The 55795-nt window shown below is 72.8% G+C and carries 52 protein-coding genes and 2 pseudogenes (2 of these 54 running past the window's edge); 32 read left to right on the top strand and 22 right to left on the bottom strand.

The annotated features are described in order from the left end of the window. From ACWDZ4_RS14990 to ACWDZ4_RS14970, 5 genes are all read left to right on the top strand, one after another. Positions 1-39, top strand: the end of a protein-coding gene (locus tag ACWDZ4_RS14990; RefSeq protein WP_451508810.1) for an immunity 49 family protein. It extends 819 nt beyond the left edge of the window; only the last 39 of its 858 coding nucleotides appear in the window; its start codon lies beyond the left edge, outside the window; it ends in the stop codon at positions 37-39. Positions 40-74: 35 nt separating this feature from the next. Then, entirely contained in the window at positions 75-401 is a 327-nt protein-coding gene (locus ACWDZ4_RS14985; protein ID WP_451508809.1) for a hypothetical protein, read from the top strand. 37 nt (positions 402-438) lie between these two features. Beyond that, a complete protein-coding gene (locus ACWDZ4_RS14980; RefSeq protein ID WP_451508808.1) occupies positions 439-2358 on the top strand; it encodes an ATP-binding protein in 1920 nt (639 codons plus the stop codon). A gap of 162 nt (positions 2359-2520) precedes the next feature. Next, positions 2521-2925 carry a hypothetical protein gene (locus tag ACWDZ4_RS14975; RefSeq protein WP_451508807.1) on the top strand — a complete coding sequence of 135 codons (405 nt, stop codon included), beginning with the start codon at positions 2521-2523 and terminating at the stop codon, positions 2923-2925. Then, a complete protein-coding gene (locus ACWDZ4_RS14970) occupies positions 2912-3370 on the top strand; it encodes a CBS domain-containing protein (RefSeq protein ID WP_451508806.1) in 459 nt (152 codons plus the stop codon). Before ACWDZ4_RS14975 ends, ACWDZ4_RS14970 begins: the two co-directional genes overlap by 14 nt. A 109-nt stretch (positions 3371-3479) precedes the next feature. Here the strand turns inward: ACWDZ4_RS14970 and ACWDZ4_RS14965 are convergent, their stop codons facing one another. From ACWDZ4_RS14965 to ACWDZ4_RS14920, 10 genes are all read right to left on the bottom strand, one after another. Beyond that, positions 3480-4733: an AraC family ligand binding domain-containing protein gene (locus tag ACWDZ4_RS14965; protein WP_451508805.1), complete on the bottom strand. Its 1254-nt coding sequence runs from the start codon at positions 4731-4733 to the stop codon at positions 3480-3482. Between the two features lie 226 nt (positions 4734-4959). Then, the gene (locus ACWDZ4_RS14960) at positions 4960-5904 is read right to left on the bottom strand and encodes a hypothetical protein (RefSeq protein WP_451508804.1); all 945 of its coding nucleotides are present in this window, start codon (positions 5902-5904) and stop codon (positions 4960-4962) included. Positions 5905-6045: 141 nt separating this feature from the next. Further along, positions 6046-7485: an APC family permease gene (locus ACWDZ4_RS14955; RefSeq protein ID WP_451508818.1), complete on the bottom strand. Its 1440-nt coding sequence runs from the start codon at positions 7483-7485 to the stop codon at positions 6046-6048. 229 nt (positions 7486-7714) lie between these two features. Continuing rightward, positions 7715-8962: a glycoside hydrolase family 6 protein gene (locus ACWDZ4_RS14950; RefSeq protein ID WP_451508803.1), complete on the bottom strand. Its 1248-nt coding sequence runs from the start codon at positions 8960-8962 to the stop codon at positions 7715-7717. Between the two features lie 63 nt (positions 8963-9025). Then, the gene (locus tag ACWDZ4_RS14945) at positions 9026-9424 is read right to left on the bottom strand and encodes a ribosomal maturation YjgA family protein (RefSeq protein ID WP_451508802.1); all 399 of its coding nucleotides are present in this window, start codon (positions 9422-9424) and stop codon (positions 9026-9028) included. A gap of 27 nt (positions 9425-9451) precedes the next feature. Further along, on the bottom strand, positions 9452-10603 hold the full coding sequence (locus tag ACWDZ4_RS14940) for an XdhC family protein (protein WP_451508801.1): 1152 nt from the start codon (positions 10601-10603) through the stop codon (positions 9452-9454). A gap of 40 nt (positions 10604-10643) precedes the next feature. Continuing rightward, positions 10644-12110 carry an NCS2 family permease gene (locus ACWDZ4_RS14935; protein WP_451508800.1) on the bottom strand — a complete coding sequence of 489 codons (1467 nt, stop codon included), beginning with the start codon at positions 12108-12110 and terminating at the stop codon, positions 10644-10646. Positions 12111-12367: 257 nt separating this feature from the next. Beyond that, positions 12368-14752 carry a xanthine dehydrogenase family protein molybdopterin-binding subunit gene (locus ACWDZ4_RS14930; RefSeq protein ID WP_451508799.1) on the bottom strand — a complete coding sequence of 795 codons (2385 nt, stop codon included), beginning with the start codon at positions 14750-14752 and terminating at the stop codon, positions 12368-12370. Between the two features lie 3 nt (positions 14753-14755). After that, the gene (locus tag ACWDZ4_RS14925) at positions 14756-15352 is read right to left on the bottom strand and encodes a (2Fe-2S)-binding protein (RefSeq protein ID WP_451508798.1); all 597 of its coding nucleotides are present in this window, start codon (positions 15350-15352) and stop codon (positions 14756-14758) included. 2 nt (positions 15353-15354) lie between these two features. Beyond that, complete coding sequence (locus ACWDZ4_RS14920) at positions 15355-16245, bottom strand: FAD binding domain-containing protein (RefSeq protein WP_451508797.1); 891 nt, start codon at positions 16243-16245, stop codon at positions 15355-15357. Positions 16246-16576: 331 nt separating this feature from the next. On the opposite strand from ACWDZ4_RS14920, the gene ACWDZ4_RS14915 reads away from it, so the two are divergent. From ACWDZ4_RS14915 to ACWDZ4_RS14905, 3 genes and pseudogenes are all read left to right on the top strand, one after another. After that, positions 16577-18328, top strand: coding sequence for a PucR family transcriptional regulator (locus ACWDZ4_RS14915; RefSeq protein ID WP_451508796.1), 1752 nt, complete (start codon positions 16577-16579; stop codon positions 18326-18328). Positions 18329-18612: 284 nt separating this feature from the next. Further along, positions 18613-19386: a hypothetical protein gene (locus tag ACWDZ4_RS14910; protein ID WP_451508795.1), complete on the top strand. Its 774-nt coding sequence runs from the start codon at positions 18613-18615 to the stop codon at positions 19384-19386. 160 nt (positions 19387-19546) lie between these two features. Beyond that, positions 19547-19763, top strand: a pseudogene (locus ACWDZ4_RS14905) (NAD(P)-dependent alcohol dehydrogenase); the annotation flags it as partial. A gap of 21 nt (positions 19764-19784) precedes the next feature. Here ACWDZ4_RS14905 and ACWDZ4_RS14900 read toward each other — a convergent pair. Next, the gene (locus ACWDZ4_RS14900) at positions 19785-20519 is read right to left on the bottom strand and encodes a GntR family transcriptional regulator (protein WP_451508794.1); all 735 of its coding nucleotides are present in this window, start codon (positions 20517-20519) and stop codon (positions 19785-19787) included. A gap of 121 nt (positions 20520-20640) precedes the next feature. Between ACWDZ4_RS14900 and ACWDZ4_RS14895 the strand changes: the two genes are divergently transcribed. Both ACWDZ4_RS14895 and ACWDZ4_RS14890 read left to right on the top strand, forming a co-directional pair. Continuing rightward, positions 20641-21522, top strand: a complete 882-nt coding sequence (locus tag ACWDZ4_RS14895) for a (2Fe-2S)-binding protein (protein WP_451508793.1) — start codon at positions 20641-20643, stop codon at positions 21520-21522. 193 nt (positions 21523-21715) lie between these two features. Then, positions 21716-22768 carry a DUF2637 domain-containing protein gene (locus ACWDZ4_RS14890; protein WP_451508792.1) on the top strand — a complete coding sequence of 351 codons (1053 nt, stop codon included), beginning with the start codon at positions 21716-21718 and terminating at the stop codon, positions 22766-22768. Between the two features lie 23 nt (positions 22769-22791). On the opposite strand, the gene ACWDZ4_RS14885 is transcribed toward ACWDZ4_RS14890, so the two are convergent. Together ACWDZ4_RS14885 and ACWDZ4_RS14880 are read right to left on the bottom strand one after the other, a co-directional pair. Beyond that, positions 22792-23286 carry an ATP-binding protein gene (locus ACWDZ4_RS14885; protein WP_451508791.1) on the bottom strand — a complete coding sequence of 165 codons (495 nt, stop codon included), beginning with the start codon at positions 23284-23286 and terminating at the stop codon, positions 22792-22794. 141 nt (positions 23287-23427) lie between these two features. Next, complete coding sequence (locus tag ACWDZ4_RS14880) at positions 23428-24711, bottom strand: protein phosphatase 2C domain-containing protein (RefSeq protein WP_451508790.1); 1284 nt, start codon at positions 24709-24711, stop codon at positions 23428-23430. A gap of 1472 nt (positions 24712-26183) precedes the next feature. On the opposite strand from ACWDZ4_RS14880, the gene ACWDZ4_RS14875 reads away from it, so the two are divergent. Together ACWDZ4_RS14875 and ACWDZ4_RS14870 are read left to right on the top strand one after the other, a co-directional pair. After that, a complete protein-coding gene (locus ACWDZ4_RS14875; protein ID WP_451508789.1) occupies positions 26184-27197 on the top strand; it encodes a helix-turn-helix domain-containing protein in 1014 nt (337 codons plus the stop codon). Between the two features lie 60 nt (positions 27198-27257). After that, positions 27258-27740, top strand: coding sequence for a DUF456 domain-containing protein (locus tag ACWDZ4_RS14870; RefSeq protein WP_451508788.1), 483 nt, complete (start codon positions 27258-27260; stop codon positions 27738-27740). Here the strand turns inward: ACWDZ4_RS14870 and ACWDZ4_RS14865 are convergent. The 3 genes and pseudogenes from ACWDZ4_RS14865 to ACWDZ4_RS14855 form a co-directional block, all read right to left on the bottom strand. Then, positions 27665-29222, bottom strand: a pseudogene (locus tag ACWDZ4_RS14865) (DNA-3-methyladenine glycosylase 2 family protein). The gene ACWDZ4_RS14870 and the pseudogene ACWDZ4_RS14865 sit on opposite strands and share 76 nt — an antisense overlap. 181 nt (positions 29223-29403) lie before the next feature. Further along, a complete protein-coding gene (gene rsgA, locus ACWDZ4_RS14860; protein WP_451508787.1) occupies positions 29404-30528 on the bottom strand; it encodes a ribosome small subunit-dependent GTPase A in 1125 nt (374 codons plus the stop codon). A gap of 328 nt (positions 30529-30856) precedes the next feature. Next, the gene (locus ACWDZ4_RS14855) at positions 30857-31264 is read right to left on the bottom strand and encodes an MFS transporter (protein ID WP_451508786.1); all 408 of its coding nucleotides are present in this window, start codon (positions 31262-31264) and stop codon (positions 30857-30859) included. Between the two features lie 675 nt (positions 31265-31939). Between ACWDZ4_RS14855 and ACWDZ4_RS14850 the strand changes: the two genes are divergently transcribed. Genes ACWDZ4_RS14850 through ACWDZ4_RS14840 form a run of 3 tightly spaced genes read left to right on the top strand, consistent with a single transcriptional unit; the run spans position 31940 to position 34099 of the window. Then, positions 31940-32662, top strand: coding sequence for an LmbU family transcriptional regulator (locus ACWDZ4_RS14850; RefSeq protein ID WP_451508785.1), 723 nt, complete (start codon positions 31940-31942; stop codon positions 32660-32662). Beyond that, complete coding sequence (locus ACWDZ4_RS14845; protein ID WP_451508784.1) at positions 32659-32850, top strand: ferredoxin; 192 nt, start codon at positions 32659-32661, stop codon at positions 32848-32850. The genes ACWDZ4_RS14850 and ACWDZ4_RS14845 overlap by 4 nt, the downstream gene beginning before the upstream one ends. Before the next feature lie 10 nt (positions 32851-32860). Continuing rightward, positions 32861-34099 carry an NAD(P)/FAD-dependent oxidoreductase gene (locus ACWDZ4_RS14840; protein WP_451508783.1) on the top strand — a complete coding sequence of 413 codons (1239 nt, stop codon included), beginning with the start codon at positions 32861-32863 and terminating at the stop codon, positions 34097-34099. Positions 34100-34127: 28 nt separating this feature from the next. On the opposite strand, the gene ACWDZ4_RS14835 is transcribed toward ACWDZ4_RS14840, so the two are convergent. Together ACWDZ4_RS14835 and ACWDZ4_RS14830 are read right to left on the bottom strand one after the other, a co-directional pair. Beyond that, on the bottom strand, positions 34128-34592 hold the full coding sequence (locus tag ACWDZ4_RS14835) for an MSMEG_6728 family protein (RefSeq protein WP_451508782.1): 465 nt from the start codon (positions 34590-34592) through the stop codon (positions 34128-34130). 287 nt (positions 34593-34879) lie between these two features. Next, positions 34880-35914, bottom strand: coding sequence for an enoyl-CoA hydratase/isomerase family protein (locus ACWDZ4_RS14830; RefSeq protein ID WP_451508817.1), 1035 nt, complete (start codon positions 35912-35914; stop codon positions 34880-34882). A 258-nt stretch (positions 35915-36172) separates the two neighbouring features. Between ACWDZ4_RS14830 and tdh the strand changes: the two genes are divergently transcribed. The 3 genes from tdh to ACWDZ4_RS14815 all read left to right on the top strand — a co-directional run bounded on the left by tdh (position 36173) and on the right by ACWDZ4_RS14815 (position 39473). Beyond that, positions 36173-37201 (top strand): L-threonine 3-dehydrogenase, encoded by a 1029-nt coding sequence (tdh, locus tag ACWDZ4_RS14825; protein ID WP_451508781.1) that lies wholly within the window; start codon positions 36173-36175, stop codon positions 37199-37201. 176 nt (positions 37202-37377) lie between these two features. Beyond that, positions 37378-38559 (top strand): glycine C-acetyltransferase, encoded by a 1182-nt coding sequence (locus ACWDZ4_RS14820; protein ID WP_451508780.1) that lies wholly within the window; start codon positions 37378-37380, stop codon positions 38557-38559. Beyond that, positions 38556-39473 (top strand): LysR family transcriptional regulator, encoded by a 918-nt coding sequence (locus ACWDZ4_RS14815; RefSeq protein WP_451508779.1) that lies wholly within the window; start codon positions 38556-38558, stop codon positions 39471-39473. Before ACWDZ4_RS14820 ends, ACWDZ4_RS14815 begins: the two co-directional genes overlap by 4 nt. Positions 39474-39512: 39 nt before the next feature. On the opposite strand, the gene ACWDZ4_RS14810 is transcribed toward ACWDZ4_RS14815, so the two are convergent. Beyond that, positions 39513-40439 carry a slipin family protein gene (locus tag ACWDZ4_RS14810; RefSeq protein ID WP_451508816.1) on the bottom strand — a complete coding sequence of 309 codons (927 nt, stop codon included), beginning with the start codon at positions 40437-40439 and terminating at the stop codon, positions 39513-39515. Positions 40440-40607: 168 nt separating this feature from the next. Here ACWDZ4_RS14810 and rpmF point away from each other — a divergent pair, with 168 nt between their 5' ends. From rpmF to ACWDZ4_RS14795, 3 genes are all read left to right on the top strand, one after another. Beyond that, the gene (rpmF, locus tag ACWDZ4_RS14805; protein ID WP_028814853.1) at positions 40608-40778 is read left to right on the top strand and encodes a 50S ribosomal protein L32; all 171 of its coding nucleotides are present in this window, start codon (positions 40608-40610) and stop codon (positions 40776-40778) included. 5 nt (positions 40779-40783) lie between these two features. After that, entirely contained in the window at positions 40784-40999 is a 216-nt protein-coding gene (locus ACWDZ4_RS14800) for a hypothetical protein (RefSeq protein ID WP_451508778.1), read from the top strand. Between the two features lie 223 nt (positions 41000-41222). Then, positions 41223-41618, top strand: coding sequence for a VOC family protein (locus ACWDZ4_RS14795; protein WP_451508777.1), 396 nt, complete (start codon positions 41223-41225; stop codon positions 41616-41618). Here the strand turns inward: ACWDZ4_RS14795 and ACWDZ4_RS14790 are convergent. Both ACWDZ4_RS14790 and ACWDZ4_RS14785 read right to left on the bottom strand, forming a co-directional pair. Continuing rightward, positions 41558-42310, bottom strand: coding sequence for a helix-turn-helix domain-containing protein (locus ACWDZ4_RS14790; protein WP_451508776.1), 753 nt, complete (start codon positions 42308-42310; stop codon positions 41558-41560). The genes ACWDZ4_RS14795 and ACWDZ4_RS14790 overlap by 61 nt on opposite strands. A 73-nt stretch (positions 42311-42383) precedes the next feature. Further along, complete coding sequence (locus ACWDZ4_RS14785; RefSeq protein WP_451508775.1) at positions 42384-43589, bottom strand: YihY/virulence factor BrkB family protein; 1206 nt, start codon at positions 43587-43589, stop codon at positions 42384-42386. A 17-nt stretch (positions 43590-43606) separates the two neighbouring features. Here ACWDZ4_RS14785 and ACWDZ4_RS14780 point away from each other — a divergent pair, with 17 nt between their 5' ends. Together ACWDZ4_RS14780 and ACWDZ4_RS14775 are read left to right on the top strand one after the other, a co-directional pair. Beyond that, complete coding sequence (locus tag ACWDZ4_RS14780) at positions 43607-45241, top strand: acyl-CoA dehydrogenase family protein (protein ID WP_451508774.1); 1635 nt, start codon at positions 43607-43609, stop codon at positions 45239-45241. 251 nt (positions 45242-45492) lie between these two features. Then, complete coding sequence (locus ACWDZ4_RS14775) at positions 45493-46800, top strand: GAF domain-containing protein (RefSeq protein ID WP_451508773.1); 1308 nt, start codon at positions 45493-45495, stop codon at positions 46798-46800. A 128-nt stretch (positions 46801-46928) separates the two neighbouring features. On the opposite strand, the gene ACWDZ4_RS14770 is transcribed toward ACWDZ4_RS14775, so the two are convergent. Then, the gene (locus tag ACWDZ4_RS14770; protein WP_451508772.1) at positions 46929-47978 is read right to left on the bottom strand and encodes a M4 family metallopeptidase; all 1050 of its coding nucleotides are present in this window, start codon (positions 47976-47978) and stop codon (positions 46929-46931) included. A gap of 106 nt (positions 47979-48084) precedes the next feature. Between ACWDZ4_RS14770 and ACWDZ4_RS14765 the strand changes: the two genes are divergently transcribed. From ACWDZ4_RS14765 to ACWDZ4_RS14725, 9 genes are all read left to right on the top strand, one after another. After that, a complete protein-coding gene (locus ACWDZ4_RS14765; RefSeq protein ID WP_451508771.1) occupies positions 48085-48654 on the top strand; it encodes a GNAT family N-acetyltransferase in 570 nt (189 codons plus the stop codon). A 142-nt stretch (positions 48655-48796) separates the two neighbouring features. Next, positions 48797-48880 (top strand): putative leader peptide, encoded by an 84-nt coding sequence (locus tag ACWDZ4_RS14760; RefSeq protein ID WP_425577386.1) that lies wholly within the window; start codon positions 48797-48799, stop codon positions 48878-48880. Between the two features lie 192 nt (positions 48881-49072). Then, complete coding sequence (locus tag ACWDZ4_RS14755; RefSeq protein WP_451508770.1) at positions 49073-50770, top strand: nitrite/sulfite reductase; 1698 nt, start codon at positions 49073-49075, stop codon at positions 50768-50770. Further along, positions 50767-50946 carry a hypothetical protein gene (locus tag ACWDZ4_RS14750; RefSeq protein ID WP_451508769.1) on the top strand — a complete coding sequence of 60 codons (180 nt, stop codon included), beginning with the start codon at positions 50767-50769 and terminating at the stop codon, positions 50944-50946. Before ACWDZ4_RS14755 ends, ACWDZ4_RS14750 begins: the two co-directional genes overlap by 4 nt. Further along, a complete protein-coding gene (locus ACWDZ4_RS14745) occupies positions 50943-51647 on the top strand; it encodes a phosphoadenylyl-sulfate reductase (RefSeq protein WP_451508768.1) in 705 nt (234 codons plus the stop codon). Before ACWDZ4_RS14750 ends, ACWDZ4_RS14745 begins: the two co-directional genes overlap by 4 nt. Then, positions 51647-52207 (top strand): adenylyl-sulfate kinase, encoded by a 561-nt coding sequence (gene cysC / locus ACWDZ4_RS14740; RefSeq protein ID WP_344499201.1) that lies wholly within the window; start codon positions 51647-51649, stop codon positions 52205-52207. The genes ACWDZ4_RS14745 and cysC overlap by 1 nt, the downstream gene beginning before the upstream one ends. Then, positions 52204-53139, top strand: a complete 936-nt coding sequence (gene cysD, locus ACWDZ4_RS14735) for a sulfate adenylyltransferase subunit CysD (protein WP_451508767.1) — start codon at positions 52204-52206, stop codon at positions 53137-53139. Before cysC ends, cysD begins: the two co-directional genes overlap by 4 nt. 2 nt (positions 53140-53141) lie before the next feature. Next, entirely contained in the window at positions 53142-54482 is a 1341-nt protein-coding gene (locus ACWDZ4_RS14730) for a sulfate adenylyltransferase subunit 1 (RefSeq protein WP_451508766.1), read from the top strand. A 224-nt stretch (positions 54483-54706) separates the two neighbouring features. Further along, positions 54707-55795, top strand: the 5' portion of a protein-coding gene (locus ACWDZ4_RS14725) for an aliphatic sulfonate ABC transporter substrate-binding protein (RefSeq protein ID WP_451508765.1). It continues 24 nt past the right edge of the window; 1089 of the gene's 1113 nt are visible here — the first part of the coding sequence; it begins with the start codon at positions 54707-54709; its stop codon lies beyond the right edge, outside the window.

Genomic DNA, 55795 nt, shown 5'->3' with positions numbered 1-55795 from the left:
CTGCTCGACGGCAGCTGGGTCAACGCATTCCCCACGTAACCGACCACACCGACCGAACAGCAGAGAGTAAACCCATGCCTCAGGACACCTCCACCCCAGCACCACAAGGTCCGCCCACCTCCCCGGACCAGGCCATCCACATTGTCCGCAGCCGCTACGCCCAGCCCAAGCTCCCGGACGGCACCCCCGCCGAACTCCGCGTCCACGAGTTCGACATCGGCTACCTGGTGTACGCCGTCTTCCCACCCCGCACCGACATAGCGGGACGACCGCAGCCCTCCCCACCGGGCGGCGCCAAGATCGTGGTGTCGAAGGAGACCGGCGATTCCGTCACCGTCCCCAACTACCCCACAGAGAAAGCCATCGCCCTCTACCGCAAGAACCTCGAACGCAACGCCTGACCTTCGCCCGTTACCCGGCACACACGAGGACACACCCATGACCGCCCCAACCGACGGCTACGCGCCGCATCCCCACACAGGCGGCCGCGTCGCCGTACTGCGCGCCCTCGCCGCCTGGCGGATGGAGTGGCCCGGTGCGCCGCGCGTGGTCGTCCTCACCGGCAGCCCCGGCAGCGGGCGTTCGCACCTGCTCACCGGGTTTCTGATGCTGTGCGATCCGGAGTTCCGCAAGCGGCTGCCGCTGGACGAGATGGATCCCTCGACCGTGCCGCCCGAGCTGCCCGCGCCCGCTGTGCCGAGCGCCGAGGGGCTGACCGCCGCGCAGGTCCTGTGGCTGCTCGCCGGTCACTACGAGCTGGCCGCCACCGGCACCGAGGAGGTGTACGCCGAACTGGCCGCCCTCGGCCACCCCGTGACCGTCGTCGTGCCGGACGTCGACCGGGCCGGACCGGTGCGGGCCGCGGGTGGGCCCGCCCGGCTCGTACGCGAGGTGCTCAAGCCGCTCGCCGCCACCGAGACCGTCCGGCTGCTCGTCGACGTACCGCGTCCGCTCGCCGCCGAGCTGGCCGACGGCCTGCCGTACGGCGCGGTGCAGATCATCGACCTCGACGCACCGGAATGGGCCGACCCCCAAGGGCTCGTCCTGCATGCGGAAGCGGCGCTCAGCCCGCTCTTCGGGGCGCCGGAGCTGCCGTTCACCACCGACCCCGCCGCGCGCCGCGCTCTCGCCGAGGCGATCGGGCGCCGGGCCGGGACCAGCCCGCTGGTCGTGCAACTGGCCGTGCACAGCATCCTCATGGCACCCGAGGGCTTCGACCCCGCCGACGAGCAGTACATACCCAGCTCCGTCGGCGAGGCCCTCGACCTGCATGCCCGTCGGCTCGGCGCCGACCCGCAGACCCTGCGGCTGGTCCTGGCGCCGCCGGCCCTCGCCGAGGGGGACGGGCTCCCGGTGAAGATGTGGGCCCGGCTCGCGAGCGCGGTCGCCGGGCGGGACATGAGCCAGGCCGTCGCCGGCGCGATGACACTTGTGGGGCCGTTCGTCCAGCCCGAGGAGGCGGACGGCGAGGACGGGCGTACGCTGCTTCGGCTGTCGCATCCGGCCCTCCGTGACGAGATCCGAGCCGGCCTGGCGGACCTGCGCGCCGCCCAGTCGCAGATCGCCATGGCGCTGCTCGAAGCGGTGCCGGAGCAGGACTGGGGCAGGGCGGACCCGTACGTACGCGATCACATCGCCGGGCACACCCTCGAAGCCGGACTGCTCCCCCAGCTCCTCACCGATCCCGGGCTGTTCGTGCACGCCGACCCGGTGCCGCTGCGCGCAGCCGTCGAGGCCGTACCGATCGACGCGCTGGGGGCGCCCGCCCGCACGTATCTGCGCACCGCCCCGCTACTGACCCGCACCCAGGCACCCGCCGCGCTGCGGGCCGCCCTGCTGGAGACCGCCTTCGCCGAGGACGGGCTGCCCCAGTACGCCGACGCCGTGCACCGGCTCGGCTTCGACCTGCCCTGGCAGACCCTGTGGAGCCTGCCGGTCCCCGGCATCAGCGCCGTGACCGTCGGCAGCCTCCCCGGGACGGACGGGCCGGCCACCCCCGTCGCCGTCCTCGTCGTACCCGCGGACACGCCCGGCGCGCGCGCCCTCGACGCGTCCGGCCGTACCGCGATCCTCGTCCACAGCCTCATACAGCCGACGTCTCTCGTCGAAGTCGACCCCCAGCAGATCCTGCGGCCCTCCGAGGACGAGCGCGTCGCCGCCCCGCTCGCGCTCAGCCGAGGGGCAGACTATGTCCGCGTCTGGGATCGCACCACCGGGGATGCCGTTGCCACGCTGATCTCCGACGTCGCCGTGACGGACACCGATCTCTCCCCCAGCGGCATCCTCCTCGTCGCGACCGGGCGCGGGGCCAGGGCCCTGCGGATCCGCCGTTCGCCGGCCTCGACGACAGCCTCGTAGCCGACCACGGCCGACGGTGCGGTCCGGCACCCTCCTGACGCCACCCCCACGTGCCGGATACGTCCCGATATCATGTAGAGGACGTGTAAGGTTCCCCGCGGTGTGCCGGGAAGCCTGGTCGGCGGTCGTGAGAGAACTCTCTTTGCCGATCGGGGTCCAGCCATGGTTCTCATTGCCGTCTTCGGAGTCGCACCGCTCGTCGCCGTGCCGCTCTCCGGGCTCGCCGCCCGTACGGTCCTTCCGGCCCGCTCCACCGCGGACAGCGACATCCTCGTGCGCACCGCGGCCCCGGCACTGTCCGCGTCCCTGTTCGCGGCGCTGTCCGTGGCGCTGTCCGTGGCGCTGTCCGCGTCCCTGCTCGCCGGTGGCAGGCACGTCGCGTTCCCCAGGCCGCGCGAGCACGGGAAGAACCCGGCCCGCGCCCTGGGACCGGCCCTGGGGCCGGGTATACCGCTCGCCTCCGTGGTACGGCCCTGCTCACGCACTGCCCCGCCGGCCCCGGCCGGACGGTCCTCGTTCCGGTCGGACGTCCACCCCAGCAAGGAGAACGGACATGCTCGCACGTGATCTCGCGGAGGCTTATCCCTCCGTGTCGACCGACGCCGACGCGGTGGACGCGGCCCGGCTGCTCTCCGAGCACAAGCTGCCCGCGCTGCTCGTGGTCGACGCCGACCATCGGCCGTACGCCATCGTGCCGGGCTCCCAGCTCATCAAGCAGCTGGTGCCCGACTACGTGCTGGAGGACCCGCTGCTCGCCACCGTGATCGACGACCGGCACCTCGACGAGGTCATGGAGCGGATGGCCGGGCTGACGGTCGCCGAATGGCTGCCCCGGCGCGGTTACACGCCACCGGTGGTCGGTCCCGACGCCGGTGCGCTGCAGGTGGCGGCGCTCATGGCCCGTACGCACAGCCCGCTGGTCGCCGTGATCGAGCGCGAGGGCGACGAGGTGCGCCTGCTGGGCGCCATCACGGCCGCCTGCCTGATGACCCACATCGTCGGAGCGTCGTGAACGGCCGGCAGGGCTGGGCGGCGCTCGCCGTCTTCGCCGGCCCGTACGCCCTTCGCGGCCAGGTGCGGGGCGACCGTCTCGACGAAGGTGGTCAGTGCGGCCCTGTCCGTCAGTTCGGCGACGGGCCTGTAGCGCTCGGCCCGGCAGCGGGGCCGGGGTTCACGTCCGCGCCGGTGGTCCGCTGACGGTTCTGATCCTGTATGGCGCCTCCTTGCGGCCCGCCCTCCCGGGCGTCGGCCGGCGGCAACGGCCTTGACGTGTCGTCAGGTTTCTGTGCGGAGGTCGGCAGGACCTCAGGGGAAGGCAGGGGGGTGCCGCACCGGCCGCAGTACCGGTAGCCGCGCTCCGGCGCGAGACGGCCGCAGTCGGGGCAGACCCGGTCCAGCAGACAGGCCGCCTCGCCGCCCTCCTCCGCCACGGGCGGCACGGGCGGCACGGGCGGGGCCTTGCGGATGGTGAGCCCCGGGCGGCGGCGGTGGACCGTGAGGTAGACCAGGCCGTCGGGGCCCGCCGAGACGGCGCGCCGGGCTCCGTGCGGCAGCCATGCCACGGCCCCCGGCGCGAGTTCGTGCCGTGCGCCGCCGCATTCCAGCCGGCCGGCGCCCTGTGCCACGTACACCAGGACGTCCAGGTCGGGCTCGACGTGCGGAGCGACGTGGGCGCGGGGCGCCAGGCGGATCACATTCGCGTCCAGCTGCCGGCCGTTCTCGCCCAGGCGCCACAGCGCACCGCCTCGGTGGGCGGCGGGGGCACCGCCGGTCAGTGCCGCCAACCGGGCGAGGACGCCCGGCCCTTGCGTGCTGACTTGCGCTTGCGCCGCCTCCCCGGTTCCTTCGGCTGTGACCTCCCGCAGCCAGGACCGCTCCGCGTGGTCGGCGGCCCGGGCGACGGCGAGCATCCCGCGGCGGTACGGGTCGTCCGCGCCGTCGGCGCCAGAACCGGCACCAGAACCGGCATCGGTGTCGCAGGAGAAGTTCCTCGGCTGCTCCAGGAACTCCAGCCGCCGACGCAGCACCGCGCGGCGGTCGCCGGGGTCGGGGAGCCGGGAGAGGAACGCCAGGATGGTGAAGTACCGGGCGCTGTCGCTGATGTCCAGGTCGCCGGGGGCCCGGAGCCGCCGCAGCAGCTCGGCGCGGCCGGTGCCGGTCAGGCTCAGAATGTGCTGCCGGGCGGCCGCGGCGCCCGGCTCGATCCGCCGGTCCAGCAGGCCGGCCCCGACGAGGCGGTCGATCACCGGGCCGAGGCTGCCGTCGTCGGCCGGCCCCGGTCGGAAGTGGCTGAACAGGCGTGTCGTACGGCGGCGCAGCTCGTCTCCGCGCAGTGGTCCGTCGGCCAGGGATCCCAGGATCGCGAGCTCCAGCATGCCGCCACCCTGGCACATCGGAACGGGGCGCCTCGAACCGGGACGCGCCCCGTCACGAGTGGGATTCGCGCTTCCTGCGTTCCGGGGCCGCCTGTTCCTCGTAGGCGGAGCAGTCGGGATTCCGGCACGGACCCAGGCGCCGGACGGGCACGGAGAACCCCCGGAGACTTGTGCAGTGTGATCACTGTTCGGACGACTCGCTTGCGGGATGGACAGGTCGGAGCGGTCAGGCCGGCAGCACCTTGTCCCGCCAACGGACGAACAGGCTCTCCGCGTCGCCGCTGTACGACCACGGGATCCGCGTGGCCCGGTTGTCCAGGAGCCGGAAGACGTCGGCGGCCTCCTCCTCCATCCCCGCGTGGACCAGGCCGTGCGCCAGGTAGTTGAGGTCCGCGACGTCCTGTGCGTACGGAACGGTGCGGCAGGCGATCCACTTCTCCAGGGCCGTGCGCAGGTCCCAGCGCGCCCGCTCCCCGTTCCAGTGGAAGGTGATCCCGATCGCCGACCTGCCCTCCGCCTCCGTCCGGAAGCGGTACTGCTCCGCCCGCGCGACCTGCGGCAGAATCGCGAGCGGCGAGCCGGCCGGGGCGTAGGAGGCGGCCTCCCAGGCGAAGTTGTCCGCCTCGCCGTGCGAGCCGTGCCAGCGGGCGGAGAGGTAGCGCAGCGCCTGGTGGTGCCCTTCCCGGTGGTACAGGTCCCGGTCGCGGAGCTCCTTCCACCAGTGGCCCATGTTCGGGTCCCCGCCTTCGTACAGCCGGCCGAGCGCCACCAGGGAGACCCAGGGGTGCGGGTCCGCCGGGGCGAGGTCGGACGCCTGGAGGCAGAAGCGGGCCGCCCGGTCCAGGCTGTCCCGTCCGGGCGTCGTACCGGCGCGCGCACCGGCGAACATCCGCATCACCTCGGTCTCCGCGCGCAGTACGGCCGCGTCCGGGTCGGCGGGGTCGGATGCCTGCCAGACGTCGACGGTGCGCCGGTTCGCCGCCGCGTCGGCGAGCAGGCGCAGGCGGTGCGCGCGCCGGTCCCAGTCGTCGCGGGGATGCTCGGCGAGCAGATCGCGGGCGCCCTCCCAGCGGCCCATCACCATGTCCTGACAGCCCTCGGCGAGGGCCCGGTCACCGAACGCCTGGTCGTAGAGCGGTGCTCCGGAACGGCGGCGCAGCCAGGCTGCCATGGGCGGGGTTCCCCTCTGGGCGGTTGCGGATACGGAGGCAGGCGCGGTTGATGCGGGCCGGACGGCGGAGCGTACGGCGGGCCCGAGGCCGGGTCGGAAGCCGGGTCGGAAGCCGGGTCGGAAGCCGGGTCGGAAGCAGACTCAGAAGTCGGTGAGGATCTCGTCCCGCCGCCGCGCGGCCGCGGGCGCCGGCTCCGCCCCCGGCCCTCCGTGGAACTCGTCCACCGCGTCCGCCCGCTCGGGGTCCAGCGGCCTGGGCCGGTAGTACGAGCTGCCCTGGAACCAGGACAGGGACATCGGCACCAGACCGAGGGCCAGCGCGCCGAGACCGATGGTGAGGGCGCCGGCGCTCAGCTCCGGGACCGACCTGGCGAAGATCCAGACCATGAAGAGCGCTCCGCCGAGCGGCCACAGCCCGATGAAGACCAGGTTGCCCAGCGACTTGAGCAGCACCCTGCGGTGGGCGACGACGGCCGAGAGCCCGGCGAGGGCGTAGTAGAACGCGATGTGCAGACCGATCCCGCTGACGGCGTCGGTGACGAACCGCGCGCCGGAACCCACCGACGCGGAGACGAGGATGAGCAGCAGCGCGACGAGCGCCACGGTGGCCGTGGCCACCCAGGGCGTCTGCCACTCCCGGTGCGTGCGGGCGAACACGGCGGGAACGGTCCGGTCGCGGCCCATCGCGAAGAGCGTGCGGGTGGCCTGGAGGAGGGTGGTCTCCAGCGTGGCGATCATGGACAGCACCACGGCCAGGACGAGCAGCCGCCCGCCCCGGCCCGGCCAGACGGCCTCGCCGAGCACGGAGAGGAAGCCCCCGGGGTCGTCCCGTATCGCGTCCGCGCCGATGAGGATGTTGGCGGTGACGGTGAAGACCACGAAGACGACCAGGGACACCAGTACGCCGGTCAGCCCGCCCAGGCCGAAGGTGCGGCGGCTGGTGCGGGTCTCCTCGCTGAGGTTGCTGGTCACGTCCCAGCCCCAGTAGCCGACCCCGGCGATCAGGGCGCCCGCCACGAAGGTGTGCGACTCGTCGAAGTGGCTGAAGCCGAACCAGGAGAGCGAGAAGTCGGCGGCGTTCCCGTCCTTGGCCAGCGCGACGACGGCGAAGGTCAGGAGCAGCCCGAGCTGCGTACCGGTGAGGACGGTCCTGGCGTGCGGGCTGATCCGGGCACCGAGGGCGGCCACGGCCGCCATGAGCAGGAACCAGCCGACACCCACGGCGGTGGCCAGGGAGGTGCGTCCGGCCAGTTCGGGGTCGATGAGGGCGAGCGTGGCCCTGCCCGCGGGCAGGGTGGCCGAGACGAGGAAGACGGTGGTGGCGACGACCAGCGCCCAGCCGCTCAGGAAGCCGAGGAAGGGGTGGATCGCGCGGGCCGCCCAGGCGTAGGTCGCTCCGGCGTTGACCTCGAGCCGTCCCAGGTGCCGGAAGGCCAGCGCGATGCCGATCATCGGGATCGCGCAGTACAGGAGCACCGCCGGGCCGGCGACACCGACGGCGAGTACGAGCGCGGGAATCGTCGCCGCGACGGTGTAGGCCGGGCCGCAGCCCGCGACCGCCATGACGACGGAGTCGAACATGCCCAGGGCGCCGGCCCGCAGGCCGCCCCCGTCCGCCCGCGGGATCACGTGGGACACGTCCCCAAATGGCGCTGTTCCACGGCCGGTTCGCCACCAGTCCCCCGATCGGCGGATCGACTCACCCCTTCCTGCACGCGCTTGGACCGGCGCGCCGCCGCCCTTCCCCTACGCCGCGAGAAGGGCGGCGGTGACGCGCACGCGGCCGAAGGCGTCCCCCACAGCCGCTTTCTCAGCGCGGCATGATGGCCGGGCTGGCGAGCCGCACCAGTTCCAGTGCCTGCTCGGGGAACCAGAGCCCCGCCTTCGGGTCGACCGTACGGCGCTCGGGGTCCTGGGGGCCGGCCGTACCGCGCAGGCACTCGCCGTCCGACTCCCCCGGTGTCTTGATCCACAGGTTGGCGTCGTTCAGCGGGTCCCCGGTGCGGGTGGTGGGGCGGGCGCCGAGGCCGCGTCCCGGCGGGTTGCACCAGTCCTGCGCGTCGCTGTACTTGCCGGCGGGCGGGGTCCACGGGCCCTGTCCGTTGCGGCTGGTGTCGGTGATGAAATGCTTCATACGGGCCGGGTCGGGGGCGCCCACATGGCGGTCGAGCCAGCTCTGGGCGTCGGCCCGCGACCACGACAGGCCGGGGCAGTCGGACGCCTTGCCGCCCTTGTCGACGTGGGCCAGGCAGGAGGAGACGAGCTTGCCGTACCAGGCGTTGGTGGCGTCGGTGCTGTAGTTGGCGACGTTCACGGAGAAGCCCGCGGCACGTGCCACACCGCCCTTGACCAGCCGGGGCACGATGCTCTCCACGGTGTGCCAGGACGGGTGCCCGGCGTCGATGTACACCTTGGTGCGGGGCAGCGCGGCGAGGGTGGTGACGGCGTCGGTGATCTGGGCGTAGCGCGCGGCCGTTCTGGCCTCCCTCGCCTCCTTGGTGTCCTTGGGGTCGCCGTCGGGGCAGTCGGAGGGCACCAGGGCGAGCGCGTCGGGTTCGAGGACGACGAGCGCGCGGTCGTCGCCGATGCCCTTCGCCACGCCGGCGATCCACTCCCGGTACTCGGCGCTGTCGCGCAGCCCGCCCGCCGAGTACAGCGAGCAGTCGCGGCCCGGGACCTGGTAGAGCACCAGCGTGGGCGTCGCCTTGTCCCGGGCGGCGTCGCGGACGACATCGCGCGTCTCGTCCCTGACCTCCTCCGGGGTGCGGCCGGCCGGCCAGACGGCGTGCGGGGTGCGGGCCATGGCCCGCACCCCGGCGGCCTCGCGCGACTGCTTGCCGCGGTCCAGTCCGTCGGCCTGGCGGTACGCCGCCGGGTTGGCCTCGGGGGTGTACAGACGGGTGGCCGCGGAGTCGGCAGGGTCGTCCGGGCCGGCCGGGTCGTCGGTCGCGCCGGCGGACAGCGCGCCCAGGAACAGCGCCGCTGCCAGGCCGGTCAGGGTGAGAGGTACCGCGGTCAGGACGGTCAGGGAGGGGAGGGTGGTTCTTCTGCTGTGCACGGGGTCGCTCCTGGCTCGCGAGAGGTGGGGACAGGGAGCGCTCCCGCGCCTCACATCACGACATCACGACGCGTGGCGCGGGCCGCTCGGCCGGGGCACCACGGTGCATATGAGCAGGAAGCGGCCCGCGCCGACGGCGTACCGGAGCAGGTCGGGCGCGTTGAAGGTCGAGCCGGGCACCAGCCGGGCGGCCGTGCCGCGTGCGGCCGGCTCCGCGGGTACGCCGGTGAGCTGGGCGCACTCGACCGCCCGGCTGAGCCCCGGCGCGACGGCGGCGGCCACCGGCGGGCGGGTCGCGGGCGCGAGGAGCAGGGCGAGCGTGCACGGGAGGACGGTGCAGAGCGCGTCCCCCGCGTACGGGGCGGGGCCGCCGCCCGCCACGGCCCGGACGCCGGGCCCCGCGCACAGGACCGGGCCCGCGGCCACGGCCGCGCGTACGCGGGTCCGGCGAGGATCACTCACGCCGGACACTGTACGTCCGTACCACGGTCAGGCGACGGAACGTGTCCGCCCGGCCGGTTGCCGGGGACCCTCGTGGTGGATCGGGGTGTGCGCGCCGGTGAGCGACACACCGCTGCCGCCGCGCCGGGACGCGACGATCTCCGCGGCGATGGACAGGGCGGTCTCCTCGGGCGTACGGGCGCCGAGGTCGAGGCCGATGGGACTGCGCAGGCGGGCCAGTTCGAGCTCGGTGACGCCGACCTCGCGCAGTCTCCTGTTGCGGTCCTCGTGGGTGCGGCGGGAGCCCATCGCGCCGACGTACGCGACCGGCAGGCGCAGCGCGAGTTCCAGCAGCGGTACGTCGAACTTTGCGTCGTGGGTGAGGACGCAGAGCACCGTACGGCCGTCGGTCCCGGTCGACTCCAGGTAGCGGTGCGGCCACTCGACGACGATCTCGTCGGCCTCGGGAAAGCGCGTGGCGGTGGCGAAGACGGGCCGGGCGTCGCACACGGTCACGTGGTAGTCCAGGAACTTGCCGATGCGCACCAGCGCGGCGGCGAAGTCGATGGCGCCGAAGACGATCATGCGGGGGGCCGGGACGCTCGACTCGACGAGGAGCGTCAGCGGCCGGCCGCAGCGTGAGCCGTCCTCGCCGACGAGGACGGTTCCGGTGCGTCCGGCGTCGAGCATGGCGCGGGCCTCGTCCGCCGCCGTACGGTCCAGCTCCGGGTGCCCGCCGAGCACACCGTCGTACGAACCGTCGGGGCGGACGAGCAGGGCGCGGCCCATGACTTCGGCCGGCCCGTCGGTGACCCGCGCGACCGCCGCCGCATCCCCACGTGCGGCGGTGGCCAGCGCTGCCGCGAACACCTCCCCGCCGGGAGAGTCCGCGCGTACCGGGGTGACGAGGATGTCGATCACGCCGCCGCAGGTCAGACCCACGGCGAACGCGTCCTCGTCGCTGTAGCCGAAGCTCTCCAGGACGGTCTCGCCGTCCTCCAGGGCCTGTCGGCACAGTTCGTACACCGCGCCCTCCACACACCCGCCGGAGACAGAACCGATCGCCGTGCCCTCGGAGTCGACCGCGAGGGCCGCTCCGGGCTCCCGGGGCGAGCTGCCGTTGGTCGCCACGACCGTGGCGACGGCGAAGTCGCGTCCCTGCTCGACCCACCGGTTGAGCTCCTCGGCGATGTCCAGCATGACTGTCTCCTTACGGGGTGTGGAGGGCGGGCCCGGGTGTCTAACCCACGCCCAGCCAGGACTCGATGGGGTGGATGGCGAAGTACACGACGAAGATCGCGGTCAGGCCCCACATGAAGGCGCCCACTTCGCGCGCCTTGCCCTGCGCGATCTTGATGACGACCCAGGAGATGACACCGGCGGCCACACCCGTGGTGATGGTGTACGTGAAGGGCATCAGGACCACGGTGAGGAACACCGGGATCGCGGTGGCGCGGTCGCTCCAGTCCACGTGCTTGGCGTTCTGCATCATCATCGCGCCGATGACGACCAGGGCCGCGGAGGCGACCTCGGCGGGGACGATCGCGGTGAGCGGGGTGAAGAAGAGGCAGACGGCGAAGAACGCGCCGGTGACGACCGACGAGAGACCCGTACGGGCACCCTCACCGACACCGGTCGCCGACTCGACGAACACGGTCTGACCGGAGGCGCCGAGGCCACCGCCGATCACACCGCCCGCGCCGTCGATGAACAGCGCCTTGGAGAGGCCCGGCATCCGGCCCTTGTCGTCGGCGAGCTTGGCCTCGGTGCCGACACCGATGATGGTGGCCATGGCGTCGAAGAAGCCGGCCAGCACCAGGGTGAAGACGATCATGGTGACGGTGATGTAGCCGACTTCGCCGAACCCGCTGAAGGACACTTCACCGAAGAGTGAGAAGTCCGGTGCGGAGACCGCGCTGCCGTTCAGCTCCGGCGGGGTCGAGGACCACGCCTTGCTCGGGATGCCGGCGACCGCGTTGAGGATCACCGCGACCGCGGTGCCTGCGACGATGCCGATGAGGATGGCGCCGGGGACGTGACGGGCCTGCAGCGCGAAGATCAGCAGCAGGGTGACGGCGAAGATCAGGACGGGCCAGCCGGCCAGTTCACCCTCCGGGCCGAGGACCACGGGGCCGCCGCCCAGGAAGGGGTTCTTGTGGACGAAGCCGGCCTTCACCAGGCCGATCAGCGCGATGAAGAGGCCGATTCCCATGGTGATGCCGTGCTTGAGCGCGAGGGGGATCGCGTTCATGATCAGCTCGCGGAGGCCGGTGAGGACCAGCAGGCAGATCACCAGGCCGTAGGCCACACACATGGCCATGGCCTGCGGCCAGGTCATCACCTGGATGACCTGCGAGGCGAGTACACCGGAGACGCTGAGACCGGCCGCGAGGGCGAGCGGGACCTTGCCCCAGAAGCCCATGAGCAAGGTGGTCACGGCGGCCGCGATCACGGTCGCGGTGATGAGGGCCGGCTTGTCGAGGCTGTTGCCGGCCACGTCCTTGCCGCTGAGGATCAGCGGGTTGAGCAGGAGGATGTACGCCATCGCCATGAAGGTGGTGATGCCGCCGCGAACCTCGTTCGCGACCGTCGATCCTCTGTCGGTTATGTGGAAATACCGGTCGAGCCACGATCTGCCGGCGGGCTGGCGCGTTCCCGCGCCGGCATCCTCCGCCGTGGTCGTCGGCTCTGCGGACTGCTGGGTCATGATGCCTGTCTCCCAAGGTTCAAAGGGGCACCCGCATGGAGATTGGAAACGCGGGATTTGGGATGGTGCGAGGGCTGCACGACCCGGGGGACGGCCCGAGACGAACTGGGGCAAAACCGGCTGAGCGGGAAAGCGGGTACTGCGAGGACCGCGAGCGGTGCGGTACTTGGAGACCCCGGGCGGTGTCAGGCGGGGAAGTGTGACGTTCCTTGGAGGCACGGCACCGCCCGGGGAGTTTTTCGGCGGAACTCAGGTGATCAGGTGCCCGTCAGGTGCTCGGGGCGCACCGGCGTCCTGTTGAGTTCCAGACCCGTCGCGTTCCGGATCGCCGCGAGGACGGCCGGAGTCGAGGAGAGGGTCGGGGCCTCACCGATGCCACGCAGACCGTAGGGCGCGTGCTCGTCGGCGAGTTCGAGCACGTCGACGGGGATCGTCGGCGTGTCGAGGATGGTGGGGATCAGGTAGTCCGTGAAGGAGGGGTTGCGCACCTTCGCGGTCTTCGGGTCGACGATGATCTCCTCCATGACCGCGACGCCCAGGCCCTGGGTGGTGCCACCCTGGATCTGGCCGACCACGGACAGCGGGTTGAGCGCCTTGCCGACGTCCTGCGCGCAGGCCAGCTCGATGACCTTGACCAGGCCGAGCTCGGTGTCCACCTCGACGACCGCGCGGTGCGCGGCGAACGAGTACTGGACGTGGCCGTTGCCCTGACCCGTGCGCAGGTCGAACGCCTCGGTGGGCCGGTGGCGCCACTCCAGCTCCAGGTCGACCGCCTCGCCCTCGAGCACGTCGACCAGATCGGCCAGTACCTCGCCGCCGTCGGTGACGACCTTGCCGCCTTCGAGCAGCAGCTCGGCCGTCGCCCAGGCCGGGTGGTACGAGCCGAACTTGGCCCGCCCGATCTCCAGGACCTTCTCACGGACGTTCTCGCAGGTGTTCTTGACCGCTCCACCCGTGACGTACGTCTGGCGGGACGCGGACGTGGAGCCCGCCGAGCCGACCTGGGTGTCCGCCGGGTGGATCGTCACCTGCGCGACACCGAGCTCGGTACGGGCGATCTGGGCGTGGACGGTGACACCGCCCTGGCCGACCTCCGCCATCGCGGTGTGCACGGTCGCGACCGGCTCGCCGTTGATGACCTCCATCCGCACGCGGGCGGTGGAGTAGTCGTCGAAGCCCTCGGAGAAGCCGACGTTCTTGATGCCGACCGCGTAGCCGACACCCCGTACGACACCTTCGCCGTGCGTGGTGTTCGACAGACCGCCGGGCAGGGCGCGTACGTCGGCCTGCTCGCCGGCCGCCAGCCACTGCTGTTCGGGCGGCATCGGCATGGCCTTGACGCGGCGCAGCAGCTCGGCGACGGGCGCCGGGGAGTCGCACGGCTGGCCGGTCGGCAGGAGCGTGCCCTGCTCCATGGCGTTCATCCGGCGGAACTCCACCGGGTCCATGTCCAGCTTCGCCGCGAGCTTGTCCATCTGCGCCTCGTACGCGAAGCACGCCTGGACCGCGCCGAAGCCGCGCATGGCGCCGCAGGGCGGGTTGTTGGTGTAGAGCGCGATCGCCTCGATGTCGACGTCTTCGACGACGTACGGGCCGACGGAGAGGGACGACGCGTTGCCGACGACCGCCGGGGAGGCCGACGCGTAGGCGCCGCCGTCCAGGACGATCCGGCACTTCATGTGCGTGAGCTTGCCGTCCTTGGTCGCGCCGTGCTCGTACCAGAGCTTCGCCGGGTGGCGGTGGACGTGGCCGAAGAAGGACTCGAACCGGTTGTAGACGATCTTGACCGGCTTGCCCGTACGGAGGGCGAGGAGGCAGGCGTGGATCTGCATCGAGATGTCCTCGCGGCCGCCGAAGGCACCGCCGACGCCGGAGAGCGTCATGCGGACCTTCTCCTCGGGCAGGCCGAGGACGGGGGCGATCTGCTTGAGGTCCGAGTGCAGCCACTGGGTGGCGACGTACAGGTCGACGCCGCCGTCCTCGCCGGGTACGGCCATGCCGGACTCGGGGCCGAGGAACGCCTGGTCCTGCATGCCGAAGACGTACTCGCCGGAGACGATGACGTCGGCCCGCCCGGCGGCCTCGTCGGCGTTGCCGCGGACGATCGGCTGGCGGTGCACGATGTTCGGGTGCGGGACGTGACCGATGTGGTGGTCGTCGCGGCCCTCGTGGATCAGCAGCGCGTCGGGCGCGGTCGCCGACGCCTCGTCGGTGATGACGGGGAGCTCGACGTAGTCGATCCTGATCTTGGCGGCGGCGCGGCGGGCCGTCTCCGGGTGGTCGGCGGCGACGATGGCCACCGGCTCGCCGTGGTGGCGGACCTTGCCGTGGGCGAGGACCGGGGTGTCCTGGATCTCCAGGCCGTAGTTCTTCACCTCGGTGGGCAGGTCGTCGTACGTCAGCACGGCGTAGACGCCGGGCATGGCGAGCGCCTCGGACGTGTCGATCGACCGGATCTCGGCGTGCGCGGTGGTGGAGCGCAGCGTGTGGCCCCAGAGCATGTCCTCGTGCCACATGTCCGAGGAGTACGCGAACTCGCCCGTGACCTTGAGGGTGCCGTCGGGGCGGAGTGTGGACTCGCCGATGCCGCCCTTGGTCTTCGTGCCCTGGTTGATGCTGGTGGGGGTACCTGTGACGCCCATGGATCAGACCCCGCTTTCCTGGCGGTCCTGGCGAGCGGCGGCGAGGCGCACCGCGTCCAGGATCTTCTCGTAACCGGTGCAGCGGCACAGGTTGCCCGAGAGCGCCTCGCGGATGTCCGCGTCGGACGGCTCGGCGTTGCGCTCGAGGAGCTCGTCGGCGGCGACCAGCAGACCCGGGGTGCAGAAACCGCACTGCACGGCGCCGGCGTCGATGAACGCCTGCTGGATCGGGGCGAGCTCCTCGCCCTCACCGGTCTGCGAGTCCGTCCCCCTGGCCTGCCACTGCTGGGCCTGCTGGAGCGGCGTACCGCCGCCACCGCAGGCGCCCGTCGCGCAGCCCTCTTCGCGCTGCTTGGCGAAGTCGGCGAGACCCTCGACCGTGACGACCTCGCGGCCCTCGACCTGGCCGGCGGCGACGAGGCAGGCACAGACGGGGACGCCGTCGAGGCGGACCGTACAGGAGCCGCACTCACCCTGCTCGCAGGCGTTCTTGGAGCCGGGCAGGCCCATGCGCTCACGCAGGACGTAGAGCAGGCTCTCGCCCTCCCAGACGTCGTCGGCTTCCTGCTTACGGCCGTTGACCGTGAAATTCACGCGCATTGCTATGCAGCTCCTTCAAGCGTGCGGGCGGTGCCGCGGTACTGCTCCCAGGTCCAGCCCAGCGTGCGGCGGGCCATGATGCCGACCGCGTGGCGGCGGTACTTCGCGGTGCCGCGCACGTCGTCGATCGGGTTGCAGGCGCCGGAGGCCAGCTCCGCGAACTGCTTGGCGATCGACGGGGTGATGATCTTGCCGCTGTCCCAGAAACCGCCCTCTTCGAGCGCGGCGTTCAGGAAGTCCTCGGCGGCGCGGGCCCGCAGCGGGGTGGGAGCGGCCGAACCGATGCCGGTCTTGACCGTGCGGGTCGCCGGGTGCAGCGCGATACCGAACGCGCAGACCGCGATGACCATGGCGTTGCGGGTGCCGACCTTGGAGAACTGCTGCGGCCCGTCGGCCTTCTTGATGTGGACGCGCCTGATCAGCTCGTCCGGCTCCAGCGCGTTGCGCTTCACACCGGTGTAGAACTCCTCGACCGGGATGAGGCGCGTACCGCGCACCGACTCGGCCTCGACCTCGGCGCCCGCCGACAGCAGGGCCGGGTGCGAGTCACCGGCGGGGGAGGCGGCGCCGAGGTTTCCGCCGACCGAGCCGCGGTTGCGGATCTGGGGCGATCCGACGGTGTGGGCGGCAAGCGCGAGGCCCGGCAGTTCCGCCCGCAGGTGGTCCATGATCAGGGTGTACGGGACGGAGGCACCGAGCTGTACGGTCTCCTCGCCCACCTCCCACTCGCGCAGTTCGCCGATGCGGTTCAGATCCAGGAGGTACTCGGGGCGGCGGTGGTCGAAGTTGATCTCGACCATGACATCGGTGCCGCCCGCGATGGGCACAGCCGTGGGGTGCTCGGCCTTGGCGGCGAGCGCCTCCTCCCAGCTGGCGGGGCGAAGGAAGTCCATGAGGCTCTCTTCTTCTCAATCGGGTGGTTCGCGTATCGCTGGGGCTGGAGACGGCCAACCGCCTGCTGTCGACCTGGTCGCTCTGAGCAGTTCTGGGTCGCTCTGGGGCGTTCATCTGCTGTTCACGTGGCTTGGCCCCAGTACACAAGCCGGGCCTCTGCCTGGTGCAGTCACCGAAACCATGAAGGAGTTGGCTGGTGGCCACTCGCGTCTTGTAGATTCGAACGAAAGGCGGGGACTCGGTGACCCCACGGTTTTCTTCGGGAAACCACAAACCCATCGGCACACCCATCCCCACTGGCAACAACGAGAGACAGATCGGCGGCGACCCATGCGGCTGCGCGCACTGCTGGAGACCGACGCGCTGGGCCTGCGGCTGCTCGGCGGCGAGGACGAGCTCGACCGCACCGTGCGCGGTGTGATGACCACTGACCTGCGGGATCCCAGCCGCTATCTGTCCGGCGGCGAGCTGGTCCTCACCGGCCTGGCGTGGCGGCGCTCCGCCGAGGACTCCGAGCCCTTCGTACGCATCCTGGCCGGCGCCGGCGTGGTCGGTCTGGCGGCGGGCGAGGCCGAGCTCGGCGCCATCCCGAACGACCTGGTCGAGGCGTGCGTGCGCCACCGGCTGCCGCTCTTCGCGGTCAGCGAGGCCGTCGCCTTCGCCACCATCACCGAGTACGTGGTGCGCCAGGTGTCCGGAGAGCGGGCCGGTGACCTGGCGGCCGTCGTCGACCGGCACCGCAGGCTGATGACGTCGGGCCCGACGGGCGGCGGCCCCGAGGTGGTGCTCGACCTGCTCACGTCCGACCTGGACCTGCGCGCCTGGGTGCTCTCGCCCACCGGCCGCCAGATCGCGGGCGCCGGCGACCCGCTGCCGCCGGCCGTGGGAGCCGCGCTCGCGGGCGAGCACCTGGCCGCGAGCCGCACCGGGCGCCGGGCGCCGCACCGGGCCGTCGTGCGGGGGACGACGTACTCGCTGTTCCCGATCAGGGGCGCCGGGCGCGGCGCCACCGCTGCCGCCGCTTCCCGCGACGTGCGCGAGAGCGTGCTCTCCGACTGGCTGCTGGCCGTGGAGGCGGACGCGGGCGACTGGCCCGCCGCCCGCCTCGACCTGCTCCAGGGCGTGACCCAGCTGATCGCCGTCGAACGCGACCGGCGTGACGCGGCCCGTACGGTACGGCGCCGCCTCGCCCAGGAGGTCCTGGAACTGGTCCAGACGGGCGCGGCCCCGGCCGAGATCGCGGCGCGCCTGCGGGTCGCCGCACCGGTGCTGCTGCCGGGCCTCGGCTCGGCGCCGCACTGGCAGGTGGTCGTGGCACGGGTCGACTGGCAGGAAGGGGGGCCCGGCGGGGCGGGGGGTGCCGGCGGTCCGGCCGCGGCGATCCAGGCCGGGCCCGTCGCGCAGACGCTGCTGGAGGAGATCCTGGTCGACCCGGCGGTGGCGGGCTCCGACTCCTCGGACCGGATCGCGGTGGCGCACGCGGGCGACGAGGCGATCGCGCTCGTACCGCTGCCGGCGTCCGCGCCGGACGGGGACGACGCGGACAAGGACGGAGTGGGCGGCGAGGGCGCGTCCGGCTCCCGTACGGGTCTGCACGCCGACGTACTCCTCGAAGCGGTGCGCGAGCCGCTCTCGGGCGGCCTCGCCGAGGACGGACGGCTGACACTGGGTGTCAGCGCGGCCGTGCACTCGGCGGAGGGGCTGCGCGGCGCACTGGAGGAGGCCCGGCACGCCCGCCGGGTCGCGGCGGCGCGCCCCGGACGGGTCTGCGCGGCGGGCCACCACGAGCTGGCGTCGCACGTGCTGCTGCTGCCGTTCGTGCCCGACGACGTACGCAGGGCCTTCACGGCGCGACTGCTGGATCCGCTGCGGGACTACGACCGGCGGCACCGGGCGGAACTGATTCCCACCCTCGAAGCGTTCCTCGACTGCGACGGTTCTTGGACGCGCTGCGCGGCCCGGCTGCATCTGCACGTGAACACCTTGCGCTACCGGGTGGGCCGGATCGAGCAACTGACGGGCCGTGACCTGTCGCGTCTCGAGGACAAGCTCGACTTCTTCCTCGCCCTGAGGATGAGTTAGCGCGCGCGGGAGGGGCTCCACCGTGAGGGAGCTCCGCCATGACGACGAACCGGGGCGGCCGGCCCCGGCCGGTGCCGAGCTGTCCCGGTACCCCGAACGGATGAAGCCGGCGACGACCGCGGCTCCCGGCCCACCGGCTGCCCCAAGCGGCCGATTGTGAATTCGTTCACCTGACCCCTTGGCCCGGGGTGCCATTCCGTGCTGAGATTCGCCCACTACCGCACGACCGGTACTCACAGCTCGATGACGTGCTGCTCGGGGAGGGCAATGTGGCGCATACCGCCATGTCTGGTTCCGGAACGACCGCAGAGGACGGAAGCCCACTCCAGACCGCGGTATGGCGGCTGCGCTCGCGCGGCTGCTGGACCGACGCCGCGGCCCTGCTCGAACCACCTGCGGGCGCCGCCGCGACCCCTGCCGTCGCGCTCCAGCGGGCCTCGCTGCTCGTCGAGCGCTGCCTGTTCACCGCGGAGGGCTGGGCGGAGGCGGAGGACGCCCTGCGTACGGCGGAGGCGGTGGCCCGGAGCGACGACGAGCGGGGCGCGGCGGCGTGCGAACGCGGTCATCTCGCGTACGCGTCGACGGTGCTCGGCGTCCGCGACCGTGCCGACGAGGCACGTTCCGCGCTCGGCAGGGCGGCCGCGCTGCTCGCCCCCACGGCGCCGGGGCGCCCCCTGCTGGACTTCCGCCGCGGCCTGATCGCGGAGCACATCTCCGACTCCCCGCAGTCGGCCCGCGCCGCCTACCGCCGCGCCCACGCGGGCGCCACGGCGCACGGTGAGACGCTGCTGCTGTCGTTCACCTGGCGCCACCTGGCCGGACTGTCCCTGCGCGAGGGCGAGTTGGCGGACGCCAGGCACGGCTTCGCCGAGTCGCTGCGGATACGGGAAGAACTGGGTTACCTGGTGGGCACGGCCCCGGCCCTGGCAGCCCTGGCAGAAGCGGAACCGGAGCCCGAGGCGACACGCCTGCGGGCGGAGGCGGGCCGGCTGTTCCGGCTGCTGGACGGCGTACCGACCTGGCTGGCGGCGCAGCTCTCCCCACCCGCGGTGGCGTAGAGCGGGTGGCTCCCGGCCCCGGCCCGGCGGCGGGCTCCGATGCGGCCGGCGAACCCCGATGCGGCCGATCGGCCCGGGGCGGCGGGCCGGGAGCCCTCCGCACGCGGCCCGCCGCCCGGCCCGCCGGTCTGGCCGCACGACGAGGCGGAACCGGTCCAGGGGCACGCTCCCGGTGGGGTTCGGCAGCCTCCCGTACGAGACGCCGGTGAGCTCCCCCTGCCGGGGTTCGCGCTCCGAACCGATCGAGGGCCTGGACCTGGGCCCGCGCGGGCGCGGTCGACGTGCACGTGGAGACGTACGGCATCGACGACGCGCCCCCGGCGTACGAGCACCTGCACGCCGGCAGGATCAACGGCCGGGCGGTCATCGTCCCGGACCGGCCTGAGAGGGTCCGGCCCTCAGCGGTCCGCGCCCGCGAAGTGTTCGCGGACCAGGGACTGGACCACCGTCAGGTCCTGCGCCGCCAGGGCGTCCAGCAGGGCCAGGTGCTCCGCGGCGTCCGCCAGGAGGTCCGCCCGGCGGCCCAGGGGGTCGCCCGCGAGCAGGGGCCACTGGGAGCGGCGGTGGAGGTCGTCCGCGACGGTGACCAGCTGGTGGTTCCCGGAGAGCGAGAGGATCGCGCGGTGGAAGGCGCGGTCCGACTCGGCGTACGCCGCCCGGTTGCCCGTCGCCGCCGCCGCCGTGGTGGCTTCCGCCAGGGGGCGCAGCTCGCACCAGCGGCCGGCCGGGACCGTGAGGGCCAGGCGGAGCATGACCGGCACTTCGATCAGGGACCGCACTTCCGCCAGCTCGGCCAGTTCCACCGCGCTGCGGACCGTGACGCGGAAGCCGCGGTTCGGTACGACCTCCACCGCGCCCTCCAGCGCCAGCTGCTGCATCGCCTCGCGGACCGGGGTCGCCGAGACGCCGAAGCGGGCGCCGAGGGCGGGGCCCGAGTAGACCTCGCCGGGGACCAGCTCGCCGGTGACCAGGGCCGCGCGCAGGGCGTCGAGGACCTGGCCGCGGACCGAGTGGCGCCGGACGGCGCGGGGGCCCGGGGGCTCGCTGTGCGTGTGCTCGCCGCGGGCCCGTTCCGGGGCGCGTACGGCGGGTATCCGCCCGTACGCGGCCTCGCGCGGTCTGGCCTGCTCCATGTGGGTCCCTCCGGTGCGTGTCCCGTAGGCACGATAAGCGGCCGGGGTGACAGTTCAAACAGAGAGAAGATCGGGTAAGGTAAGGCTTACCTGAAAACGATCGCGATTCGGTGGTCCCTGCATGACCGTCTCCACGCTTGTCCCCGGCGTCACCGCTTCCCCCGTCGCGGTTTCGTACGCCCGTCTCACCGAGGTCTTCTCCGGTCTGCGCGTCACCGAACTGCGCGACGGCGAGCAGGCACCCCGCGGGGACGGCTGGGTGGGCGCGGCGGATCTGGCGGCCGGCGGCGACGCGCTCGACACCTTCCTCGCCTGGGACAACGCGCAGGTCCTGCGCGACTACGGACAGCAGGCCCGCCCCGACGTCGTCGCGAGTTTCGGTCTGCACCGGTACGCCTGGCCCGCCTGCCTGCTGGTCACCGTGCCGTGGTTCCTGGACCGCCGGGTGCCCCGCGTGCCCGTCGAGGACGTCGCCTTCCAGCGGTCCCTGGGCCGCATGGCCGTACGCGTGCGGGAGTTCGCCTGTTTGCCGGACGATCCGGCCGCCGCCCTGCCCGGCGCCCGCGTCGTACCGGACGAGGAGGCCCTGCGCGGTGAGGTGCGGGACGCCGTCGCCGAGCACCTCGGGCCGGTGCTCGACGGCTTCGGGCCCCGGATGCGGCGCGGGAAGCGCGCACTGTGGGGCATGGCGACGGACGAGATCGTGGAAGGGCTCTGGTACATCGCGCACCTGCTCGGGGAAGAGCGGCGCGCCATGCGGGAGCTGGAGGAGCTGCTGCCGGGCACGACCAAGCCGTACGCGGGCACGGCCGGCTTCCGCGAACTGACCGGGCCGGACGGCGAATCGCTGCCGACCCGCGACCGCGCGAGCTGCTGCCTCTTCTACACGCTGCGCCCCGAGGACACCTGCGTGACGTGTCCCCGTACGTGCGACGCCGAACGCGTACGGAAGCTGAGCGGGGAAGCCGTGGCGACAGCGGCGTCCGCGGTCGCCACGGCCTGACGGCACGCCACCCGGACGGGTGACGTAAATCGAACTCAACTCACCTCGTCAGCACTGCGGTTCGACCGAATCGCACCTATTCGCATGCCCTGGCACTCCCATGGCGTCCTCTTGCGCCGAAAACCTCTTTGGGTCACTTCGATTCCGCCAATATGGCGCCCGAGACGCCCTACCGCGATGCAAGGGACACCGCATGAGACTGACCGACATATCGCTGGACTGGCTGCTTCCGGGTGGCGTGATGCTCGTGGGGGTCCTGGCGGCGGTCGCGGTGCTCGCGCGCGGCAAGCGCGCCGGCGGCAAGGCCACGGCCGACGACTCCTGGGAACGTACCGAGGAACGGCGCAGGCGCAAGGAGGCGGTCTACGGGATCGCTTCGTACCTGTTGCTCTTCTGCTGCGCGGCGGTCGCCGCCGCACTCTCCTTCCACGGCCTGGTCGGCTTCGGCCGGCAGAACCTCAACCTCTCCGGCGGCTGGGAGTACCTCGTCCCCTTCGGCCTCGACGGCGCCGCCATGTTCTGCTCGGTGCTCGCGGTGCGCGAGGCCAGCCACGGTGACGCGGCCCTCGGTTCGCGCCTGCTGGTGTGGACGTTCGCCGGTGCGGCCGCCTGGTTCAACTGGGTCCACGCGCCCCGGGGCCTGGGCCACGCGGGCGCCCCGCAGTTCTTCGCCGGAATGTCGCTGTCGGCCGCGGTGCTGTTCGACCGCGCGCTGAAGCAGACCCGCAGGGCCGCGCTGCGCGAACAGGGCCTGGTGCCGCGCCCGCTGCCGCAGATCCGGATCGTACGGTGGCTGAGGGCGCCCCGGGAGACCTTCGGCGCCTGGTCGCTGATGCTCCTGGAAGGCGTGCGCACGCTGGACGAAGCGGTCGAGGAGGTACGCGAGGACGTACGCGAGAAGGAGCAGAACCGCATCCGCCGGCGCGATCACCAGAAGCTGGAACGCGCCCAGTTGAAGGCCATCAACCGGCAGCACAGGGCCTGGCGCGGCCGTGGCGGCGGTCGGCAGGTCGAGATCCCTGCCCTTGCCCCCACTGCGGGGTCCGCACCGTCGCAAGCAGCCGCGGAGCCCGCCATAGCAGAGCCCGGACAGCTGCCGCTTCGACCAAGGCCCTCCCTTCAGGCCGTGAAAGGCGCTGAGGGCGTGACGACCGTCGACCTCACCGCCGAGGACGACACCCAGGCTCTGCCACGGCTCGACTCCCTGGAACGCAAACTCAGGGATCTTGAGCAGCAATTCGGCTGAGCCACGGCGGCGGGCCGGGGCGGTTACACCGGCCCGCCGCCCAGGTCGAGTTCGAACCAGACCACTTTTCCTACGCCGTGCGTCTTTACGCCCCACGCGTCCGCGAGCGCCTGCACCAGGACGAGGCCCCTGCCGTGCGTACCGTCGTCGGCGATCGGTACGTGCAGCTGCGGGTGGCGGGCGGCCAAGTCCCGTACCTCGACCCGGAGCCGGGAGGCGGCGACGGTGGCCGTGACCTCCGCGTCGTGTTCCGTGTGGACCAGGGCGTTGGTCACCAGCTCGGTGGTCAGAAGCTCGGCGACGTGCGTACAGTCCCGGTCGTTCCGGTCACCCCGGTCTTCCTGGTCCTCCCGGTGCCGCAGCAGGTCGCGCAGAGCGCGCCGTACCTCCGGAACCGCTGTGAGATCCGCATGCCGCAATCTGCGCCGCAGATGAATGAGTGCCCCCTTTCCCTCCGCCCGTGCTTGTGACGGCCCTCGCGCGGCGGCACCGCGGCCGCCCGCCTGTTGCCCTGTCATAGCCCCCACCCGCACGTCGGATCGGCCCTTTCTCTCGAACAGGTTCACGGGATGCATGCCCCGCTCCCGCGATAGCACTCATGCCCGTTCCATTTGCCGGCCGGGCGGGGGCAGGCATGTGCCGGGGGCCGGATGACGCCGTCACGCCTCCCAGACCGCGACCGCCGTCCGGTCGTCGGCGTACCCCTTCACCCGCAGGCAGGTGTCCATGAGGTACTCGGCGAGGCCGGGAGGTTCGGCGGAGGCCCAGCGTCCGGCGAGTTCCCCGGCGAGGGCGGGCTCGCCGCGCAGGGGACCGGCGAGGCCGTCGGTGCACAGGAGGAGGGTGTCGCCCGGGAGGGCCACCGAGGCCCGGAAGCGGAAGGGCTCGGCGGGCGGGAGTTTGCTCTCGGCGTACGGGGACGGAGGTGTCGGAATGCCGAGGTCCAGGGTGAGGCGGTCGCCCCCGGGGGTCTCGGAGGGGACCGAGCCGAAGCCGAGGACGGGCCCGCCGGTGACGGCGGCGGGCTCGGGGGCGGGGGGTTCGATGTCCTGCCAGGCGCCGCCGCGCAGCCGGAACAGACCTCCGCCGCCGATCCCGAAGAAGACCCTGGTGCGGCACCGGGGGTCGGTGGGGAGGAGGAGGCAGCGCAGGCTCGCTGTGTACTCCTCGGGTTCCAGGCCGAGTTCGGACGCGCGGGCGCGCAGCTTGCCGTAGCTGTGGTCGGTGAGGCGGTGCAGACCGGACTTGAGGTCGCCCCTGCGGGCCGCCCTCATGTCGTCGGCGAGGCGGGTGTGACTGCGGCCGACTGCTTCGCCGATCCGGCGGCAGGCGTCGGCGGCGGCCAGGTGCGCGCTCCCGGTGGCACGGGCCCCGCAGGCCACCGCGACCAGGACGAGCCCGTCCTCGCCCCGGCCGAAGCGGGCGGTGAGCAGCGCGTCGCGGCGGGGTTCGCCGCGGTAGCGGGCGGAGTCGCCGCGGACGGAGGCGGCGCGCAGGGTGTACGTGCCGTACCGGGCGCCGTCGAGCACGGTGTCCGCGACGAGGGTGTCGAGTGCGCGCGGGTCCGCGGCGGGCAGGGCGGTGGGCTCGGCGTCGTAGGTGGGCGGCCGGTCCCCGACGAAGCCGGCACGGGGAGGGTCCCGGTCTTCCCCGCTGCCGGTGCCGGCGGTCGCGGGCGGCTCTTCGGCGTACGGGGACGCAGACCTCGGCCCGGCCTCCGGGGACGTGGAGGGCGTGGGCCGCCCGTCGTCCGGTGGCGCGGCGTTCGCGGACTGCGGCCGGTCCGGCTCCCGTCGGACCCGCGGTGTCCGGAGTAGGCCGGGCGGCTCCCAGGGGGCACGCTGCCGGGGTGCGGCGGGAGCCCCGGGCGGGCGGGCGGGAGCGGGCGGCGCCGGTGGCTGCGGCGGTTGCGGTGCGGCTGCGGGTGGAGCGGGTGACGGCACCGGTTGTGACTCCGGCTGCGGTTGCGGCTGCGGCTGCGGTGGCGGCTGTGATTCCGGCTGCGGCCGGCGTGCCTCGGGCGGGCTCGGGGCCGGTCCCGACGCCGACGGAAGCAGTGGCTCCGCCGGTGGAGGCTGGGGAGACTGCGGAGGCCGGGGCGGCCCCGGGGGCGGTGTCGGCGGGAGCGGCTGTTCTGCCGTCGGGGCCCGGTGCCGCTCCTCCGCCGCCGCGGTGGCCTGACCCACCGCCCGCCAGGGCGGCGGCTCCGGGGCCGGTTCGGGTTCCCGTGCCCCCGGCGGACCCGGAGCCGGGTCCCGCGTCGGTGGGTGCGGTGGGAGCGGGGGACGGTCGTCCGCCGCGGGAGCGGGCTCCGGCCGCCACGAAGGCGGCAGCTCCGGAGGGCGCGGGGCCGGGAGCGACTGCGGCGGCGGCGCGGGCGGGGGCGCCACCGTGTCCGCCGCGGAGTCGAAACGGTCGTCCAGGGTGTCGCCCGTGGGCGCGGGACCCGTGTCCCGGGTGGACTCGTCGCCGTACAGCCGGCTCCACCACTGGTCCTCGTCGGTGGTGCGCCTCTCCCCCTGCTGGCTCATGCCCCTTATTGTCCACCGCTCGGGCCGTACGAAAACGGGGCAGCGGGAAAAGAAGTCCGCCGGACGTTCCCCCTCCCCCCACGGGAAGGACGCCCGGCGGACAGCTTTCGGCAGACGCGCGTCTGCCGCGCGTCGCAGGCGCGCGCCACGGCCTGGGTGACGGAATTCCCCTTCGTGTCCGTCGGTTCGGTCTTCGGCGTGACCGGCCTGCCCGCCGCGCCCGCGTGGTCCACGGTCGCCGTCCAACCGCCCGACCGCCCGACCGTTCGGCGGCCTCGGCCTCGGTCCAGGTCTCAGCGTCGTCGTACGCGTACGACAGCTTCCGTACGCGGTGGGTGCGGCCCGAGGTGAGCGGGCCGTCCTCGGGGAAGGCCAGGTTGTAGGCGTACGGGCTGTCGACGGTGGCCTTCCAGCGCGGCGTGACCGGTCCGGCGGCCAGCGCGTCGAGCAACCCCCGGGCCTCGTCCGCCTCGACGGCGACCGCCGGCAGCGGTCCCGTGCCGTAGCCGGCGGAGGGCAGCCGGCGGCCGACGGCGGCGCGGGCGACGTCGGAGCCGTACTCCGCGTCCGCGATCAGCGGCAGGACTTGGCCTGTGGCCGGGCCACGGACGGCGCGACCACGGTGACGGCGAGGACGGCGGCGGTCGCCACCCCCAGTGCCGTGCGCGGTGCCGGGCGCATCGCTCTCACCTGGCGAATCCGGTACAAAAGCACGGTCTCCGAAGGCTGTTGGCGCTGCGGTGGCGCCACATTGGCAGAGTGACGGGAGGTGGAGGGATGATGCGTGCGGCGGGTTTACGCCGTGGCCGCTTCCCGCCACGAGCCGTTGGGCAAGATCGGGGAGACGGTATGGAATCGAAGCGTCCGGGGAGGGGTGCGGAGGGGTGCTGGGAGCCATTGGTCTGGACGAGGCACAGGAGTCGACGTACCGCGCGCTCGTCGCACTCGGCGCCGCGGAGGTCTCCGACCTCGCGCACCGGCTGACGCTTTCCGAGGCGGACACGGAGCGCGCGCTGCGCCGCCTGGAGCGCCAGGGGCTCGCCGCCCAGTCGTCGAGCCGTGCGGGGCGCTGGGTGGCGGCGCCGCCCGGGGTCGCGCTGGGCGCGCTGCTCACCCGGCAGCGGCACGGGCTGGAGCAGGCGGAGCTGACGGCGGCACTGCTCGCGGAGGAGTACCGGGCGGAGGCGGCCGAACCCGCGGTGCACGATCTGGTCGAGGTGGTGACGGGGGCGAGCGCCGTGGCGCACCGCTGCGTACAGCTCCGGCTCGGCGCGGCCGAGGAGGTGTGCGCGCTGGTGACCGGGAATCCGATCGCGATCACCGGTACGGACAACGAGGCGGAGGAGCGGGCGGCGACGCGCGGCGTGACGTACCGGGTGGTGATCGAGCGTGCGGTGCTCGCGCTGCCCACCGGGATCGCCGAGCTGTCGGCGGCGCTGGGGCGCGAGGAGCAGGTCCGGGTGGTGGAGGAGGTGCCGACCAGGCTGGTCGTCGCGGACCGCACCACCGCGATGGTGCCGCTGACGGGGCGCGGCGCGGAACCCGCGGCTCTGGTCGTGCACGCGAGCGGGCTGCTGGAGTCGCTGACCGGGCTCTTCGAGGCGGTGTGGCGGGAGGCGCTGCCGCTGCGGCTCGGGGCGGACGGGGCGGTGACGGAGCAGGGGCTGCCGGGTCCCGATGCCACGGATCTCCAGGTGTTGTCGTTGCTGCTCGCCGGGATGACGGACGCGAGCGTCGCCAAACAGCTGGAACTGGGTCTGCGGACGGTGCAGCGCCGGGTGAAGGGGCTGATGGAACTGGCGGGCGTGACGACCCGGCTGCAGCTCGGCTGGCATGCGTACGAACGGGGCTGGGTGGCCAGGCGCCGACCGGTTCGCGGGGGTGTTCTCCCGGGTTGAGCAGGAGCAGTGCGGGCCCTCCGGCCTGCGAAGACGGCCCGGGTCCCGCACCCTGGACAGATGGGCGTGTGGCAGCTCCTTCTGGTCGGCCTCGTCATGCTGGTCGGCCTGCTCGGTGTCCTGGCACCGGGCGTGCCGGGGCAGGCGATCGTCTGGGCGGCCGTGCTGTGGTGGGCGCTGGACGAGAAGACCACGCTCGCCTGGGGCGTACTGATCGGCGCGACCGCGCTGCTCCTGATCGACCAGGCGCTCAAGCCCCTGCTCCCCGCCCGGCGCCCCCGCGAGTCGGGCGCTCCGCCGCGGACGCTCGTGGTGGGCGGGGTCGCCGGGATCGCCGGATTCTTCCTGCTGCCGGTGGTGGGCGGGATCGTGGGGTTCGTCGGGGGGATCTACGGGGTGGAGCGGGCGCGGCTCGGCAGCCACGGCGGCGGCTGGGCTTCGACCCGTACGGTCATGCGCGCCGTCGGTTACCCGGTGCTGGTGGAACTGTTCACGTGCCTGCTGGTGGTCGGCGCCTGGGCGGGCGCGGTGATCTGGGAGTGAAGGTCTGCCCGGGTTCCCGCCCCGGGTTCTCGCCCTGGGTTCCGTTCCGGAGTCCGTCCCGTTCCGGGGGGCCGGGCTGCTGACCGGGCCGCCCAAGGGGGGACGGAGGGCGTTACGCCGTCCAGAGATGCCGCATCGCGTACGACCGCCAGGGCCGCCACGTGTCGGACTCCGTCCCGGCCGGGAAGCCCTCGTCCTCCGGCGCCACGTCGGGATCGCCGAGCGCCCTCATCCGGATCAGCGCGGCCGTCCGCGCGCCGACGCCGGGCAGGGCGCGCAGCGCCCGCTCCGCCTCGTCGCGGTCCGCTCCCGGGCCGAGGCGTACGACGCCGTCGGCGAGCGCGGCCGCCAGCCCCCGCAGCGCCGGGTCCTCGGCCCCGGTGAGGGCGCCCGGCTCGGGGAAGACGTGGGTCAGCGCGCCGCACGGCTGGTCCAGGACCTTCCCGTGCGCCTCGACGAGCCCGGCGGCGGCCTCCCGGCCCACCAGCGCCCGCACCGCGAACTCGTCGGGATCCGCCGCGCCCGGCGAGCGCAGTCCGGGGCGGGCCGCGACCAGCGGCGCCAGCGCCGGGTCGGCGGCGAGCCGCTCGTCGACGGCGTACGGGTCGGCGTCCAGGTCGAAGAGCCTGCGCAGCCGCTGGACGGCGGTGGTGAGGTCGCGCAGGTCGGTGAGGTGGATCCGGGCCTCCAGCCAGCGGCTGTGCGACGCCTCGTCGACGGCGGCGATGCCCGTTCCGTACGGCAGGCGCAGGGTGCGCCGGTAGGTGCGGGCGCCGGGCTCACCGAGCATCTCCTCGACGCGGGGCACGGCCTCTCCGGCGAGCAGGTCGAAGACCTCCCTGGCGGCGTACGCCCCGCGGTGGGCCAGGCGCAGCGGAATCCCGGCGGCGAGGGCGGGGCCCGCGCCGGAGGAGCCCGCGGCCCTGGCGCCGGACTCCGCGCGCAGGAGGCTGGGGTGCGGGCGTAGATCCGGCGGATCGTGTCGTTGAACTGCCGCACGCTCGCGAAGCCGGAGGCGAACGCGATCTCCGTGACGGGCAGCCCGGTGGTCTGGAGGAGCACCCGGGCGGTGTGCGCGCGCTGCGCGCGGGCGAGCGCGACGGGCCCGGCGCCCAGCTCGCCGGTCAGCTGCCGCTGGACCTGCCGGGTGCTGTAGCCGAGCCGGCCCGCGAGGCCGGGCACGCCTTCGCGGTCCACGATCCCGTCCCCGATCATCCGCATGGCGCGGCCGACGACGTCGGCGCGCGCGTTCCAGTCGGCGGAGCCCGGTACGGCGTCGGGGCGGCAGCGGCGGCAGGCCCGGAAACCGTTGCCCTGGGCGGCGGCCGCGGTCGGGTAGAAACGCACGTTCTTGCGCTTGGGGGTGACGGCGGGGCAGCTCGGCCGGCAGTAGATGCCGGTGGTCACGACGGCGAAGAAGAACTCCCCGTCGAAACGCGCGTCGCGGCTGGTCACCGCCTCGTACTTGCTCTCTTCGTCCATCACGCCCTCCAGTGTGCGCCGGCCGCGCAGAGCCGGCTGGCGGAATTCGGACGCGGCCCCGGACGGCGGGAAGTGGCGCGGGCGGCACGGCCGCACCCGTCCGGGGCCGAGGGCCGGGGTGCGGGACAGCGCTCCGCGCGACGGAGCCGCATGCCCCGGCGCCGCCCCGGCCACCTGCCGCCTACCGCCTGCCGCCGCCTCGCTTGGCCTCGGAGTTGGCCCGCCCCTGCGCTGACTTCAGCCGCCACTCGCGTCCGAGCTCCGCGCGCAGCCTCGCGTCGGTCTTGGCGACGATGCGCCGGTTCTCCCGCAGCAGTTTGCGGTAGCTCTCCAGCCTGCGCTCGGGCAGTGAGCCCTCCTCCAGCGCGGCCCGCACCGCGCAGCCCGGCTCCGTCTCGTGCGCGCAGTCGTGGAACCGGCACCGGGCCGCCAGCTCCTCGATCTCGGCGAAGACCTGCCCGACGCCGGTCCCGGCGTCCCACAGCCCCACGCCGCGCAGTCCGGGCGTATCGATGAGCACTCCCCCGCCGGGCAGGGCGAGGAGGTTGCGGGTGGTGGTGGTGTGCCGGCCCTTGCCGTCGATCTCACGGATGGCCCGCACCTCCATCACGTCCTCCCCCAGCAGGGCGTTGGCCAGCGTCGACTTCCCCGCGCCGGACACCCCGAGCAGCACGCTCGTACCGCCCGACACGACGGCGGTGAGCACGTCGATGCCGTCGCCCGTCGCGGAGCTGACGGGCAGCACCTGCACGCCGGGCGCGGCGGTCTCCACGTCCTCGACGAGGTACGAGAGCCCGGTGGCGTCCGGCACCAGGTCGGCCTTGGTCAGGACCACCAGCGGCTGGGCGCCCGACTCCCAGGCCAGGGCCAGGAACCGCTCGATCCGCCCGAGGTCGAGTTCGACGGCGAGCGAGACCGCGATGATCGCGTGGTCGACGTTGGCCGCGAGGATCTGCCCCTCGGACCGGGTGGACGAGGTGGAGCGTACGAACGCGGTGCGGCGCGGCAGGTACGCCCGTACGAACCGGGGGTCGCCGACGGGGTCGACGGCGGCCCAGTCACCGGTGCAGACGACCCGCAGCGGATCGTGCGGAGTCACATAGGTCGTGTCGGCGCGGACGACGCCGTCGGCGGTGAGGACGTCGCACTGGCCGCGGTCGACCCGTACGACACGGCCGGGCACCAGGCCCTGCGCGGCGTACGGGGCGAACTCCGCCTCCCACTCCTCGTCCCAGCCGTGGGAGGCAAGGGGGCGACGGGTGTCGGAGACGGAAGTGGAAGACGTGTGGAACGAAACGTCGGACAAGGGAGACCCTTCACAGGGTGGCCCCGGCAGCGCGCTCGGCGCGTGAGGAGAAGAGTGGGTGTCAGCCGGAGGCCACAGGGGTGGCAACGATGATGAACTCCTGAATGCGGGCCGTGCCCGTCACCGTGACAGTCATCAATGTCCTCACCTCCTGCTTCCTCTTCCTCAGCGAACCAGCACTGTCCCCTCGGGAACGGCACACGGCCGCACCCCGGAACGAGCAGAACCATAACCTCGCCCGAGAACGGGGCGCCAGTGATTAATGGCCGGTGAGTTCCCGCGGCTCGGGGCTCGCGGCTCGCGGCTCGGGCTCGGGGCTCGGGGCTCGTCAGGGGGTGACCACGATGTTGCCCACGAAGTTCTTCGCCATGAAGAACGCGCCGGACACCAGCAGCGCGGTGCCCCGGACGAACCCGCGCTCCTGGGAGTCGGCGCCGCGCTCGGAGGTGGTGAACGGGACGGTCAGCCGGATCCAGAGGGTGACCGCGGCCGCCAGTACCGAGAACACCGCCCAGGCCCAGCGCCACTGGTCCAGCAGCAGGAGTGCGATCGGCCCGGAGACCAGGACCCCGATGCCGGTGCCGGCGTTGACCACGCTCTGCGCGCGGTCCTGCGCGCCGGAGCGGACCCAGCGGCTCACTGCCGCCGCCATCGGTGGCGAGGCCAGTCCGGTGCTGGAGCCGGCGATGAGCACACCGGCCGCCAGAACGGGTGTGGAGGGTGCCAGCGCGACCATCGCGGTCCCCCCCGGTCGCCACGAGTCCGGCGGCCGTCGCGATCCGGCGGGCACCGACGCGCTCGGTGAGGACGAGGCTGAGCACGATCGCGAGGCAGTAGCCGATGCAGCTTCCGGAGCCAATGATTCCGGACACGGTGGGGGAGATGGTGAAGGTGTCCTGGAACTCGGGCGCGAACAGCCCGTAGGCGAACCGCGCGAATCCGTAGCAGATGCCGATGAGTGCGGTGCCCGCACACACCAGGCCCCAGCGGGCACCGGCGGCTTCCCGGTCCGGGGTGAGCATGGTCATCGCCGCACTCCCGTCTGGAGAAGAACTGTTCCGAACGCTCCTACCGGTCCTTGCTCAGCACCCAATACTTCGCGGCCTCCTCATCGATGCAGGGCCCGTTCCCCTCGCTCCTGAGCAGGCTGATCCGGGCCCCGCACACACCGTAAAGCGCAGGCCACTGAGCCTGTGTGGCCGACCGTCAGGTGTGCGGAAATGTCCCGCCGGCGGGACATTTCCGCCGCGCCCGCCTTCACCGCGGCGACGAGCCGTGTCCCCGTCCGGGCACCTCATTCCTCCGACGCGCCTGCCGGCGCAGCGGAAAACGTTCCACCACTCCGTTTGGTCTTCGGGACCGGGGGCAGCCGGTACTCCTGTCATGAGTCCGCCGGGGTGAGGAGTTGCCCATGCGCACCGCCAGGACGACCCGAGGCCGCGCTGCCACTCCCCCGGCGCGGTTACCCTCGGCCGGTGTCCCGCACAGAGGCACCGGCCAGGTGACCCCGGGCGGCCGGATAGTGACCACACGGATCGGCCTGCTCATGTCTTCCGATCTCAGCCTCGACGACTGGGCCACGGCCGGACGCAAGCTGGCCCGGAGGGCGGATTCGACGTCATGGTGTCTGGGCGACTGGCTCGCCCATGGCCAGTTGCGCTTCAGCGGCCGGTACCCACGCGCGGCCGCGGAGATCGGACTCGACACCCAGTCCCTGCGCAACTACGCCTGGCCGGCCCGCAGATTCGCGCACGAACGACGCCACCTCGGCCTGAGCCTCCAGCACCACGCCGAGGTGGCCTCGCTGCCCGTACCGGAACAGGACCGCCGGCTCGACCTCGCGGAGCGAGGGCGCTGGTCGCGCAACGAGCTGCGCCGCCGTATCCGCGAGACGCGGCGGAGGGCTGCGGCCGAGGCGCCGGCCGCCGATGCCGCCGAACCCTCCTATCTGCCACGGCTGCCGGTCGCGCTGGAGGAGCCGGCCCGGTGGCGGGAGGCGGCGGAACAGACGGCCACCGACTTCCACACCTGGGTCGTACAGACCCTGAACGCCGCGGCCCACGGCGAAACGCGCGACGGCGGTGGGCAGCACCCCGAACAGACCCGACTCGCTCCGACGGAGGAGAACCCGTGAAGATCGTCGTCAACTGGGACCGGTGTCAGGGCATAGGCGTGTGCGAATCGGTCTCTCCCGACAGGTTCGAGGTCGACCAGGACGGCCAGTTGGTCGTCAAGTCCGAGACCGTTTCGGAAGGGCAGGAGACGGAGGCGCGCGAGGCCGTCGCCTCGTGCCCCAACGAGGCGCTGTCCCTGGAGAGTTGAGGGGCCGGCGATGACCGGGACGCTGGTCGTGGTCGGAGGTTCACTGGCCGGGCTGCGGGCGGTCGAGGCCGTACGCGGCGACGGATGGCAGGGCTCGGTCGTCCTGGTGGGTGCGGAGGAGCATCTGCCGTACGACCGCCCGCCGCTGTCCAAGGGGTATCTCTCGGCTGCCGGGTGCGCCGATCCGACGTACCGTGACGAGCACAGGCTCACCCATGAGCTCGGGGTCGAGCTGATGCTCGGCACTCCGGCCTCCGGGCTCGACACCGGGGCGCGGACCGTGGCCGTCGGTGAGCGGGAGGTCGGCTACGACGCGCTGGTCCTCGCGACCGGCTCGTACGCCCGTGAGCTGCCCGGGACAGAAGGGCTCGGCGGCGTCTTCACCCTGCGCACCCTGGACGACGCGCGGGCGCTGCGGGCGGCGCTGCGCGCGGGCAGCCCGAGACTGACGGTGGTGGGCGGCGGGTTCATCGGCTCCGAACTGGCCTCCGCCGGACGCGCGCTCGGCCTCGACGTCACCCTCGTCGAGAGGTCCCCGACGCTGCTGGTGCGCGCGATCGGCGCCTCCATGGGCGAGGCCCTCACCCGGCTGCACGAACGCCGTGGCACCCGGGTGCTCACGGGGGTCCACGTCGAGGAGGTGCTGGGTGAGGGCCGCGTGCGGGCCGTGCGCCTCTCCGACGGCAGCGAGATCGAGACCGATGTGCTCGTGGCCGGGGTCGGCGCGGCGCCGTGCACCGGGTGGCTCGAAGGGTCGGGGCTGACCGTCGGCGACGGGGTGGTCGCCGACGCGACGCTCGCCGCCGCGCCGCGCGTCCATGTCGCGGGTGACATCGCCCGGTGGCCCAACGCGCTCTTCGACGACGTGCTCGACGGTCCGATGCGGCTGCAGCACTGGACCACCGCGGCGGAGCAGGGCGCGCGCGCCGCCCGCAACGCGGTCGCCCCGGAGCGGGCACGGCCGTACGAGACCGTCCCCTACTTCTGGTCGGACTGGTACTCCAGCCGGATCCAGTTCGCCGGGGTGTGCGGGGCCGACACGCACGAGGTGCACGTCGAGGTGGTCGCGGGCGATCCCGCCGACGGTGGCCCGTTCACCGCGCTCTACCGCGCGAACGACCGGATCATCGGCGCCCTCGCCGTGGACATGCGGGCCGAGGTGATGAAGTACCGGCGGCTGATCGGGCAGCGCGCCCGCTGGGCCACGGCCGTCGGGCTCGCCGAAACACGGCGGCGGAAGGCCGCGTAGGTGCCTGCCCCGCAACCCCGCCGCCGCTCTACGGGCGGTCCGAGCCCGGCCATACGTACGGCAGGTCGCCCGGCACGCCCGGGAAGCGGGCTTCGTAGAAGTCCGGATCCTTGCGCACCAGGGCCGACTGGTGGCTGCGGTGGAAGTCCGGGTCGCCCAGCCAGGGCGGCAGGTCGCCGTCCTCGGCGAGCCGGACCTGGAGGCGCACCGCCGTGCCGGGGCGGTGCGCGGCGAAGTCCGCCACCATGGTGGCCGCACAGGTGTCGCGGTGTCCCCGCGCCGTCCACAGGCGGCAGATTTCCAGGCCGTACCGGACCAGGGCCTCCTCGTAGCCGGCCCACATCCGTACCGCCGGATGCCGCGCCCAGCCGTACCCGGGGACGGTCAGGCCGCGCAGGACCTGGAGCGCCTCGACCCGTTGCTTGCCGAGCCGTCGCGCGTCCAGCACCGCGGCGGACGCCGAGAAATCGGAGAACGGCAGGAAGGTCTGCACGGGCCTCCTGTTCCGGTCTGTTCGCTGTGTTCCGGTCCTGTTCCGGCCCTGTTCCGGCCCACGGCCGGGCGTGGCGTGCCTGGCACTCCCCAGGATCTCAGAGCAGCCCCCCGAGGGCACAGCGGAACGCGGCCGTGCGTGCGGCCCGCACCGGGCTCACGGTCCGGGGGCGCGCTCAGCAGGCGCGGCCCACGATCCGCCACTGCGCGGGCCGGTTCCGCGTGTCGCGCGTGTGCGATCGCCGCGTGCGGGACGCCGATGCCCGCCGCCACCCGGACGTGCGCGGATTACGTACGGTCCGCCTCCTCCCGGAGCGGGGCGAAGAAGCGGGCCACGTCTGCGGCCGTGACCTCCGCGAGGGCGGGCGGCGACCAGCGCGGGGCGCGGTCCTTGTCGATCACCTGGGCCCGGATGCCCTCGACCAGGTCGGGGGAGGACAGCGCCGCGCACGAGACGCGGTACTCCTGCTCCAGGACCTGTTCCAGCGTGGCGGGTTCGCCGGCCCCGCGCAGCGCGGCCAGGGTGACCTTGAGCGCGACGGGCGACTTGGCGAGGATCGTCCCGGCGGTCTCCTTGGCCGCCGGTTCGCCGCAGGCGAGGAGCCGGTCCACGATCTCCTCGACCGCGTCTGCCGCGTAGCAGTGGTCGATCCAGTCGCGGTGCGCGGCCAGCCCGGCCTCCGGCGCGTGGTGGGCGTACTTCGACAGCACGTCCCGCGCCGGGTCCGTCGCGAGGGCCGCGAGGAGGGCGGGCAGGTGCTCCGCCGGTACGAAGTGGTCGGCGAGCCCGCACAGCAGCGCGTCCCCCGCACCCACCGCCGCCCCGGTGAGCGCCAGGTGCGTGCCGAGCAGGCCGGGGGCGCGCGACAGCAGCCAGGTGCCGCCGACGTCCGGCACGAAGCCGATGCCGGTCTCGGGCATGGCCACCCGGGAGCGTTCCGTGACGACGCGGACGCTGCCGTGGGCGGAGACCCCGACGCCGCCGCCCATCACGATGCCGTCCATGATCGCGACGTACGGCTTGGGGAAGCGGGCGATGTACGCGTTGAGCCGGTACTCGTCGCGCCAGAACGCCGCCGAGGCGCCGCCGCCGGTCCGGGCGTCCTCGTAGATCGACCGGATGTCCCCGCCCGCGCACAGACCGCGCTCCCCCGCCCCGGTGATCACCACGGTCGCGACCCCCGGGTCCCGCTCCCAGGCCGTGAGGGCCCCGGCGATCCGGTTCACCATGGCGTGGTTCAGGGCGTTGATGGCCCTGGGGCGGTTGAGCGTGAGGTACGCGGCGTGCCCTTCCGTGCGCAGGAGCACGGGGTCGTCGGTCACGGTCATCGGGGTTCCTTCCGGGGGTGGCGGGACCCGGGGGTCACGGACGGTCTTTTCTATACCGGCGCGGCTGCGGTTCGCCGGGCGGGCGGGTGCGCGGGTGCGCGGGCGGACGGTCACGTACCCGCGTGAAGCTGCGCTGTTGGCCCGGTTAAGAAATCCTCGATGGACCGCGGGGCCCCGGGGCGTCAGATTGGTACGCGTTCACGATCACCTCGTACCCGTGCCCCGTACCCCGTCCCGCCTGGAGCCGCAGCCATGAAGGCACTTGTCAAGCAGTACGCCGAGCCCGGGCTGTGGCTCGTGGACGTGCCGGAGCCGGAGACGGGCCCCGGTGATGTGCTCATCAAGGTGCTCCGTACCGGCATCTGCGGCACGGACCTGCACATCAGGTCCTGGGACGGCTGGGCCCGGCAGGCCGTCTCCACCCCGCTCGTCCTCGGTCACGAGTTCGTGGGCGAGGTCGCGGCCGTCGGCTCCGACGTCGCGGACATCGCGGTCGGCGACCTGGTGAGCGGCGAGGGCCACCTGGTCTGCGGGAAGTGCCGCAACTGCCTCGCGGGCCGCCGGCACCTGTGCCGCTCCACCGTCGGACTCGGTGTCGGACGCGACGGCGCCTTCGCCGAGTACGTCGCCCTGCCCGCGTCCAACGTGTGGGTGCACCGCACGAAGGTGGACCTGGACGTGGCCGCGATCTTCGACCCGTTCGGCAACGCCGTGCACACCGCGCTCTCGTTCCCGCTGGTGGGCGAGGACGTACTGATCACCGGTGCGGGCCCGATCGGCATCATGGCGGCGGCCGTCGCCCGGCACGCCGGTGCGCGCAACGTCGTGATCACCGATGTCAGCGAGTCCCGTCTGGAGATCGCCCGCAAGGCCGGCGCGACGCTCGCGCTCAATGTCGCGCGGTCGGACATCGCCGACGCGCAGCGGCAGCTGGGCCTCAAGGAGGGCTTCGACATCGGCCTGGAGATGTCGGGCCGGCCCGAGGCCATGCGCGACATGGTCGCCAACATGACGCACGGCGGGCGGATCGCGATGCTCGGCCTGCCGGCCGAGGAGTTCGCCGTCGACTGGTCGAGGATCGTCACGTCGATGATCACCGTCAAGGGGATCTACGGCCGTGAGATGTACGAGACGTGGTACGCCATGACGGTGCTGCTGGAGGGCGGCCTGGACCTCAGCCCGGTCATCACCGGCAGCTACGGCTACCAGGACTTCGACGCGGCCTTCGACGAGGCGGCGACCGCCCGCAGCGGCAAGATCATCCTCGACTGGACCGGCTGATCCACTGCGCGGGGCCGCTTCCCCGGCCCGCCCCTTCCCGCTGTGACACTTCGCGGCTCCGCCACGTGAGGGGCTCCCCCGCGTGAGGGGCTCCGCCCCGCACCCCGCTCCCCGACCTCCCAAGGGGCCGGAAGGTCCACCCCACCACCGCACCACCGCCAGGAGAGGCCCACCGCATGTACACCTCCGTCCGCGACGACCTCCGCACCACCCTCGACGAGATCCGCACCGCCGGTCTCTACAAGCCCGAGCGCGTCATCGGCACCCCCCAGAGCGCCTCCGTCTCCGTCCCCTCCGGCGAGGTGCTCAACTTCTGCGCCAACAACTACCTCGGTCTCGCCGACCACCCCGAGGTCGTCGCCGCCGCCAAGGACGCCCTGGACCGCTGGGGCTACGGCATGGCGTCCGTACGCTTCATCTGCGGCACCCAGGAGATCCACAAGGAGCTGGAGCAGCGCCTCTCCGCCTTCCTCGGCCAGGAGGACACGATCCTCTACTCCTCCTGCTTCGACGCCAACGGCGGCGTCTTCGAGACCCTCCTCGGCCCCGAGGACGCCGTCATCTCCGACGCCCTCAACCACGCCTCGATCATCGACGGCATCCGCCTCTCCAAGGCCCGGCGCCACCGCTACGCCAACCGCGACCTCGCCGACCTGGAGCAGCAGCTCAAGGACACCCAGGACGCCCGCCGCCGCCTCGTCGTCACCGACGGCGTCTTCTCGATGGACGGTTACGTCGCCCCGCTCGCCGAGATCTGCGACCTGGCCGACCGTTACGACGCCATGGTCATGGTCGACGACTCGCACGCCGTCGGCTTCGTCGGCCCCGAGGGCCGCGGCACCCCCGAGCTGCACGGCGTGATGGACCGCGTCGACATCGTCACCGGCACCCTCGGCAAGGCGCTCGGCGGCGCGTCCGGCGGTTACGTCGCGGCCCGCGCCGAGATCGTGGAGCTGCTGCGCCAGCGTTCGCGCCCGTACCTCTTCTCCAACTCCCTCGCCCCGGTGATCGCCGCCGCGTCGATCAAGGTCCTCGACCTGCTGGAGTCGGCGGGCGAGCTGCGCGAGCGCCTCGCCGCCAACACCGAGCTCTTCCGTACGAAGATGACCGAGGCCGGCTTCGAGATCCTCCCCGGTGACCACGCCATCGCGCCCGTCATGATCGGCGACGCGGCGGAGGCGGGCCGGATGGCCGAGCTGCTGCTGGAGCGCGGGGTGTACGTGATCGGCTTCTCGTACCCCGTCGTCCCGATGGGGGCGGCCCGCATCCGGGTCCAGCTCTCCGCCGCGCACTCCACCGCCGACGTCGAGCGGGCCGTGGCCGCCTTCGTCGACGCGCGGGCGACAATGGCGGGGTGATCGACCCCAGGCGACTGCGCATCCTGCGGGCCGTGGCGGACCACCGGACGGTGACCGCCGCGGCCGCCGCGCTGTATCTGACCCCCTCCGCCGTGTCCCAGCAGCTCGCCGCCCTGGAGCAGGAGACCGGCCACACCCTGCTGACCCGCAGCGGCAGGGGCGTACGGCTGACCGCGGCCGGCGACATCCTGCTGGCCCACACCCATGCCGTACTGGCGCAGCTGGAGCGGGCCGAGGCCGAGCTCGCGGCGTACGCGGGCGGGGCGGCCGGCGAGGTGCGGGTGGTGGGCTTCGCGACGGGGATCGCGGAGGTGCTCGCCCCGGCGATCGGCCGTCTCGCGGACCGCCACCCGAGTGTTCGCATACGGGTGCGGGACGCCGAGGGCGACGAGAGCCTGGCGCTGGTGCTGGACGGGGAGGTGGACGTCGCGCTGGCCGTCGAGTACCGGGGCGCGCCGCACGAGGACGACCGGCGCCTCGCGCGCGTGCCGCTCTACGCGGAGCCGTTCGACGCCGTGCTGCACGCGTCGCATCCGCTGGGCCAGGCCCCCGCGGTCTCGCTCGCGGAGCTGGCCGACAGCGACTGGATCGGTCCGTACCCCGGCAACCCCTGCCACGACGTGATGCTGCTGGCCTGCGAACTCGCCGGTTTCCAGCCGCGCCTCGTGCACTCCTCGGACGACTTCCGTGCGGTGGTGGCGCTGGCGGGCGCGGGGGCGGGGGTGGCGCTGGTACCGCGTTCGGCGCTGCGCGGGATGGAGCTGAAGGACACGGTGGTACGCCCGGTCGCGGGACCGGCGGCGACCCGCCGCGTGTTCGCCGCGGTGCGGCGGGGGGCGGAGCACCACCCTCTGATCAGGCCGGTCCTGGACGCCCTTGCCGCATCGGCGGCCGGCCTCTCCACCACCGGGTGACGCCCCGGTCGGATCGGCCGCCCACCGCCGGCCGGCCGCCTAGCCGGCCACCGCGGGCGGCCGCTCGGTCGTCAGGTCCGGCATCTCGTCCGCGAGCGGCAGCCGGGGCTCGCGCTGCGCCTCGGACTCGCGCTGCGGCTCGGACTCGGACCGGGCCCGGGGCTGCGCCTCGTCACGCGGCCGCTCCCGCGACGACGGCTCCTGCTGCGGCGCCGCCCGCTCCAGGAACCGGAGCAGCTCCACCGGGAACGGCAGCACCAGCGTCGAGTTCTTCTCGGCCGCGACCGCCACCACGGTCTGCAGCAGCCGCAGTTGCAGCGCCGCCGGCTGCTCGGACATGACCCCCGCCGCCTCCGACAGCTTCTTCGACGCCTGGAGCTCCGCGTCCGCGTTGATGACCCGCGCCCGCCGCTCCCGGTCCGCCTCCGCCTGCCGGGCCATCGACCGCTTCATCGTCTCCGGCAGCGAGACGTCCTTGATCTCCACCCGGTCGATCGACACGCCCCACCCGACCGCCGGGCTGTCGAGCATCAGCTCCAGCCCCTGGTTGAGTTTCTCCCGGTTGGACAGGAGATCGTCCAGTTCGCTCTTGCCGATGATCGACCGCAGCGAGGTCTGCGCCATCTGCGAGACCGCGAACCGGTAGTCCTCCACCCTCACCACGGCCTCGGCGGGGTCCACCACCTTGAAGTAGATCACCGCGTCCACCCGGACCGTGACGTTGTCCCTGGTGATGCCGTCCTGCGCGGGCACCGGCAGGGTCACGATCTGCAGGTTCACTTTCCGCATCCGGTCCACACCAGGAACGATCATGGTGAAGCCGGGACCGCGGACGCCCTTCCGGAGCCGCCCCAGGCGGAAGACCACACCCCGCTCGTACTGCCGCACCACCCTGGCCGCGGCCATCGTGTACAGCACACCGGCGGACAGCACCGCCGCCCCCGCCATCACCAGCTCATCGAGCATCACGACCCCCAAGGGTCCGACCCACGCCGCATCTTGTTGTCACGATACGCCCGCTTTTGCACACCGGTCGAGCCTCCGCAAACGGAACCTCAATTGAAAATGGAATCCATTTGCATATAGCGTTCGGTGACCGCGACCCGCGACCCCGTCCACACCAGGAGGCACCCCATGGCCGTACCCAAGCGGAAGATGTCCCGCAGCAACACCCGTCACCGGCGCGCCCAGTGGAAGGCCACCACGCCGCAGCTCGTCCCCGTCACCGTCGACGGCTCGGTGTACCGCGTGCCGCAGCGGCTGGCCAAGGCGTACGAGCGCGGGCTCCTGCGCCCCGAGGGCTGACCGGCATGCCCCTCCCGGCCCTCCCGCCCCTCCCGACCCACCACCGGCCCGACCGCCGCCCCGGCCGGCTGCCCGTGACCGTGCTCTCCGGCCTCGGCGAGGCGGGCGGCGAAGACGCCCCGGCCGACGACCCGTTCCCCGCCTGGGACACCTACGGGATCGACGACGCGTGCGCGCACGAGCCGCCGGTTCCCGTCACAGCGGCGCCGCCGGAGGCGTGACCGCGAAGCGGCAGCCGCCCTTCACGTTCCGTACGCCGGCCCGCCCCGCGCGGGCCCCGGCGATGCCGCGGACGATGGCGAGCCCGAGGCCCGCGCCCCGGGGGCGTACGGGCCTCGGCGCCGCGCCGGCCGGTGTCGGTGCGCATCCGGTCCACCGGCGCCCTGCCCACCGGTGTCCGATTCCTTCAAGAGCGGGGCCCGGCCGTCCGTCTACGTTGGGGCCATGACTCCACGACTCGACGCCGTCGCCATCGTGACCGCCGACATGGCCGCCTCGCTCGCCTTCTACCGTCTCCTCGGACTGGACGTCCCCGCCGGGGCCGACACCGCCCCGCACGCCGAGGCGACGCTGCCCGGCGGCCTGCGCGTGCTGTGGGACACCGAGGAGACCGTCCGCTCCTTCGATCCCGGCTGGACCAGGCCGGAGGAGGGCGGCGAGCGGGTCGCTCTCGCGTTCCTGTGCGACAGCCCGGCCGAGGTCGACGCGGTGTACGAGGCTCTGACCGCCGCCGGACACCGTGGGCACCTCAAGCCCTGGGACGCCGTCTGGGGACAGCGTTACGCGGTGGTGCTGGACCCCGACGGCTGCGGGGTCTCCCTGTTCGCCAACGCCGCGTAGGCGCCCAGCGTCGTCCCGGCCAGGTCGCGCATCTCGCGGGAGAGGTGCGCCTGGTCGGCGCAGCCCGCGGCGACGGCGGCGTCGGCGTACGGCACGCCGCCGCGCACGAGGGTCAGGGCGCGCTGGAGCCGGAGGATCCTGGCCAGCGTCTTGGGGCCGTACCCGAAGGCCGCCAGTGAGCGGCGGTGCAGTTGCCGGGCGCCGATCCCGGCGGCTTCGGCGGCCGCGGCGACGGTGCTGCCCGCGTCCAGCCGGCGGACGACGGCACGCAGCACCGGGTCGGGGGGCTCCGTGTCCGCCGCGTGCCGCAGGACCAGGTCCTCCAGCGCGGACGCCTGGTCGGCCGCGCCCGTGACCTGGCCGGTCAGGGCGCGTACCCGGGCCGCGGGCCACAGGTCGGCCAGGGCCACGCGCCGGTCGCGCAGCTCGTGCGCGGGTACGCCGAGGAACGCGGGCCCGGCGCCGGGTGCGAACCGCACCCCGTCGTAGCGGGTGCCCGCGCCGCCGGGGCCCTCGCCGGGCGCGTGGGCGCGGGTGTCGGGCCCCGCGACGTACAGCTTGCCCTCGGTCCACAGCAGGTCCATGCAGCCGTCCGGCAGGACGGGATACGCGGCAGTGGGAGCGGGAGCGGCGGGTGTGGTGCGGGTCCAGACGACGGAGCCGTCGAGCCGGGATGCGTGTTCCGCGTACATGCTCCCCAGGTTAGGGAGCCTTCTTTTCCCCTGCCCGCCCCCTTCCCCACAACCGGGACGGGCAGGGCACCGCCTACGGGCGCGGCTGCCCGCTCTCCCTGGTTTCCCGGGAGTCACGGGCGTCCCGCGCCTCCTGCGGCGGTTCCTTCGCGTCCTTGTCGCGGCCCGTGTGCAGGCGGGACTTCACGTCGTCCGGCGGCAGGAACCTCGACCAGCGCTCCGGGAATTCCGACGGCATGTCCGGGTCGGGTTCGTCCGTCTCGCCCGCCTCGTCCGCCGCCGCACGCGCCGCTTCCGCCCGCGCGACGACCGCCGCCGCCTGGGCCGCACGTACGCGGTCGTTGGCCTCGCGGGCCGCGGCCGTGGCGACCGAGGGCCAGACCCGGTCCATGGCGGCGTTGACCGCCGCGCCCACCAGGACCGCGAAGGCGCAGATGCAGATCCACAGGAGGACGGCGATGGGGGCGGCGAGGGAGCCGTAGATGGTCGGGCCCTCGACGGTGCTGGTCAGGTAGATCCGGAGCAGGAAGCTGCCGAGCACGCACATCGCGAGGGCCATCAGCGCGCCGGGGATGTCCTCGACCCACGGCGAACGGACGGGCACGGACACGTGGTAGAGCGTCGTGAGGAAGACGACGGACAGCACGATGACCACGGGCCAGTACAGGATGCTGACGACCTCCGTGCCGAACGGCACCAGGTCCACCACCCGGTCGGGGCCGACCACCATCAGCGGCAGCACCACCGCGCCGATCACCAGCGCGACGACGTACAGCAGGAAGGCGAGCAGCCGGGTCTTCACGATGCCGCGGTGGCCGTCGAGGCCGTACATCACCGTGATCGTCTCGATGAAGACGTTGACCGCACGCGATCCCGACCAGAGCGCGATGGCGAAACCGATGGAGATGATGTCGGGCCTGGCGCTCTGGGTGACGTCGTCGATGAGCGGTTTGGCGAAGTCGTTGACGCCCCGGTCGGACAGGACCGTTTCGGCGGCGGTCAGGATGTTGCGCTCGATGGACGCGACCGTGTCGGTGTTGGTCCAGTCGTCGACGTAACCGAGCAGGCCGATCATGCCGAGCAGCAGGGGCGGCAGGGACAGCAGGGTGAAGAAGGCCGCCTCGGCCGCGAGACCGAGGATGCGGTACTCGATGCACGAATTGACGGTGTCTTTCAGCAACAGCCAGGCCAGCTTGCGCATGGAGACGTTGCGGTAGAGGACCCTGGCCCGGTGAATCCGGCCGTGGGGCCGTTCGGGTGTTTCTTTTGCTGCCTGCACCTCCTTACCGTAGCGGCATGGCAGCGACCACACACACAGTGACCAACCAGGCTCCGCCGCTGGTGGAGTACGACGTCTTCAGCGCCGACCGGGCCCTGTCCGAGAGTGTGGAGCGGCATGTCGCCCCCGAACTCGCCGGGGAGGTACGGGAGGAGCTCGCGTGGCTCGGACGCACCGCGGGTTCCGCCCGGGTCCAGGAATGGGGGGTGCAGGCCAACGAGAATCCGCCGAAACTGCGGACGCACGACCGCTACGGCCATCGGATCGACGAGGTCGAGTACCACCCGGCCTGGCACCGGCTGCTGGACGAGGCCGTCGCGGCGGGGCTCACGGACGCCTGGGGGCGGCCCGGCGGGCATGTGCGGCGCGCGGCCGGTTTCCTGGTGTGGACGCAGGCGGAGGCGGGCCACGGCTGTCCCCTCTCCATGACGCACGCGGCGGTGCCGGCGCTGCGCGCCGACCCGGAGCTGGCCGCCGAGTGGGAGCCGCGGCTCACCTCTCATGTGTACGAGGAGGGGTTGCGGGAGCCGTCGCTCAAGGCCGGGGCGCTCCTCGGGATGGGCATGACGGAGAAGCAGGGCGGCAGCGACGTCCGGGCCAACACGACGAGCGCGCAGCCGCTGGCCGGGGAGGGCGAGTACCTGCTCACCGGGCACAAGTGGTTCTGTTCGGCGCCGATGAGCGACGGCTTCCTGGTGCTGGCGCAGGCGCCCGGCGGGCTGAGCTGCTTCCTGGTGCCGCGCGTCCTGGCCGACGGGACGCGCAACGTGTTCCGCATCCAGCGCCTGAAGGACAAGCTCGGCAACAGGTCGAACGCGTCGAGCGAGGTCGAGTTCGACGGGACGTGGGCGCGGCTGGTCGGCGAGGAGGGGCGCGGCGTGCGCACCATCATCGAGATGGTGGCCGCCACCCGGCTCGACTGCGTGGTCGGCTCGGCGGCGCTGATGCGCCAGTCCGTGGCGCAGGCCGCGCACCACGCGGCGTACCGCGGCGCGTTCGGCTCCAAGCTGATCGACAAGCCGCTGATGCGCAACGTACTGGCCGACCTGGCGCTGGAGTCGGAGGCGGCGACGACGCTCGCGATGCGGCTGGCGGCGGCGTACGACAGCGACACCGAGCAGGACCGGGCCTTCCTGCGGCTCGCGGTGCCCGCCGCCAAGTACTGGGTGACGAAACGGTGCACACCGGTCGCGGCGGAGGCGCTGGAGTGCCTGGGCGGCAACGGGTACGTCGAGGAGTCCGGCATGCCGCGGCTGCTCCGCGAGGCGCCGCTCAACTCGATCTGGGAGGGCTCGGGGAACGTACAGGCCCTGGACGCCCTGCGGGCGCTCCAGCGCGAGCCGCAGGCGCTCAACGCCTTCCTCACCGAGATCGGGCGGGCGCGCGGCGCCGATCACCGCCTCGACGCGGCGGTCAAGGACCTGCTGACCGAACTGGCCGACCTGGAGGGACTGGAGGGGCGGGCGCGCCGCGTCGTCGAGCGGATGGCGCTCGTGCTCCAGGGCTCGCTGCTGGTGCGGTGGGCTCCGCCGGAGGTCGCGGACGCCTTCTGCGCGTCGCGGCTCGGCGGGGACTGGGGCGCGGCGTTCGGCACGCTGCCGCACAGTCTCGGCCTCGCGTCGGTCGTGGAACGGGCGAGGGCGGAGGTATGACCCGGCGAGCCGCCGGGGGAACGACCCGCCGGGAGTAAGGAGCCGCCGGAGTGGTGCTGCGCCGACACGGCACCACCCCGGCTGAACCCCTCCAGCTTCGTACAGGCAAAGTCCGCGTACGAGAGTTGCAGATCGTTGCAATGTTTGTCCGGACTCGCGGACGCGCTCGCCGGCGGCGCGGCACGATGAGGGGTGTCCGCCTCCACCACCTCACACCCAGTGACCCTCACGTGAGCTACGGGGTACGCCCAGTGAAGACCGACCCTCTCGTCCCTCCCGGCCCGTCGCGGCCGAGCGCCCCGCACACCACCGGTCCGGCGCGGCTGCTGCACCGGGGACGGGCCGCCGCTCCCGTCGGCGGGGCGCCACGCGTCGCGCCGCGTCCCGTCATCGACGCGTCCTGGCAGCGCGTGATGCGTATCGGGATCGATCCGGACCGGGGCACCAGCAGCGAGCTCCTGCCGGCCGGCGAGCTGGAGCACCGGCGCCGGACCACCGCGCTCGGCGATCTGCTGCCCTCGCTCAGCCAGGGACTGGTCTCGGCGGTCCGGGCGTCGCAGCAGATGATGGTGGTGACCGACGAGGAAGGTCTGGTGCTGTGGCGTGACGGCGACCGTGCGGTGATGCGCTCGGCCGCCTCCATCTGTCTCGAGGAGGGCGCGGCCTGGAGCGAGGACACGGCGGGCACGAACGGCATCGGCACGGCGCTGGAGCTGCGCAGACCCGTCCAGGTGCACTCCGCCGAGCATTTCGTCCGTACGCTCCACAGCTGGACGTGCGCGGCGGCACCCGTGCACGATCCGCGGGACGGGCGGCTGCTCGGTGTCATCGACGTGAGCGGGGCCGATTCCACGTTCCACCCGGCCACGCTCGCCCTCGTGGAGTCCGTGGGCCGGCTCGCCGAGGCGGAGCTGCGCGAGCGGCACCTCAGGTCGGTCGAGCGCCTGCGGTCGGTGGCGGCGCCGGTCCTGTGCCGGGTGGGCGGCCGGGCGCTGGCGGTGGACTCGCACGGCTGGCTCGCGGCCGTGACCGGGATGCCGCCGGTCGACCGGCTTCCGCTGCCCAAGACGTTCCGGGCCGGACGCAGGTGGCTGCCTTCGCTGGGGATGTGCGGGGTGGAGCCGCTGCCCGGCGGCTGGCTGGTCCGGGTGGAGGAGGCGGCGTCGGGGCCCCAGGAGGACGCGGTCAACCGGGTCGTACTGGACCTGAGCAGCCGGCGGCGCTCCTCGGTGACCGTCTCGGGGGCGGCCGGGCGCTGGACGCATGAGCTCAGCCCCCGCCACGCGGAGCTGCTGTACGTGCTGAGTGTGCACCGGCAGGGGCGCAGCGCCGCCGAACTGGCGGCGGACCTGTTCGGCGACCGGACCCGGACGGTGACGGTACGGGCCGAAATGTCGCGGTTGCGGCGCCACTTGGCCCAGGTCCTCGCGCACCGCCCGTACCGCTTCGTGGACGAGGTGGACGTGGAGGTGGTCCACCCGGACCACCCGACGGACCTGCTGACGCACTCCACGGCGCCGGCGATCACGGCGGCGCGGCGGGTGCGGGACCCGGGGTAGGGGCGCTCCGCGGGTGTGTCCTCCATCGCCGGACGGGCCCGGATGCGGCCGCGCCCGATGTTCTCGGTGCGGCACGCTTCGGCCCGTCCGGCGTTCGAGGAGCGGGGACCGGGGCGGAGCCCCGGTCGCTAGACCCCCGGAATCTCGCGCGCCCGGAACGCGTCCCGCACCGCGGCCGCCGCCCGCTCGCCGTACATCTTCCGCGCCGTCGCGACCGTCGTCAGCGCCGCGTCCGTGAAGCTCGTGTCCGGCGCGAAGCCGAACTGCGCGTTCACGATGACGCGGTCGGCGGTGCGCGCGCCCAGCTCCGACCTGATGTCGAAGAGCGCGCGGGACCAGATCTGGCCGTCGGCGTGCACCTGGCCGACCCGGTCGCCGTACACCTTGTCGCCGTCGATCCGGCGCAGGCAGTGCGGAGCGGCCGCCGTGTAGGAGACCGCGTCCCAGTCCGCCACGCACGCCAGGTCCGCCTTCAGCGGCCAGCCGTACTCCGCGGCCGCGTGCGCGCCGACCGTGACGGCGAGGTAGTCGCCGAAGGCCTCGCCGATCGATCCGGCCTCCACCGACGTCCCGAAGCCGGGCACCTGGGCGTGGTGGACCGCGTGACCGTACTCGTGAACGACCACCTCGGCGTCCTCCGCGTCGTCGACACCGCCCTTGCCGAACCGGATCTCCGCCTTCTTGTCGGTGAAGAAGGAGTTGTCGGAGCCCCACTGGTTGATACGGATCGGCTGGGCGCGGTCGTTGGCGCCGGGCAGCTCGCCGCCGAAACCGAGGCCCTGGAGGTACTCCTGGGACTCGTTGACCCAGAAGTAGGCCATGACCTGCTCGAACTGGTCGTCGTGGCGGTCGTACGCACCGGCTTGCGCGGCCCTCGCGGAGGCCCCGGTGTCCGATCTCACGTAGGCCCACCTGCCGGACAGGCCGCCGCTCGCGTCGAGGTTGCGCAGCGCAGCCGTGGCGTAGGCGGAGGCGGGAACGGCGTCCGCGGAGTCCTTGGCGTCGGTCAGCGACTGGTCGTTCGACGACTGGACGGGGTTGACCATGAAGAGGCGGGCCTGCGGACCTGCGGAGGCCGCGGCGGAGGCCCCGGCGGAAGTGGTCAGGGCGGCCAGGGAGGCGAGAGCCGCGGTGAGGGTGGCCGCGGCGAACAGGCCGCGGTGTGTGCGACGGGGCATGGAACATCCTTCTGCCGAGGGATGCGGGGGGTGGCGTGGCGCGGCGCGATCATCCCGTAACGGCCCGGCTTTGGCCAGGGCGCGGGCGCGTGGTTCTCTGGGCCGCATGAGCACCGTCACCGTGACCACCTGGTCCCTGGAACAGACCTCGCCCGGCGATCTGCGGCCGGCCGCGGCGCCCCCGGGGGACATCCGGATCGTCCGGGCGGAGATCCCCTCCCCCGAGTTCAGCCGCTTCCTCTACACGGCGGTGGGCGGTGACATCAGCTGGTCCGACCGGCTCGGGATGACGTACGGGCAGTGGCAGGCGCTCCTGGACCGGCCCGGGGCCGAGACCTGGGTCGCGTACGAGAAGGGCACGCCGGCCGGGTACGTGGAACTGGACCCGCAGGACGAGGGCGTCGTCGAGATCATGTACTTCGGCCTGATCCCGGCCTTCCGGGGCCGGCGGATCGGCGGGCACCTGCTGTCGTACGGGGTGGCGCGCGCGTGGGATCTCGCGCAGCGGTGGCCCGACCGGCCGGAGACGAAGCGCGTGTGGCTGCACACGTGCAGCCTGGACGGGCCGCACGCCATGGACAATTACCTGCGCCGCGGGTTCCGGCTCTTCGCGACGGAGACCGCGGAGGAGGAGGAAGGGGACATGACCGGCGCATGGGGCCGAGGCCGCCCCTGAGCCCTCCGGCCCTCTCCCCCGGAGCTCTCCCGAGGAACCCCCCAGAGTGACCGACGACACATCGTCTCGCATTTCGGGACAGCATTGTCCACATGGTGGTCAGTGGTGGACTGGTCCAAGACCCGCGTGACACGCTTCCGTCATGTCCACAGCTGGAGTTGCCTTGGTGAGTCGGCGGCACGTCGACCTCGGCCGCATGTCCAGCGCCATCTGTCCGGTGGGCTGACAGCACAGCACCACCGCATTCTTCAGCCGTCCCCGCCGTCGCGGACGAACCGGCCGCCCCGATACGCACGTGAGCTCCGCCCACCCGGCGGCGCGCTCCGTTCTGCCGTGTCCGATCGCGTTTTCGCAGGTCAAAGGGGTACGGTCGGCGCGATCCGCCACTCCTTGAGCCGCCAGAGAAGGACGAACAACCATGGCCGCCACGCCGGAAAAGCCCGCTGCCGTCACGCCCCGCCGCAAGGCCGGACGCCACCGTGGCGAGGGTCAGTGGGCCGTAGGTCACTTCACCCCCCTCAATGGCAATGAGCAGTTCAAGAAGGACGACGACGGTCTCAATGTGCGGACACGCATTGAGACGATCTACTCCCAGCGGGGATTCGACTCCATCGACCCCAACGACCTGCGCGGACGCATGCGTTGGTGGGGCCTCTACACCCAGCGCAAGCCCGGGATCGACGGCGGCAAGACCGCGGTCCTGGAGCCGGAGGAGCTGGACGACGAGTACTTCATGCTGCGCGTGCGCATCGACGGCGGGCGGCTGACCACCGAGCAGCTGCGCGTCATCGGTGAGATCTCGCAGGAGTTCGCGCGCGGGACGGCCGACCTCACCGACCGGCAGAACGTCCAGTACCACTGGATCCGGATCGAGGACGTGCCGGAGATCTGGCGTCGGCTCGAAGAGGTCGGGCTGTCGACGACCGAGGCCTGCGGCGACACGCCCCGCGTCATCCTCGGCTCCCCGGTGGCGGGCATCGCCGAGAACGAGATCATCGACGGCTCCCCCGCCATCGACGAGATACAGCGCCGCTTCATCGGCAACCCGGACTTCTCGAACCTGCCCCGCAAGTTCAAGTCCGCGGTGTCCGGCTCCCCGCAGCTCGACGTGGCGCACGAGATCAACGACATCGCCTTCGTCGGGGTCGACCACCCCGAGCACGGCCCCGGCTTCGACCTCTGGGTCGGCGGCGGCCTCTCCACCAACCCCAAGCTCGGTGTCCGGCTCGGCGCCTGGGTGCCGCTCGACGAGGTGCCCGACGTCTACGGCGGCGTCATCGGCATCTTCCGCGACTACGGCTACCGCCGCCTGCGCACCCGCGCCCGCCTGAAGTTCCTCGTCGCCGACTGGGGCCCGGAGAAGTTCCGCCGGATCCTGGAGGACGAGTACCTCACGTACAAGCTCCTCGACGGCCCCGCGCCCGAGCAGCCCACCGGGACCTGGCGCGACCACCTCGGTGTGCACCGGCAGAAGGACGGCCGCTTCTACGTCGGCTTCGCCCCGCGCGTCGGCCGCGTGGACGGCGCCACGCTGACGAAGATCGCGGACCTGGCCGGCGCGCACGGCTCGGGCCGGCTGCGCACCACGGCCGAGCAGAAGATGATCGTGCTCGACGTCGAAGAGGCGCAGGTCGAGTCGCTGGTCGCCGGGCTGGAGGCGCTGGACCTGCGGGTCACCCCGTCGCCCTTCCGGCGCGGCACGATGGCCTGCACCGGCATCGAGTTCTGCAAGCTGGCGATCGTCGAGACGAAGGCACGGGGCGCCTCGCTCATCGACGAGCTGGAGCGGCGCATCCCGGAGTTCGACGAGCCCCTCACCATCAACATCAACGGCTGCCCGAACGCCTGCGCCCGTATCCAGGTGGCGGACATCGGTCTCAAGGGCCAGCTGGTCCTGGACGACGCCGGCAACCAGGTCGAGGGCTTCCAGGTCCACCTGGGCGGCGCGCTGGGCCTCGAAGCCGGTTTCGGCCGCAAGGTCCGCGGCCTGAAGGTCACCTCGGCCGAGCTGCCCGATTACGTCGAGCGCGTCCTGCTCCGCTTCCAGGAGCAGCGCGAAGACGGTGAGCGCTTCGCGACCTGGGCCGCGCGGGCGAGCGACGGAGACCTGTCGTGAGCGAGCGAGCGGCGCCCTTCTACTGCCCGTACTGCGGCGACGAGGACCTGCGGCCGAACGAAACCGGTCACGGCGCGTGGGAATGCGCGGCATGCAACCGCGCATTCCAGTTGAAGTTCCTCGGGCTCCTCGCCCGGGGAGTTCAGCGCAACGACGGTGGAGGGGACGAGATATGACGACGGCTCAGACGGTTCAGGAAGATCTCGGAGCACTGGCGGAACAGGCCGGACGGGACCTCGAAGAGGCCTCCGCCCTGGACATCCTCAGGTGGGCCGCCGACACCTTCGGCGACCGCTTCTGCGTGACCTCCTCCATGGAGGACGCCGTCGTCGCCCACCTCGCCTCCCGCGCCAAGCCCGGCGTGGACGTCGTCTTCCTCGACACCGGCTACCACTTCCCGGAGACCATCGGGACACGGGACGCCGTCGAGGCCGTCATGGACGTCAACGTCATCACCCTCCTGCCCTGGCAGTCCGTCGAGGAGCAGGACGCGGAGTACGGGCCGAAGCTGCACGACCGCGACCCCGACCTGTGCTGCGCCCTGCGCAAGGTCAAGCCCCTCGAAGACGGGCTGAAGGGCTACAGCGCCTGGGCGACCGGCCTGCGCCGCGACGAGTCCCCGACCCGGGCGAACACCCCGGTCGTCGGCTGGGACGAGAAGCGCCGGAAGGTCAAGGTCTCGCCGATCGCCCGCTGGACGCAGGAGGACGTCGAGGCGTACGTCGCCGAGCACGGCGTCCTCACCAACCCCCTGCTGATGGACGGTTACGCGTCCGTGGGCTGCGCGCCCTGCACCCGCAGGGTCGAGGCGGGCGAGGACGCCCGTGCCGGCCGCTGGGCCGGGCGCAACAAGACCGAGTGCGGGCTGCACGGCTGATGACGAGCAACGATCAGGAGAAAGACGTGACTGGGGCCACCATCTGGCTCACCGGTCTGCCGAGTGCCGGCAAGACCACCATCGCCTACGAGCTGGCCGGACGGCTGAAGGCCGAGGGCCGCCGCGTCCAGGTGCTGGACGGTGACGAGATCCGCGAGTTCCTCTCGGCGGGCCTCGGCTTCAGCCGCGAGGACCGGCACACCAACGTCCAGCGGATCGGTTACGTCGCCGAACTGCTCGCCCGCAACGGCGTGCTGGCCCTGGCACCCGTCATCGCGCCGTACGCGGACAGCCGCGAGGCCGTCCGCAAGCGTCACCGGAGCGAGGGCACCGCGTACCTGGAGGTGCACGTCGCCACGCCGGTGGACGTGTGCTCCGTACGCGATGTGAAGGGTCTGTACGCCAAGCAGGCGGCCGGCGAGATCTCCGGGCTGACCGGGGTCGACGACCCCTACGAGGCGCCCGAGTCGCCCGACCTGCGGATCGAGTCGCACCAGCAGACCGTGCAGGAGTCCGCAGCCGCGCTGCACGCGCTGCTCACCGAAAGGGGTCTGGCATGACGACCGCCGCAACTGCCGCAGAGGGCATCGACAGCCCGTACGCACTCAGCCACCTGGACGCCCTGGAGTCCGAGGCCGTCCACATCTTCCGCGAGGTGGCGGGCGAGTTCGAGCGGCCGGTGATCCTCTTCTCCGGCGGCAAGGACTCGATCGTCATGCTGCACCTGGCGCTCAAGGCGTTCGCGCCCGCGCCGGTGCCCTTCACGCTGCTGCACGTCGACACCGGGCACAACTTCCCGGAGGTGCTGGAGTACCGCGACCGCACGGTCGCCGAGCACGGGCTGCGGCTGCACGTCGCGTCCGTACAGGAGTACATCGACGCCGGGAAGCTGCGCGAGCGGCCCGACGGCACGCGCAACCCGCTCCAGACCGTGCCGCTGACCGAGGCCATCCAGCAGCACCGCTTCGACGCGGTGTTCGGCGGCGGGCGCCGCGACGAGGAGAAGGCGCGCGCCAAGGAGCGGGTCTTCTCGCTGCGCGACGAGTTCTCCGCGTGGGACCCGCGCCGCCAGCGCCCCGAGCTGTGGCAGCTCTACAACGGCCGCCACGCGCCGGGCGAGCACGTGCGCGTGTTCCCGCTGTCGAACTGGACCGAGCTGGACGTGTGGCAGTACATCGCCCGCGAGAAGATCGAGCTCCCGGCCATCTACTACGCCCACGAGCGCGAGGTCTTCGCCCGGGGCGGCATGTGGCTGACGGCGGGCGAGTGGGGCGGCCCCAAGGAGTCGGAGAAGGTCGAGACGCGGCTGATCCGCTACCGCACGGTCGGCGACATGTCCTGCACGGGCGCCGTCGACTCCGACGCCACGACGCTCGAAGCCGTGATCGCCGAGATCGCCGCCTCCCGTCTCACCGAGCGGGGCGCGACCCGTGCCGACGACAAGATGTCCGAGGCCGCGATGGAAGACCGCAAGCGCGAGGGGTACTTCTAAACATGACCGCCATTCCTGGGCTGACCGAGCAGCTGTCGGCCACCACCCTGCTGCGCTTCGCGACGGCCGGATCCGTCGACGACGGCAAGTCCACCCTCGTCGGGCGGCTGCTGCACGACTCCAAGTCGATCCTCACCGACCAGCTGGAGGCCGTCGAGGCGGCGTCCCTCAAGCGTGGTCAGGAGGCGCCGGACCTGGCGCTGCTGACGGACGGCCTGCGCGCCGAGCGCGAGCAGGGCATCACCATCGACGTCGCGTACCGCTACTTCGCCACCACGCGCCGCCGGTTCATCCTGGCCGACACCCCCGGGCACGTGCAGTACACCCGGAACATGGTGACCGGCGCGTCGACCGCCGAGCTGGCCGTCGTCCTGGTCGACGCCCGCAACGGCGTCGTCGAGCAGACCCGCCGCCACGCGGCCGTCGCGGCGCTGCTGCGCGTCCCGCACGTCGTCCTCGCCGTCAACAAGATGGACCTCGTCGACTACGCCGAGCCCGTCTTCGCCGCCATCGCCGAGGAGTTCACGGCGTACGCCGCCTCGCTGGGCGTCCCGGAGATCACCGCGATCCCGATCTCCGCGCTGGCCGGCGACAACGTGGTGGAGCCCTCCGCGAACATGGACTGGTACGGCGGCCCGACCGTGCTGGAGCACCTGGAGACGGTCCCGGTCAGCCACGACCTGGCGAGCTGCAAGGCCCGCTTCCCGGTCCAGTACGTCATCCGCCCGCAGACCGCCGAACACCCCGACTACCGGGGTTACGCCGGTCAGATCGCGTCCGGCGCGCTGCGCGTGGGCGAGGCCGTGACGGTCCTCCCGTCGGGCCGTACGTCGACGATCACGGGCATCGACGCGCTGGGCGAGCCGGTCGGCATCGCGTGGGCCCCGCAGTCGGTGACGGTCACGCTCGCCGACGACCTGGACATCTCGCGCGGCGACCTGATCGCGCCGAGCGGCTCCACGCCGCGCACCACCCAGGACGTCGAGGCGACGGTCTGCCACGTGGCCGACCAGCCGCTGACGGTCGGCCAGCGGGTGCTGCTCAAGCACACCACCCGTACGGTCAAGGCGATCGTCAAGGAGATCCCGTCCCGGCTGACGCTGGACGACCTGTCCCAGCATCCGGACCCGGGTCAGCTCGTCGCCAACGACATCGGCCGGGTGAAGGTCCGTACCGCCGAGCCGCTCGCGCTCGACGCGTACCGCGACTCGCGCCGCACCGGATCGTTCCTGCTGATCGACCCGGCGGACGGCACGACGCTGGCGGCCGGCATGGCGGGCGACTCGTTCGCCGCCGCCGAGACGCCGAAAGCCGTGGCCGACGACGAGGGCTGGGACTTCTGACCATGGCCTCCTTCGACATCTACGCGACGTTCGCGAAAGAGGGCGGCCGCATCGGCAGCGGCACCCTCGGCGCGGGAACGGGCGGCGTGGCGCGATGTGCCCGATGACGTACGCGCACCGCTTGCGCGCCCTGCCGCCGTACCGACGAAGACCTGCCGACTTCCCGGGCACACCCCGCTCCGCGCGCGAGGTGTGACGCCGGGCCTCCGAGAGGAAAACCTCCTGTGCATGCCCCCCGTACCACCCTTCGCCGCAGCCTCGCCGCTGCCGCCGCCCTGCCGCTGCTGATCGGCGTGCTGGGCGCCTGCGGCTACGGTTCGAAGGCCGAGAAGGACGACAGGGTCGCTCCCGTCGCCAAGGGCGGGAAGATCGGCGGCCTGGGCGAAGTACGCATCGGTTACTTCGCGAACGTCACGCACGCCACCGCCCTGGTCGGTCTTCAGAAGGGCCTGTTCCAGAAGGAGCTCGGCGGCACGCAGGTCAAGCCGCAGGTCTTCAACGCCGGCCCCTCCGAGATCGAGGCCCTGAACGCGGGCGCCATCGACATCGGCTGGATCGGCCCCTCTCCCGCGATCAACGGCTTCACCAAGTCCAAGGGGCAGAACCTGAGGATCGTCTCGGGCTCGGCCTCCGGCGGTGTCTCCCTCGTCGTCAACCCGGAGAAGGTCAATTCCCTGGACGACCTCGAGGGCAAGCGCATCGCGACCCCGCAGCTCGGCAACACCCAGGACGTGGCGCTGCTGAACTACCTGTCGGAGAAGGGTCTGAAGGTCGACCCCAACACCGGCAAGGGCGACGTCTCCGTCGTCCGCCAGGACAACAAGGAGATCCCGGCCTCCTTCGAGTCCGGCGCGCTGGACGGTGCCTGGGTCCCGGAGCCCACCGCGTCGAAGCTGGTCGCGGGCGGCGGCAAGGTGCTGCTCGACGAGAAGAAGCTGTGGAAGGACGGCAAGTTCGTCATCACGAACGTGATCGTCTCCCAGAAGTTCCTCAAGGAGCACCCGGACGTCGTCGAGGCGGTGCTGCGCGGCTCCGTGAAGAGCAATGAGTGGATCAAGGCCAACCCGGACGAGGCGAAGGCCGCGGTCAACGCGAAGCTCAAGGCGGACTCCGGCAAGGAGCTGCCCGCCGAGGTGCTCGACCCCGCGTTCAAGAACGTCGAGACGACCAACGACCCGCTCGCGACGACGCTGCGGGACGAGGCCGCGCACGCGGTGAAGGCCGGTCTCCTCAAGGACCCGGTGCTCGACGGCATCTACGACCTGACGCTCCTCAACAAGGTGCTGAAGGCCGAGAAGCAGCCCGCCGTCGGG

Source organism: Streptomyces sp. NPDC003016 (assembly GCF_053591455.1).
The sequence above is the reverse complement of the archived record's forward strand: the minus strand, read 5'-3'. Positions and strand labels throughout refer to the sequence as shown.

Bases quoted from the DNA above. Each gene is read 5' to 3' on its own strand.
- ACWDZ4_RS14795 (WP_451508777.1), top strand. From the start codon at position 41,223: ATGACTCCACGACTCGACGCCGTCGCCATCGTGACCGCCGACATGGCC.
- ACWDZ4_RS14855 (WP_451508786.1), bottom strand. From the start codon at position 31,264: ATGGTCGCGCTGGCACCCTCCACACCCGTTCTGGCGGCCGGTGTGCTC.
- ACWDZ4_RS14965 (WP_451508805.1), bottom strand. From the start codon at position 4,733: ATGCTGGAGCTCGCGATCCTGGGATCCCTGGCCGACGGACCACTGCGC.
- ACWDZ4_RS14765 (WP_451508771.1), top strand. From the start codon at position 48,085: ATGAGCACCGTCACCGTGACCACCTGGTCCCTGGAACAGACCTCGCCC.
- tdh (WP_451508781.1), top strand. From the start codon at position 36,173: ATGAAGGCACTTGTCAAGCAGTACGCCGAGCCCGGGCTGTGGCTCGTG.
- rpmF (WP_028814853.1), top strand. From the start codon at position 40,608: ATGGCCGTACCCAAGCGGAAGATGTCCCGCAGCAACACCCGTCACCGG.
- ACWDZ4_RS14870 (WP_451508788.1), top strand. From the start codon at position 27,258: ATGGGCGTGTGGCAGCTCCTTCTGGTCGGCCTCGTCATGCTGGTCGGC.
- ACWDZ4_RS14915 (WP_451508796.1), top strand. From the start codon at position 16,577: ATGCGGCTGCGCGCACTGCTGGAGACCGACGCGCTGGGCCTGCGGCTG.
- ACWDZ4_RS14745 (WP_451508768.1), top strand. From the start codon at position 50,943: ATGACGACGGCTCAGACGGTTCAGGAAGATCTCGGAGCACTGGCGGAA.
- ACWDZ4_RS14890 (WP_451508792.1), top strand. From the start codon at position 21,716: ATGAGACTGACCGACATATCGCTGGACTGGCTGCTTCCGGGTGGCGTG.
- ACWDZ4_RS14850 (WP_451508785.1), top strand. From the start codon at position 31,940: ATGCGCACCGCCAGGACGACCCGAGGCCGCGCTGCCACTCCCCCGGCG.
- ACWDZ4_RS14780 (WP_451508774.1), top strand. From the start codon at position 43,607: ATGGCAGCGACCACACACACAGTGACCAACCAGGCTCCGCCGCTGGTG.
- ACWDZ4_RS14985 (WP_451508809.1), top strand. From the start codon at position 75: ATGCCTCAGGACACCTCCACCCCAGCACCACAAGGTCCGCCCACCTCC.
- ACWDZ4_RS14910 (WP_451508795.1), top strand. From the start codon at position 18,613: ATGTCTGGTTCCGGAACGACCGCAGAGGACGGAAGCCCACTCCAGACC.
- ACWDZ4_RS14790 (WP_451508776.1), bottom strand. From the start codon at position 42,310: ATGTACGCGGAACACGCATCCCGGCTCGACGGCTCCGTCGTCTGGACC.
- ACWDZ4_RS14925 (WP_451508798.1), bottom strand. From the start codon at position 15,352: ATGCGCGTGAATTTCACGGTCAACGGCCGTAAGCAGGAAGCCGACGAC.
- ACWDZ4_RS14960 (WP_451508804.1), bottom strand. From the start codon at position 5,904: ATGGCAGCCTGGCTGCGCCGCCGTTCCGGAGCACCGCTCTACGACCAG.
- cysC (WP_344499201.1), top strand. From the start codon at position 51,647: ATGACGAGCAACGATCAGGAGAAAGACGTGACTGGGGCCACCATCTGG.
- ACWDZ4_RS14980 (WP_451508808.1), top strand. From the start codon at position 439: ATGACCGCCCCAACCGACGGCTACGCGCCGCATCCCCACACAGGCGGC.
- ACWDZ4_RS14975 (WP_451508807.1), top strand. From the start codon at position 2,521: ATGGTTCTCATTGCCGTCTTCGGAGTCGCACCGCTCGTCGCCGTGCCG.
- ACWDZ4_RS14920 (WP_451508797.1), bottom strand. From the start codon at position 16,245: ATGGACTTCCTTCGCCCCGCCAGCTGGGAGGAGGCGCTCGCCGCCAAG.
- ACWDZ4_RS14760 (WP_425577386.1), top strand. From the start codon at position 48,797: ATGTCCACAGCTGGAGTTGCCTTGGTGAGTCGGCGGCACGTCGACCTC.
- ACWDZ4_RS14970 (WP_451508806.1), top strand. From the start codon at position 2,912: ATGCTCGCACGTGATCTCGCGGAGGCTTATCCCTCCGTGTCGACCGAC.
- ACWDZ4_RS14800 (WP_451508778.1), top strand. From the start codon at position 40,784: ATGCCCCTCCCGGCCCTCCCGCCCCTCCCGACCCACCACCGGCCCGAC.
- ACWDZ4_RS14820 (WP_451508780.1), top strand. From the start codon at position 37,378: ATGTACACCTCCGTCCGCGACGACCTCCGCACCACCCTCGACGAGATC.
- ACWDZ4_RS14955 (WP_451508818.1), bottom strand. From the start codon at position 7,485: ATGTTCGACTCCGTCGTCATGGCGGTCGCGGGCTGCGGCCCGGCCTAC.
- ACWDZ4_RS14900 (WP_451508794.1), bottom strand. From the start codon at position 20,519: ATGGAGCAGGCCAGACCGCGCGAGGCCGCGTACGGGCGGATACCCGCC.
- ACWDZ4_RS14730 (WP_451508766.1), top strand. From the start codon at position 53,142: ATGACCGCCATTCCTGGGCTGACCGAGCAGCTGTCGGCCACCACCCTG.
- ACWDZ4_RS14935 (WP_451508800.1), bottom strand. From the start codon at position 12,110: ATGACCCAGCAGTCCGCAGAGCCGACGACCACGGCGGAGGATGCCGGC.
- ACWDZ4_RS14755 (WP_451508770.1), top strand. From the start codon at position 49,073: ATGGCCGCCACGCCGGAAAAGCCCGCTGCCGTCACGCCCCGCCGCAAG.
- ACWDZ4_RS14930 (WP_451508799.1), bottom strand. From the start codon at position 14,752: ATGGGCGTCACAGGTACCCCCACCAGCATCAACCAGGGCACGAAGACC.
- ACWDZ4_RS14895 (WP_451508793.1), top strand. From the start codon at position 20,641: ATGACCGTCTCCACGCTTGTCCCCGGCGTCACCGCTTCCCCCGTCGCG.
- ACWDZ4_RS14840 (WP_451508783.1), top strand. From the start codon at position 32,861: ATGACCGGGACGCTGGTCGTGGTCGGAGGTTCACTGGCCGGGCTGCGG.
- ACWDZ4_RS14770 (WP_451508772.1), bottom strand. From the start codon at position 47,978: ATGCCCCGTCGCACACACCGCGGCCTGTTCGCCGCGGCCACCCTCACC.
- cysD (WP_451508767.1), top strand. From the start codon at position 52,204: ATGACGACCGCCGCAACTGCCGCAGAGGGCATCGACAGCCCGTACGCA.
- ACWDZ4_RS14885 (WP_451508791.1), bottom strand. From the start codon at position 23,286: ATGACAGGGCAACAGGCGGGCGGCCGCGGTGCCGCCGCGCGAGGGCCG.
- ACWDZ4_RS14810 (WP_451508816.1), bottom strand. From the start codon at position 40,439: ATGCTCGATGAGCTGGTGATGGCGGGGGCGGCGGTGCTGTCCGCCGGT.
- ACWDZ4_RS14940 (WP_451508801.1), bottom strand. From the start codon at position 10,603: ATGCTGGACATCGCCGAGGAGCTCAACCGGTGGGTCGAGCAGGGACGC.